Annotated in this window: 53 protein-coding genes (2 of these 53 only partly in view); 26 read left to right on the top strand and 27 right to left on the bottom strand. The window is 67.1% G+C overall.

Going from position 1 to position 54,692, the window contains the following annotated elements:
• Both ACSFCA_RS20030 and ACSFCA_RS20025 read right to left on the bottom strand, forming a co-directional pair.
• On the bottom strand, positions 1-411 hold the beginning of the coding sequence (locus tag ACSFCA_RS20030; protein WP_258350276.1) for an ABC transporter permease. It extends 531 nt beyond the left edge of the window; the window shows 411 of its 942 coding nt (coding positions 1-411); it begins with the start codon at positions 409-411; the stop codon falls past the left edge of the window.
• 13 nt (positions 412-424) lie between these two features.
• Positions 425-2,068, bottom strand: coding sequence for an ABC transporter substrate-binding protein (locus ACSFCA_RS20025; RefSeq protein ID WP_435460772.1), 1,644 nt, complete (start codon positions 2,066-2,068; stop codon positions 425-427).
• Positions 2,069-2,267: 199 nt separating this feature from the next.
• On the opposite strand from ACSFCA_RS20025, the gene ACSFCA_RS20020 reads away from it, so the two are divergent.
• The 5 genes from ACSFCA_RS20020 to ACSFCA_RS20000 are packed head-to-tail and all read left to right on the top strand — an operon-like array spanning position 2,268 to position 7,346.
• Entirely contained in the window at positions 2,268-3,686 is a 1,419-nt protein-coding gene (locus ACSFCA_RS20020; protein ID WP_435460773.1) for an aminotransferase-like domain-containing protein, read from the top strand.
• A gap of 33 nt (positions 3,687-3,719) precedes the next feature.
• On the top strand, positions 3,720-4,100 hold the full coding sequence (locus tag ACSFCA_RS20015) for a YciI family protein (protein WP_435460774.1): 381 nt from the start codon (positions 3,720-3,722) through the stop codon (positions 4,098-4,100).
• Between the two features lie 38 nt (positions 4,101-4,138).
• On the top strand, positions 4,139-4,759 hold the full coding sequence (locus ACSFCA_RS20010) for a GNAT family N-acetyltransferase (RefSeq protein ID WP_435460775.1): 621 nt from the start codon (positions 4,139-4,141) through the stop codon (positions 4,757-4,759).
• A gap of 47 nt (positions 4,760-4,806) precedes the next feature.
• Entirely contained in the window at positions 4,807-5,529 is a 723-nt protein-coding gene (locus tag ACSFCA_RS20005; RefSeq protein ID WP_435460776.1) for a response regulator, read from the top strand.
• Positions 5,439-7,346 (top strand): sensor histidine kinase, encoded by a 1,908-nt coding sequence (locus tag ACSFCA_RS20000; RefSeq protein WP_435460777.1) that lies wholly within the window; start codon positions 5,439-5,441, stop codon positions 7,344-7,346. Before ACSFCA_RS20005 ends, ACSFCA_RS20000 begins: the two co-directional genes overlap by 91 nt.
• Here ACSFCA_RS20000 and ACSFCA_RS19995 read toward each other — a convergent pair whose 3' ends face one another.
• Complete coding sequence (locus ACSFCA_RS19995; protein WP_435460778.1) at positions 7,347-9,695, bottom strand: cytochrome P450/oxidoreductase; 2,349 nt, start codon at positions 9,693-9,695, stop codon at positions 7,347-7,349.
• A 10-nt stretch (positions 9,696-9,705) separates the two neighbouring features.
• Positions 9,706-10,665, bottom strand: a complete 960-nt coding sequence (locus ACSFCA_RS19990; RefSeq protein ID WP_435460779.1) for a Bug family tripartite tricarboxylate transporter substrate binding protein — start codon at positions 10,663-10,665, stop codon at positions 9,706-9,708.
• A gap of 113 nt (positions 10,666-10,778) precedes the next feature.
• On the opposite strand from ACSFCA_RS19990, the gene ACSFCA_RS19985 reads away from it, so the two are divergent.
• Positions 10,779-11,600 (top strand): IclR family transcriptional regulator, encoded by an 822-nt coding sequence (locus ACSFCA_RS19985; protein ID WP_435460780.1) that lies wholly within the window; start codon positions 10,779-10,781, stop codon positions 11,598-11,600.
• 15 nt (positions 11,601-11,615) lie between these two features.
• Here ACSFCA_RS19985 and ACSFCA_RS19980 read toward each other — a convergent pair whose 3' ends face one another.
• A complete protein-coding gene (locus ACSFCA_RS19980) occupies positions 11,616-12,443 on the bottom strand; it encodes an undecaprenyl-diphosphate phosphatase (protein ID WP_093059047.1) in 828 nt (275 codons plus the stop codon).
• Between the two features lie 148 nt (positions 12,444-12,591).
• Between ACSFCA_RS19980 and ACSFCA_RS19975 the strand changes: the two genes are divergently transcribed.
• A complete protein-coding gene (locus tag ACSFCA_RS19975) occupies positions 12,592-13,476 on the top strand; it encodes a hypothetical protein (RefSeq protein ID WP_435460781.1) in 885 nt (294 codons plus the stop codon).
• Here ACSFCA_RS19975 and ACSFCA_RS19970 read toward each other — a convergent pair.
• Genes ACSFCA_RS19970 through ACSFCA_RS19960 form a run of 3 tightly spaced genes read right to left on the bottom strand, consistent with a single transcriptional unit; the run spans position 13,470 to position 16,439 of the window.
• A complete protein-coding gene (locus tag ACSFCA_RS19970) occupies positions 13,470-14,114 on the bottom strand; it encodes an aspartate/glutamate racemase family protein (protein WP_435460782.1) in 645 nt (214 codons plus the stop codon). The genes ACSFCA_RS19975 and ACSFCA_RS19970 overlap by 7 nt on opposite strands.
• A gap of 23 nt (positions 14,115-14,137) precedes the next feature.
• On the bottom strand, positions 14,138-15,049 hold the full coding sequence (locus ACSFCA_RS19965; RefSeq protein ID WP_435460783.1) for a transporter substrate-binding domain-containing protein: 912 nt from the start codon (positions 15,047-15,049) through the stop codon (positions 14,138-14,140).
• A gap of 55 nt (positions 15,050-15,104) precedes the next feature.
• Entirely contained in the window at positions 15,105-16,439 is a 1,335-nt protein-coding gene (locus ACSFCA_RS19960) for an aspartate aminotransferase family protein (protein WP_435460784.1), read from the bottom strand.
• Positions 16,440-16,576: 137 nt separating this feature from the next.
• On the opposite strand from ACSFCA_RS19960, the gene ACSFCA_RS19955 reads away from it, so the two are divergent.
• The gene (locus ACSFCA_RS19955) at positions 16,577-17,446 is read left to right on the top strand and encodes a MurR/RpiR family transcriptional regulator (protein ID WP_435460785.1); all 870 of its coding nucleotides are present in this window, start codon (positions 16,577-16,579) and stop codon (positions 17,444-17,446) included.
• Between the two features lie 10 nt (positions 17,447-17,456).
• On the opposite strand, the gene ACSFCA_RS19950 is transcribed toward ACSFCA_RS19955, so the two are convergent.
• Both ACSFCA_RS19950 and ACSFCA_RS19945 read right to left on the bottom strand, forming a co-directional pair.
• Positions 17,457-18,152, bottom strand: a complete 696-nt coding sequence (locus tag ACSFCA_RS19950; protein WP_258350291.1) for a GntR family transcriptional regulator — start codon at positions 18,150-18,152, stop codon at positions 17,457-17,459.
• A gap of 239 nt (positions 18,153-18,391) precedes the next feature.
• Positions 18,392-19,189 carry an alpha/beta hydrolase gene (locus ACSFCA_RS19945; protein WP_435460786.1) on the bottom strand — a complete coding sequence of 266 codons (798 nt, stop codon included), beginning with the start codon at positions 19,187-19,189 and terminating at the stop codon, positions 18,392-18,394.
• A gap of 82 nt (positions 19,190-19,271) precedes the next feature.
• On the opposite strand from ACSFCA_RS19945, the gene ACSFCA_RS19940 reads away from it, so the two are divergent.
• Positions 19,272-20,273 carry a phosphotransferase enzyme family protein gene (locus ACSFCA_RS19940; protein WP_435460787.1) on the top strand — a complete coding sequence of 334 codons (1,002 nt, stop codon included), beginning with the start codon at positions 19,272-19,274 and terminating at the stop codon, positions 20,271-20,273.
• A 78-nt stretch (positions 20,274-20,351) separates the two neighbouring features.
• Positions 20,352-20,717, top strand: coding sequence for an SPW repeat protein (locus ACSFCA_RS19935; protein ID WP_435460788.1), 366 nt, complete (start codon positions 20,352-20,354; stop codon positions 20,715-20,717).
• Between the two features lie 57 nt (positions 20,718-20,774).
• Here the strand turns inward: ACSFCA_RS19935 and ACSFCA_RS19930 are convergent, their stop codons facing one another.
• From ACSFCA_RS19930 to ACSFCA_RS19915, 4 genes are all read right to left on the bottom strand, one after another.
• Positions 20,775-22,277, bottom strand: coding sequence for an efflux transporter outer membrane subunit (locus ACSFCA_RS19930; protein ID WP_435460789.1), 1,503 nt, complete (start codon positions 22,275-22,277; stop codon positions 20,775-20,777).
• Between the two features lie 13 nt (positions 22,278-22,290).
• A complete protein-coding gene (locus ACSFCA_RS19925) occupies positions 22,291-25,578 on the bottom strand; it encodes an efflux RND transporter permease subunit (RefSeq protein WP_435460790.1) in 3,288 nt (1,095 codons plus the stop codon).
• Positions 25,579-26,203: 625 nt separating this feature from the next.
• The gene (locus ACSFCA_RS19920; RefSeq protein ID WP_435460791.1) at positions 26,204-29,323 is read right to left on the bottom strand and encodes an efflux RND transporter permease subunit; all 3,120 of its coding nucleotides are present in this window, start codon (positions 29,321-29,323) and stop codon (positions 26,204-26,206) included.
• 34 nt (positions 29,324-29,357) lie between these two features.
• Complete coding sequence (locus ACSFCA_RS19915) at positions 29,358-30,956, bottom strand: efflux RND transporter periplasmic adaptor subunit (protein ID WP_435460792.1); 1,599 nt, start codon at positions 30,954-30,956, stop codon at positions 29,358-29,360.
• A gap of 268 nt (positions 30,957-31,224) precedes the next feature.
• Between ACSFCA_RS19915 and ACSFCA_RS19910 the strand changes: the two genes are divergently transcribed.
• The 5 genes from ACSFCA_RS19910 to ACSFCA_RS19890 are packed head-to-tail and all read left to right on the top strand — an operon-like array spanning position 31,225 to position 34,969.
• A complete protein-coding gene (locus ACSFCA_RS19910) occupies positions 31,225-31,746 on the top strand; it encodes a DUF6622 family protein (RefSeq protein ID WP_435460793.1) in 522 nt (173 codons plus the stop codon).
• A gap of 39 nt (positions 31,747-31,785) precedes the next feature.
• Positions 31,786-32,748 carry a sterol desaturase family protein gene (locus tag ACSFCA_RS19905; RefSeq protein WP_435460794.1) on the top strand — a complete coding sequence of 321 codons (963 nt, stop codon included), beginning with the start codon at positions 31,786-31,788 and terminating at the stop codon, positions 32,746-32,748.
• A complete protein-coding gene (locus ACSFCA_RS19900; RefSeq protein WP_258350303.1) occupies positions 32,745-33,041 on the top strand; it encodes a 2TM domain-containing protein in 297 nt (98 codons plus the stop codon). The genes ACSFCA_RS19905 and ACSFCA_RS19900 overlap by 4 nt, the downstream gene beginning before the upstream one ends.
• Before the next feature lie 56 nt (positions 33,042-33,097).
• Positions 33,098-34,111: a sensor histidine kinase gene (locus ACSFCA_RS19895; RefSeq protein ID WP_435460795.1), complete on the top strand. Its 1,014-nt coding sequence runs from the start codon at positions 33,098-33,100 to the stop codon at positions 34,109-34,111.
• A gap of 24 nt (positions 34,112-34,135) precedes the next feature.
• A complete protein-coding gene (locus ACSFCA_RS19890; RefSeq protein WP_435460796.1) occupies positions 34,136-34,969 on the top strand; it encodes a LytR/AlgR family response regulator transcription factor in 834 nt (277 codons plus the stop codon).
• Positions 34,970-35,050: 81 nt separating this feature from the next.
• Here ACSFCA_RS19890 and ACSFCA_RS19885 read toward each other — a convergent pair whose 3' ends face one another.
• A complete protein-coding gene (locus ACSFCA_RS19885; RefSeq protein ID WP_093059189.1) occupies positions 35,051-35,392 on the bottom strand; it encodes a hypothetical protein in 342 nt (113 codons plus the stop codon).
• A gap of 148 nt (positions 35,393-35,540) precedes the next feature.
• Between ACSFCA_RS19885 and ACSFCA_RS19880 the strand changes: the two genes are divergently transcribed.
• Positions 35,541-37,355 carry a glutamine--tRNA ligase/YqeY domain fusion protein gene (locus ACSFCA_RS19880; RefSeq protein WP_435460797.1) on the top strand — a complete coding sequence of 605 codons (1,815 nt, stop codon included), beginning with the start codon at positions 35,541-35,543 and terminating at the stop codon, positions 37,353-37,355.
• A gap of 19 nt (positions 37,356-37,374) precedes the next feature.
• On the opposite strand, the gene ACSFCA_RS19875 is transcribed toward ACSFCA_RS19880, so the two are convergent.
• Complete coding sequence (locus tag ACSFCA_RS19875) at positions 37,375-37,677, bottom strand: hypothetical protein (RefSeq protein ID WP_435460798.1); 303 nt, start codon at positions 37,675-37,677, stop codon at positions 37,375-37,377.
• An 85-nt stretch (positions 37,678-37,762) separates the two neighbouring features.
• On the opposite strand from ACSFCA_RS19875, the gene ACSFCA_RS19870 reads away from it, so the two are divergent.
• The 3 genes from ACSFCA_RS19870 to ACSFCA_RS19860 all read left to right on the top strand — a co-directional run bounded on the left by ACSFCA_RS19870 (position 37,763) and on the right by ACSFCA_RS19860 (position 39,641).
• A complete protein-coding gene (locus tag ACSFCA_RS19870; RefSeq protein WP_435460799.1) occupies positions 37,763-38,314 on the top strand; it encodes a pseudouridine synthase in 552 nt (183 codons plus the stop codon).
• A gap of 62 nt (positions 38,315-38,376) precedes the next feature.
• Positions 38,377-39,276, top strand: a complete 900-nt coding sequence (locus ACSFCA_RS19865) for a M23 family metallopeptidase (protein ID WP_258350309.1) — start codon at positions 38,377-38,379, stop codon at positions 39,274-39,276.
• Positions 39,277-39,305: 29 nt separating this feature from the next.
• A complete protein-coding gene (locus ACSFCA_RS19860) occupies positions 39,306-39,641 on the top strand; it encodes a hypothetical protein (RefSeq protein ID WP_435460800.1) in 336 nt (111 codons plus the stop codon).
• A gap of 10 nt (positions 39,642-39,651) precedes the next feature.
• Here the strand turns inward: ACSFCA_RS19860 and ACSFCA_RS19855 are convergent, their stop codons facing one another.
• The 3 genes from ACSFCA_RS19855 to ACSFCA_RS19845 form a co-directional block, all read right to left on the bottom strand.
• Positions 39,652-40,587, bottom strand: a complete 936-nt coding sequence (locus ACSFCA_RS19855) for a M14 family metallopeptidase (protein WP_435460801.1) — start codon at positions 40,585-40,587, stop codon at positions 39,652-39,654.
• A gap of 110 nt (positions 40,588-40,697) precedes the next feature.
• Positions 40,698-41,900, bottom strand: a complete 1,203-nt coding sequence (locus ACSFCA_RS19850) for an ammonium transporter (protein ID WP_093059179.1) — start codon at positions 41,898-41,900, stop codon at positions 40,698-40,700.
• A gap of 162 nt (positions 41,901-42,062) precedes the next feature.
• On the bottom strand, positions 42,063-42,956 hold the full coding sequence (locus ACSFCA_RS19845; RefSeq protein ID WP_258350312.1) for a LytTR family DNA-binding domain-containing protein: 894 nt from the start codon (positions 42,954-42,956) through the stop codon (positions 42,063-42,065).
• 164 nt (positions 42,957-43,120) lie between these two features.
• On the opposite strand from ACSFCA_RS19845, the gene ACSFCA_RS19840 reads away from it, so the two are divergent.
• On the top strand, positions 43,121-44,341 hold the full coding sequence (locus ACSFCA_RS19840) for an acyltransferase family protein (protein ID WP_435460802.1): 1,221 nt from the start codon (positions 43,121-43,123) through the stop codon (positions 44,339-44,341).
• On the opposite strand, the gene ACSFCA_RS19835 is transcribed toward ACSFCA_RS19840, so the two are convergent.
• Both ACSFCA_RS19835 and ACSFCA_RS19830 read right to left on the bottom strand, forming a co-directional pair.
• Positions 44,271-44,705, bottom strand: a complete 435-nt coding sequence (locus tag ACSFCA_RS19835; RefSeq protein ID WP_258350314.1) for a PaaI family thioesterase — start codon at positions 44,703-44,705, stop codon at positions 44,271-44,273. The two genes, ACSFCA_RS19840 and ACSFCA_RS19835, sit on opposite strands and share 71 nt — an antisense overlap.
• Before the next feature lie 139 nt (positions 44,706-44,844).
• On the bottom strand, positions 44,845-45,939 hold the full coding sequence (locus ACSFCA_RS19830) for a suppressor of fused domain protein (protein WP_435460803.1): 1,095 nt from the start codon (positions 45,937-45,939) through the stop codon (positions 44,845-44,847).
• Positions 45,940-46,056: 117 nt separating this feature from the next.
• Here ACSFCA_RS19830 and ACSFCA_RS19825 point away from each other — a divergent pair, with 117 nt between their 5' ends.
• A complete protein-coding gene (locus ACSFCA_RS19825) occupies positions 46,057-46,875 on the top strand; it encodes a hypothetical protein (RefSeq protein ID WP_258350316.1) in 819 nt (272 codons plus the stop codon).
• A gap of 15 nt (positions 46,876-46,890) precedes the next feature.
• On the opposite strand, the gene ylqF is transcribed toward ACSFCA_RS19825, so the two are convergent.
• Positions 46,891-47,853, bottom strand: coding sequence for a ribosome biogenesis GTPase YlqF (ylqF, locus tag ACSFCA_RS19820; protein ID WP_435460804.1), 963 nt, complete (start codon positions 47,851-47,853; stop codon positions 46,891-46,893).
• 213 nt (positions 47,854-48,066) lie between these two features.
• On the opposite strand from ylqF, the gene ACSFCA_RS19815 reads away from it, so the two are divergent.
• The 3 genes from ACSFCA_RS19815 (at position 48,067) to ACSFCA_RS19805 (ending at position 49,732) form a co-directional block, all read left to right on the top strand.
• Entirely contained in the window at positions 48,067-48,678 is a 612-nt protein-coding gene (locus ACSFCA_RS19815) for a cell envelope protein SmpA (protein WP_258350318.1), read from the top strand.
• Positions 48,679-48,825: 147 nt separating this feature from the next.
• Positions 48,826-49,254 (top strand): CBS domain-containing protein, encoded by a 429-nt coding sequence (locus tag ACSFCA_RS19810; protein ID WP_093059159.1) that lies wholly within the window; start codon positions 48,826-48,828, stop codon positions 49,252-49,254.
• Between the two features lie 118 nt (positions 49,255-49,372).
• Entirely contained in the window at positions 49,373-49,732 is a 360-nt protein-coding gene (locus ACSFCA_RS19805; protein ID WP_093059157.1) for an HPF/RaiA family ribosome-associated protein, read from the top strand.
• Here the strand turns inward: ACSFCA_RS19805 and ACSFCA_RS19800 are convergent.
• From ACSFCA_RS19800 to ACSFCA_RS19780, 5 genes are all read right to left on the bottom strand, one after another.
• Positions 49,719-50,192 carry a MerR family transcriptional regulator gene (locus ACSFCA_RS19800; RefSeq protein WP_258350320.1) on the bottom strand — a complete coding sequence of 158 codons (474 nt, stop codon included), beginning with the start codon at positions 50,190-50,192 and terminating at the stop codon, positions 49,719-49,721. The genes ACSFCA_RS19805 and ACSFCA_RS19800 overlap by 14 nt on opposite strands.
• Positions 50,182-50,610, bottom strand: coding sequence for a nuclear transport factor 2 family protein (locus tag ACSFCA_RS19795; RefSeq protein ID WP_258350321.1), 429 nt, complete (start codon positions 50,608-50,610; stop codon positions 50,182-50,184). The genes ACSFCA_RS19800 and ACSFCA_RS19795 overlap by 11 nt, the downstream gene beginning before the upstream one ends.
• A 104-nt stretch (positions 50,611-50,714) precedes the next feature.
• Positions 50,715-51,641 (bottom strand): SDR family NAD(P)-dependent oxidoreductase, encoded by a 927-nt coding sequence (locus ACSFCA_RS19790; protein WP_435460805.1) that lies wholly within the window; start codon positions 51,639-51,641, stop codon positions 50,715-50,717.
• 123 nt (positions 51,642-51,764) lie between these two features.
• Positions 51,765-52,148 (bottom strand): response regulator, encoded by a 384-nt coding sequence (locus ACSFCA_RS19785; protein WP_093059150.1) that lies wholly within the window; start codon positions 52,146-52,148, stop codon positions 51,765-51,767.
• A gap of 130 nt (positions 52,149-52,278) precedes the next feature.
• Positions 52,279-52,959, bottom strand: a complete 681-nt coding sequence (locus tag ACSFCA_RS19780; protein WP_435460806.1) for a glutathione S-transferase family protein — start codon at positions 52,957-52,959, stop codon at positions 52,279-52,281.
• A gap of 171 nt (positions 52,960-53,130) precedes the next feature.
• On the opposite strand from ACSFCA_RS19780, the gene ACSFCA_RS19775 reads away from it, so the two are divergent.
• Positions 53,131-53,952, top strand: coding sequence for an SDR family oxidoreductase (locus ACSFCA_RS19775; protein WP_435460807.1), 822 nt, complete (start codon positions 53,131-53,133; stop codon positions 53,950-53,952).
• Positions 53,953-53,986: 34 nt separating this feature from the next.
• On the top strand, positions 53,987-54,692 hold the beginning of the coding sequence (locus ACSFCA_RS19770; RefSeq protein ID WP_435460808.1) for a class I adenylate-forming enzyme family protein. Its footprint extends 878 nt past the window's final position; only the first 706 of its 1,584 coding nucleotides appear in the window; its start codon is at positions 53,987-53,989; its stop codon lies off the right edge, out of view.

Genomic DNA, 54,692 nt, shown 5'->3' with positions numbered 1-54,692 from the left:
CACAGAGAACGCCATGACGGCCTTGTCGAGCCAGCCCCCCATGCGCCAAGCGGCCAGCGTTCCCAGAGGCAGCGCGATGGCCACTGCCAGCAGCAGCGTGCCGGCCGCCAGCGAGAGCGTCGGTTCCATGCGCTGGCCGATGAGCTCGATCACCGGCTTGTTCAGGAAGAACGAGAAGCCCAGGTCGCCGTGCAGCACGCCCTTGCCCCAGATCGCGAACTGCTCCCACAGCGGCCGGGTGAGGCCGAGCTGCACGCGGATGCGGTCCAGGTCTTCGTTGGTGGCGCTGTTGCCGCCGATGACGGCCGCAGGGTCGCCGGGGGTGAGGCGCACGATCATGAAGATCGCCACCGCCACGACCAGCAGCACGGGAATGGTGGCGAGCAGGCGCTTGCCGAGGAAGGTCAGCATGGCAGGCGCGCCCTTATTGCTTCTTGATGTTCCAGTACACCTGCGCGCCGGCCGGCACCAGGCCGCTCACGTTCTTGCGCACCGCGGCGGGCTGGTTGTATTGGCCCACAGGCACGTGCGTGGCCGTCTCGAAGGCGCGCAGCTGGGCGGCCTGCGCGAGCTTCTTCTTGTCGGCCTCGGTCTTGGCCTGCGCGAACTGGACCTTGATTTCTTCCAGCTTCGCATCGGTCTGCCAGCCGAACCAGCCCTTGTCGCCGGTGGCGTTCATCATGGCCATAGTGATCGGGTTGAGGATGTCCGAGGCGGTCCAAGAGGTCATGAACGCGCTCCAGCCGCCGGCCGAGGGGGCATCCTTCTTGGCGCGGCGCGCCACCAGCGTGGACCAGTCCATCGACTGCATGTCGACCTTGAAGCCGGCCTGCTCCAGTTGCTGCTTGGCCACCAGCGGCAGCTTGCCGATGGTGGGGTTGTCGGTCGGACGCATCAGCACCACGGGTTCGCCCTTGTAGCCGGCCTCCTCCAGCAGCGCCTTGGCCTTCTGCGGATTGGCCACGCCGGTGTAGTCGCCGGTCTGCTCCGACTCGAACAGCGTGCCGCACGGGAACATGCTCTTGCAGTAGCGCGTGAGGCCGGGTGTGCCGACCTGCGTGCGCAGGAAGGCTTCCTGGCCCAGCGCCAGCAATGCGGCGCGGCGCACCTTTTCGTTGTTGAACGGCGGCTGCAGGAAGTTGAAGCGCAGGATGAACTGGTTGCCCGCGGGCTGCGCGTCGATCAGCTTGATGTCGGGGTTTGTGCGCAGCGTGGCGTACTGCTCGAAGGCGGGCTGCTCCAGGATGTCGGCCTCGCCGTTGAGCAGCGCGTTCATCTGCGTCTGCGCGTCGCGGATGATGAGCCACTCCACGCGGTCCACGTACACGTTCTTGCCGCCGGCCGTGCCCGAGGGCGCCTCGGCGCGCGGCTTGTAGCGCGTGTTCTTGGTGAACACCACGCGCTCGCCGGGGCGGAACTCGTCGGCCTTGAACACGTAGGGGCCGGAGCCGATCGACTCCTTGATCTGCGTGTCGCCCGAGGTTTCGGCAATGCGCTTGGGCATGATGAACGGCACGTTCGACGAGGGCTTGCCCAGCGCCTCGAGCACCAGGCCGAAGGGCTCCTTCAGCACGATGGAGAAGGTCCTGGCGTCGGGCGTTTCGTAGCGCTCGGTCACCTTGGCGAGCTGCGCGCCGAAGGTGTCGCGGCTGGCCCATCGCTTGATGGAGGCCACCACGTCCTCGCTGGTGACGGGCTTGCCGTCGTGGAACTCCAGGCCGTCGCGCAGCGTGAAGGTCCAGGTCTTGTTGTCGGGCGACACCTTCCACTTGTCGACCATCTGAGGCTTGATGTGGCCTTCGAGGTCGGTGGCGAAGAGCGTGTCGTACACCATGTAGCCGAAGTTGCGCGTCACGTAGGCCGTGGTCCAGATCGGGTCGAGCACGGTGATGTTGCTGCTCGGGATGATCTTCAGCGTGGTGGTCTGTGCCATCGCGGGCACCATGGCCCCGGCGGCCGCACCGGCCAGCAGCGCGGCGGCGCCCCATCGGGCAAGGCGGCGCGACAAGGTACTGGCCGATGTCCCGACTGTCGGAACAGGCGAAGGCGAGAAGAGCTGCGGTTGCATGTGATTTCCTGAAAGATGGAACTGGAGCGCAATGCCGAACCTGCGAGGGCTTGCGGCGGCGAGGTCTCCATTGAGACATCTGTCAGGTGAAATGCATATATACAGTTAAATTCTTCTGTAGTAGAACAGTCGCTTGTTCGCCTCGTATCCGTCCCCGTGTTGGGGCTTTCTCGTGCACACGAAGCGTGCATGCCTTGCCGTGATCACTGTCAATCCTTCGCTGCCCACGCCCCTGGTTCGCCAGGTCTACGACGCGCTGCTCGCGCAAATCGCCTCGAGCGCGATGAGGCCCGGCGACAAGCTGCCCTCGGTGCGTTCGCTTTCCACCGACTGCGGCGTGAGCACCATGACCGTCACCAACGCCTACCAGCGCCTGGTGGCCGAGGGCCACGTTGAGGCGCGGCGCGCCAGCGGCTACTACGTGGCCGAGGTCGAGCGCTCGACAGCCACGCGGCGCAAGCCCTTCCTGGGCCGCACCTCGGTCGACTCGCTGTGGCTGCTCAAGCACGTGTACGAAGACGACCGCACGCTGCTCAACGCTGGCTGCGGCTGGATCCCGCCCGAGATGCTGCATATAGACGGCGTGCGGCGTGCGCTGGCGGCGCTGTCGCGCAAGTCTGCCGCAGGGCTGGCGAACTACGGCACGCCCTACGGCTACCTGCCGCTGCGCCAGCAGATCCAGACGCTGCTGGCGCAACAGGGCATCGAGACCGCGCCGCACCAGATCGTGCTGACGCACGGCGCCTCGCAGGCACTGAACCTGGTGGCGCGCTGCCTGCTGCAGCCGCGCGACGTGGTGCTGGTCGACGAGCCCGGCTCCACCAATCTTTACGCCATGCTGCGCTCGCTCGACCTGAAGCTGGTGGGGGTGGAACGCACGGTGAACGGGCCCGACGTGGCTGCGCTGCAGGCACTGGCGCAGCGCCACGGTGCCAAGGCCTTCTTCACCACCACCAACCTGCACAACCCCACCGGTGGCCAGTGCACGCCGGCGGTGGCCTACCAGATGCTGCGGCTGGCCGAGCAGCTGGACTTCCACATCGTCGACAACGACGTCATGGCCGGGCTGGAGCCGCCCGGCGCTGCCACGCCGCTCGCCAGCCTCGACCGGCTGCAACGGGTGATCCACGTGGGCAGCTTCTCGAAGACGGTCTCGCCAGCGCTGCGCGTGGGCTTCGTGGCCTGCAGCGAGGAGTTCGCCGAGAAAATGATTCTTCAGAAGATGGTGAACAGCCTGACGACCTCGGAGTTGAGCGAGCGGCTGCTGCATGGCGTGCTGGTCGAGGGACGCTACCGGGCCCACGTGGCGCGGCTGGCCGAGCGGTTGCAGGCGGCCCAGCACACCGTGTGCGACCGGCTGGAGGCTGCGGGCATGCGGCTCTTCACGCGGCCAGCGGGCGGGCCCTTCCTGTGGGCACGCTTCGAGCACGACGACGTCGACATGCGCGCGCTGGCGCAGCGCGCCATCGCCGAGAGCTTCCTGCTGGCGCCGGGCGACCTGTTCCGCACCGACTTGCGGCCCACCCCGTGGCTGCGCTTCAATGTGGGCTACGCGGACGATCCGAAGCTGTACCGCTTCCTGGCCCAGGAAGCCAAAAGGCTGCGCGCCAGGGCCTGAGTTCGCGCCACCGATCGGGAGACAAGGAAGACCATGCTCTATTCCATCCTCATCTACGGTTCCGAATCTGCCGTGGCTGCCTGGGAGCCCGGCGTCGAAGAGGAAATGCTCGACCGCCATGCCGACCTGCGCGACGACCTCCAGGCGCAGGGCCGGCTCGGCACCGTGCTGCGGCTGATGCCCAACGTGGCCACCACGGTGCGCCGTGCGGGCGACATGCACCCGCTGGTCACCGATGGGCCCCTTGCCGAGACGAAGGAGCAGTTGATGGGCATCTACGTCGTGGAGTGCGAGACCGTCGAGGAAGCCACGCATGCCGCGCACCGGCTGGCCTTCGAGACCGGCGTGTTCGAGATCCGGCCGCTCACCTGGTACGACCCGGGCGTGATTCCGGCGCGGATTCCGCAGGTCTGAAAGAATCGCGCGGGTCACTCCGCACCCTGCCGCCCCGCATGCCACCCGAATCCCTGTCAACGCCCGCATTGGCCGACGCACTCATCGTCGATCCGTTCTATCTCGCGATCTCCGTCGACTTCGAGCACGACATGCCGGCCCGCAAGGCGGTGCTCGCCGCGTACTTCGCCTACTCGCTGGACGAGGCCGCGCGAACTGGGCGCCGCCTTGTGACGGAAGACGGCAGGCTCGGCGCGGCGGCCTGGCTGCTGCCACGCACGGATGCCGTCGACACAGCCGAGTCGGCGGCAAAGAACGAATTCCTCGCGGGCACGCTGGGCCCGCGTGGCTACGACAACTACCACCGCATCGTCCAATTCATGGCCGCACGTGCGCCGGCCGTCGTGCCAGCACAGGCCTGGTACCTGTCGATCCTCGGCATCTCGCCCGCCGCGCAGGGGCGCGGGCTGGGCGCACAGCTGCTGGCGCCGACGCTGGCCGAAGCCGACGCGGCAGGCGTGCCGTGCTTCCTGGAAACCTTCACGCCGCGCAGCGTGGCGTTCTACGAGCGGCTGGGCTTCCGCTGCGCAGCGGAACACCTGGAGCCGGTCACGAACTCGGCGTACGTGATCATGTGCCGGCCCGCCGCGGACATACTTCGCAACAACCACGGAAAATAAGCAAATACCGTTACCCGTCGCGCCGCGCTGGCCGAAGAATCCGCCGAATGTCCCCTCTCCCGATCGAAGACGCCGAACCCGTCTCGCTGAGCCCCACCCTCATCGTCGAGGACGACCCCGCCATGCAGGAGCGCCTGCGCCACGTGCTGTCCACACTCGGCGGCGACAAAGAACGCATCACGGTGACCGACAGCGTTGCCGGGGCACAGCAGCTGATCGGCAAGCATGACTACGGCGTGGTGCTGGTGGACATCGGCCTGCCCGACGGCAGCGGCGTGGAGCTCATCGACTGGCTGCAGGCGCACCACCCGGGCATTCCAGCGGTGGTGATCTCGGCCTGGCGCACCGAGGAAATCATTTTTGCGGCGCTGCGCGCGGGCGCCATCGGCTATCTGCTGAAGGAGCGCGACGACGTCGAACTCGGCATCGCGCTGCGCAGCATCGAACAGGGCGGCGCGCCCATCGACCCGAGCATCGCGCGCCACATCCTCGCGTGGCTCGCAACGCACCAGCCGACAGCCGACGCGCAGGTGCACGCCCCCGACGCCGCACCCGCCGCCGCCGCCGATGGACTGGCCCCGCTGACGCGCCGCGAGCGCAAGATCCTCGAGCTCGTGTCGCAAGGCCTGAGCAACCGCGACATGGCCGAGTCGCTGTCGATCTCCAGACTGACCGTGGAATGCCACACAAAGAACATCTACCGCAAGCTGGCCGTCAATTCGCGCACCGAAGCCGTCTTCCAGGCGCGGCGGCATGGCTTGCTGCGCTGACGGGCGCATTCCTCCTGCTCTTTGCGGCCTGCCCGGCTTTCGCTCAGGCAAACGCAGCAGCGCCCGCGCTGCACGTCGAAGCCGTGCGCGGCACCGGCTGGAACGACACGGCCCCGCCCGCTGAAGGCTGGGCACCCGTCACCTTGCCCGACAGCTGGGCCACACGCTGGCCCGGCTTCGACGGCGTGGTCTGGTACCGGCTGACGTGGCAGGAGCCCGAACAGGTGCGCGAAACCGGCCTGCTGCTGCACTACCTCAACATGGCCGGCGAGGTGTCGCTCAATGGCACGCCGATTTCGCGCGACGACAGCCTGGTCGAGCCGCTTACGCGCGCCTGGAACACCCCGCGCTACTGGCTGCTGGCCCCGCCGCTGCTCAGGCCCGGCACCAACACGCTGCTGGTGCGCGTCTCGGGCCTGTTCGCCTACCAGGCGGGGCTGGGGCCGGTGAGCCTGGGCACGCCGGCCGCGATGCAGGCGGAGTTCGAGCAGGAGCGCCTCGTGCGCCGCGACCTGCAGGTGCTGGGCCTCGCGGTGAGCGCGGCGGCCTCGGCCTTCTTCGCCGCCCTGTGGCTGCTGCGCCGGCGCGAGACGGCCTACGGCTGGTTCGCACTGATGTCCGTGCTGTGGCTGCTGTTCGGCTACAACCAGATCGCGACCAGCCCCTGGCCCTTTGCCAGCAACCACAGCTGGCAGGCGCTGAACATCTCGACGCTGCTGGTCTTCGGCGTGTCCTACGTCATCTTCGCGCTGCGCTTCTGCGGGCGACGCATGCCGCGGCTGGAGGGCGCGGCGCTGCTGATTGCGGTGGTCGGCGTGCTCGACCTGTGGCTGGCACCCCACGCAGACCTGATCGCGCACCGCGCCATCTGGACGCTGGTGGGCGGCTTCACCGTCATCGCGGTGAACGGCACCTCGATCGTCCACGCCCTGCGCCATCGCAACAGCCCGATGCGCTCGCTCGCGCCGTTCATGGCGGTGTCGGCGCTGACGGATGCGCACGACCTGCTGGTGTTCACGCAGGTGATCGACAGCAACACCTACTACACGACGATGTCTTCGTACATCCTGCTGCTGGGCATGGCCCTGACCCTGGCCGCGCAGTTCGTGAAGAGCCTCAAGCGCATCGAGAACTTCAACACCGAGCTGATCGAGGAAGTGAATGCAGCCAAGGCCGACCTCGCCGCCACGCTGGCGCAGCAGCACGCGCTGGAGTTGACGCACGCGCGCATCGGCGAACGCGTGAACCTCGTGAGCGACCTGCACGACGGGCTCGGCGGCATGCTGGTGGGCAGCATCGCCACGCTGGAGCGCACGCCCGAGAACCTCAGCGCGCCCGAACTGCTCGCCATGCTCAAGCGCCTGCGCGACGACCTGCGGCTGATCATCGACGCCACCGGCCGTGACGATGGCGCTCGCGTGCTGGGCGAACTACTGGCGCCGCTGCGCCACCGCAGCGCGCAACTGCTCGACGCCAACGGCATCGACTGCCGCTGGCAGGTGTCTGGCATCGACGCGCTCGAACTGCCGCCCTCGCAGAGCCTCGACCTGATGCGCTTTCTGCAGGAGGCGCTGACCAACGTGCTCAAGCACAGCGCAAGCCGGCGCGTGGACGTGACCGTGGCTCGCGCGGGCGCCGAACTCCGGCTCAGCGTGCGCGATGACGGGCGCGGCTTTGCCGTCGAAGGCACTGGCGAAGCCGGCGGCGCGGGCTTGCGCAGCCTGCGTACGCGGGCGCGCCGCCTCGGGGCCGAGCTGCAGCTGCAGTCGCGCCCCGGCGAGACGCAAGTGGCGCTGCGGATGCCGCTCGCGAGCTGACTAGAGTTCGAGCACCAGCCGCCCTTCGCAGGCGCGAGAGCAGCAGGCCATCATCTTCGTGTTGACATCGCGCTCCGAGCGCGTGAGCACCACGTCGCGGTGATCGACCTTGCCCGAGAGCACACGCACTTCGCACGAGCCGCACAGGCCTTCTTCGCAATCGCTCTGCACGTCGACATTCGCGGCACGCAGCGCGGTCAGCAGGGTCTGGTCGGGCGGCACGGTGAGGACGAGGCCGGAGTCTTTCAGCTCGACCTCGAAGGCGTGCTCCTTCGACGGATCGAGCGTGGCCAATGTCGATTCGAAATGCTCGACACGCAGCGCGCCTTCGGGCCAGGCGGCGCAGCAGCTTTCCAGTGCTTCGAGCATGCGCAGCGGGCCGCAGGCATAGACCTGCGCACCAGGCACTGGCTGCGCAAGCAGGGCCTGCAGATCGTTGCGCCGCCCTTCGTCGGCGGCGTGCACGTGCAGGCGTTCGCCATGCAGCGCGGCCAGCTCGTCGACAAAGGCCATGCTCGCGCGGCTGCGGCCGCTGTAGTGCAGCTCGTAGTCCATGCCCAGCGCCTTCGCGCGCCGCGCCATGGCGCTGACCGGTGTGATGCCGATGCCGCCGGCAATGAAGATCGCCGTCTTCAGCGATTCGTCGAGGCGAAAGTGGTTGCGCGGGCCGCGAATGCGCAGCCGGTCGCCGGCCTTCACATTCGCATGCACCCATGCCGAGCCGCCGCGCCCTTCGGGCTCGTGCAGCACGGCGATTTCCAGCACGCCCTGCTCGTCGGGGTCGCCGCACAGCGAATACTGGCGCGACAGCTCGGGCGTACCGCACTCGACGTCGATGTGCGAGCCGGGCGTCCAGCGCGGCAGCGCCTTGCCGTCGGGTGAGACGAGGCGCAGTTTGACGATGCCGTCAGCCACCGGCGTGATGCGCTCGACCACCACGGGCCTCGCAATCGAATGCGCCGACGGTTCGCCGATGCGCACGGGCACCTGCATGTCGCGCAGGCCATGGTTCGCTCGCTCTGGATTGGCGGCCGGGTCCCATTCCACCCACAGGTGCTCGGGCCCGCGGAACGAAGTGTTCGGCACGTAGGTGAAGCGTTGCTCGGCAAGGCGCATGTGCGGCAGCCGGCGTGTGAACTCCTCCAGGAATATCTGCATTTCCATGCGCGCGAGGTTCTTGCCCATGCACTGGTGCGAGCCGTAGCCGAAAGTCAGATGGTCGCTGGCGTTGTCGCGGCGGATGTCGAACAGGTCGGCATCGGCGAAGTGCCCCTCGTCGTGGTTGGCCGACGAGGTGACGATCAGCAGGCGCGAGCCTGCGGGCAGGTCGACGCCGTCGATCTGCGTGTCTTTCGTGACAAGGCGGCGCCATGCTGCCACCGAGCCGTTGTGGCGCAGGCACTCTTCCACCGCGTTGGGAATGAGCCCCGGGTCTTCGCACAGTTCGCGCCACACGTGGGGGTGCTGCAGCAGCAGCTTCATCGCGTTGGCCGTGGCGTTGGCGGTGGTCTCGTGCGCGGCGACGATGCCGGCCATCATCATCGAGTGCAGGTACGAGTCGGTCACCACCTCGGGGTGCAGCATCTGCTTGCGGATGCCGTATTGCATCCAGCCGGGTGCGTCGGGGTCTTGCCGCATCTTCTCGAGCACCTTGCCGGCGTACTGCCAGAAGTTGCCGACCGCGTGCGCCACGGCCACCTGCTCCTCAGGCTTCGGGCGGCCCCAGGTGTTGACGGTGTGCGCAATGGAATATTTGCGCAGCGTATCCATGTCTTCCTCGGGCACGCCGAGAAAGTGCAGCGCCACGGTGAGCGGAATTTCCCACAGCATCTGGTCGACGAGATCGGCCTTGCCGTCGTCGATGAAGCGGTCCACGTACTCGCGGGCCAACTCGCGCACCATCGGCTCGTGGTGCTTCAGTGCCTCGGGCGTGAACGGGTCCATCAGCGCGCGGCGGCGCGGCATGTGGGCGGGCTCGTCTTCGTTGACCAGCGTGCGGTTCAGCGCGAAGCCGTACGAGGCCAGCACCGCGTTGGCCTCCTCGCCGGTGGGCGTGATCTTTTCCAGCGCATTCGACGGGCTGAAGGTGATGTTGTCGCGGAACACCGCCTTGATGTCCGCATAGCGCGTGAGCACCCAGTAGCCCAGCTTCGGGCTGTAGAAGATGGGCTCCTGCTCGCGCGCCCAGCGCACGTACTCGGGTGGGTCCTGCTGGTAACCATCTTCGAAGGGGTCGAAGCCGGCGGCGCGCTGGCTCACGGGGCAGCCCGTGGGCGTGCGCTCGGAAGACAGCGGCCCGTGCGCGACAGGGCAGCCGGAAGTGCGTGGTGGCATGGCGGTGTCAGGCATGACGGCAGACTCAGTCGAGGGTGATCTTCAGGTCGCGGATCAGCTTGTGCCAGCGCACGGTTTCGTTCTTCAGCAGCTCGGTGTACTGGGCTGGCGTGTTGCCCACCGGCTCCACGCCGAAGTCGACCATGCGCGTGCGCACCGAAGGCTCGTTGATGGCCGCGACGATCTGGCGGTTGAGCGTGTTCACTACCTCAGGCGGCGTGGCCGAAGGCACCACCACGCCGACCAGCGCTGCGGCCTCGACGTTCTTGTAGCCGAGCTCGGCGAAGGTGGGCACGTCGGGCAGCTGCGGCAGGCGCGTGGGGTTGGCCACGGCCAGCGCGCGCACCTTGCCGCCCTTGATGAAGCCGGAGCCCGCTGCCAGGTCGACCATCATGGCCGGCAGCTGTCCGCCGACCACGTCGGCCAGCGCCGGCGCCGCGCCGCGATACGGCACGTGGACCATGAAGAGCTTAGCCTCCACCTTCAGCAGTTCCATCGCGAGGTGGTGCGGACTGCCCGCACCGGCCGAGGCGTAGTTGATGCCGCCGGGCTTGGCCCTGGCCTGGGCGATGAAGTCCTTGGCCGAGCTGAAGCCCGAGTTGGCGCCGACCACCAGGATCATCGGAAACTTGCCCATCAGGGTGACGGGCGCGAGATCTTTGGTGGGGCTGTAGCTCAGCGACTTGTAGAGCGCGGGGTTGAAGACCAGCGTGCCGTTGTCGGCCGAGAGGATGGTGTAGCCGTCGGCCGGCGAGCGCGCGGTTTCGGCGGCGGCCAGCGCGGTGTTGCCGCCAGGCTTGTTGTCGACCAGCACGGGCTGCGCGACCTGGATGGACAGCGTCTGGGCGACCGTGCGCGCAAGAAAGTCGGAACCGCCGCCGGCCGCGTACGGAACGATCCAGCGGATCGGCTTGGCGGGAAAGGTCTGGGCGCTTGCGCTAGCAGCAGCTGCCAGCGAAAGGATCACGGCAATGCACTTCTTCATGGGGTGTCTCCGGATTGGATATTGTGTATTGCGTAATTATCATACGCATAGCGTAATCACAAAATCGCGGGTTTACCCGGCCATGCCGGCCGAGCACCTAACATGAAGGCGACATGACCTCATCCCCGGAACCCAGCCCTTCCTCCCCCGCCTCCCCCGCCCGCGAACGCCGCCAGCGCGTGCAGTCCGCCGAAACCGGCATGGCCGTGCTCAAGGGGCTGGCGCACCTGGGCGGCCGCAGCAGCCTCACGGCGTTGTCGACGCACGTCGCCGAGAGCCCGGCCAAGGTGCACCGCTACCTCGCCAGCCTGATGGAAGCGGGCCTCGTGCTGCAGGACGCGGCCTCGCAGCACTACTACCTGGGCACCGAAGCGATCCAGATCGGGCTGGCCGCGATGCGGCAGGCCGACCCGATCCGCGCGGCCGAGCCCTGCCTGATCCGCCTGCGCGAGTCGCTGGAGGTGACGTGCTTCGTCGCGGTCATGGGCAACAAGGGCCCGACCATCGTGCGCTTCGAGGAGCCGGGCCTGCCGGTGACGGTGAACGTGCGCGCCGGCTCGGTGATGTCGATGCTGTGGTCGGCCACCGGCCGCGCCTTTCTCGGGCTGCTCGACGAATCGCGCGTGTTGGCGCTGGCCGAGCAGGAACTGGGTGAGGCCACGCCCGAAATGCGGGCGCAGCTCGACGCGAAAGACCCGATCGGGCATTTGCGCCGCGAGGTGCGACTGGCGCACTGCGCCAGCGTGAAAGACACCTACCTGCGCGGCATCAGCGCAGTGGCGGCGCCGGTGTACGACTATGCGGGTCGGGTATGCGCCGTGATCACCGCGCTGGGCGCCACGGGGGGCTTCGATCCGGCCATCGACGGGCCCATTGCCACGGCGGTGCGGCAGGAGGCCCGGGCCGCGAGCGCCCTGCTGGGCGCCGCGGCCTGAAGTTTCAGGGCTGGATCAATCGGCCCAGACCACCGTGCCGGTCCACGCCGTGGCCAGCACCAGGATGCCGAAGGCAATGCGGTACCAGGCGAACGGAATGAAGTTGTGGGTGCTGATGAACTTCAGCAGCCAGCGCACGCACAGCCAGGCGCTGATGAACGAGAACACCAGCCCCACGGCGAACAGCGGAATGTCGGCCATCGACAGCGCCGCGCGCTCCTTGTAGATGCTGTAGAGCCCCGCGCCGATCAGCGTCGGAATGGCAAGGAAGAAAGAGAAATCGGTCGCCGCCTGGCGCGAGAGGCCCAGCAGCATGCCGCCGATGATGGTCGAGCCGCTGCGGCTGGTGCCCGGGATCATCGCGAAGCACTGCACCAGGCCAACCTTCAGCGCATCCCACGGCGTCAGGTCGTCCACGTGCTCGACGCGCACCGAGCCCGGTGGCCGCTTCTCTGCCCACAAAATGATGAAGCCGCCGATGATGAAGGTGCTCGCTACCACGGTCGGAATGAACAGGTGCTCCTTGATGACCTTGCCGAACAGCAGGCCCAGCACCACCGCGGGCAGGAAGCCGATGAAGATGTTCAGCGCCAGGCGCTGTGCCTTCGGTTGCCGCGGCAATGCGACAACGGTCGATTTGATCTTCTGCCAATAGACCAGGATCACCGCGAAGATCGCGCCGGTCTGGATGGCGATCTCGAAAACCTTGCCCCGGTTGTCGCCGAAGCCGCCGAGCAGCGAGCCCGCAAGAATCAGATGGCCGGTCGATGAGATCGGAAGGAATTCGGTCAGCCCCTCGACGATGCCCATGACGGCGGCCTTGGCCAGCAAAACAATATCCACGCGTACTCCTTTTAAGAGCAGCCATTATCACGATGGGTCGGTCAGGGGGAATTCAGGATCCCCAGTTCCGGTGATGTTCAGATGCAGTGCGTTAACACAAAGTAGTGCATTACCGGGCATGTGTGATGTCCGAAGGAGCTTGCGCCAAATGCGAACGCCAATGCCCGGCAACGGGCACGAAGAACATACCTCGACCGTCGACGACCACGGCGAAGATCGACGCAAGAATGCACAGGATCTCGAGCGCGAGCAGCGCGCCTCGATGCAGCGCGTTGCCGAAGCCACCGGCGCGTCGGCCCACGAACTGCAGCAGCTGATGCAGCGGCTGCTCGACATCGACCGCTCGGGCTCGAGCGCCGGCATCGTCGCGCAGGGCCATATCGCGGCCGACCGCATGCAGTCGGGCATGCAGGCACTCGACCTCGGCGACGGCCACGTGGCCGAACAGCACGGCGATGCCGCGCAGAGCATCGATTTCTGGCTGCTCGAGCCGCTAGACCCGGCGCACGACAAGAAGTGGTACGCCCGCTGGAAGTTCTGGAGCTTCATCCTCGGCGTGTCCGGTTCCGAAGCCGCGCTCACCCTGCAGGGCCTGGCGCTGCGCCCCACCGAGCCCGGCGACACGCACGCCGACCTGGTGGCCAAGGCGCGCAAGGTGCTGGAGGCCTGGCGCCGCACTTCGGAGCCGCTCTTCTGGGCGGCCGTGGAATGCTACGTGCGGCAACAGTCGTTCTCGCTCGAAACACAGGCCTACCTGATGCACTGCATCGCCGCCATGTTCGCGGGCGACCCGATGAAGCTGTCGAACGCGCAGAGCGAGCAACTCGCGGGCGTTCTCACCGACACCTACTGCGACGCGCTGGGCACCTCGGCGAGCATGCCTTCGGCGGACATCTACCGGCGCCTGTCGCAGGGCCTGGAAGCAACCGACCGCGAAACCGGCCTCACCCGCAACCTGGGACGCAGCGACGCGGCCCAGATCGCGATCACGGCGCTGTTCTCGGTCATCGAAGGCTCGCGCTCACGCTACTGAGCCGTGCGCCGGCGCAGCGCGCGCACCGCGCTGTCGACCGTTGTGAGCACCGGCAGGCCGCTGGCGGCCTCGCAGGCGGCACGTGCCCTGGCCATGCTGAACTGCGCCAGCGCGATGCGCGTGCAGCCGCGTTCGCGCAGCGCTGTGGCCTGCGCAGCGATCAGGGTGTCGTGGCGCTGCACATCGCCGGCATTCAGTGCGTCTAGCGCACCCTCGGCCAGCGCGAGCTCGAGTGCCGTGTCTTGCGGAAACTCTGGCGGCATCGAAGCCAGCGTGGGCGCGAAGGTCGCGATCAGCCCGAGCCGGCCCTGCCCTTGCGCCGCCTCGTCGATCATGGCTTCGTTGGGCTTGAGCACCGGAATGCCGGCATGCCGCCGCGCCACCGCCTCGATGCACGGCCCGAAGGCCGAGCAGGTGAAGAGAATGCCCTGCGCACCCGTATCGACCGCGTACTGCGCGAGACGCTCGAAGCGCTCGTGCATGGCGGCGTCGAGCCCCTTGCCGTTGCGCGCCAGGTCGGCCGAGAGGCTGTCGTCGAGCAGGTTCATGCGCACGGCCTCGGGCCAGTCGCGCGCAAAGGCTTCGTTGATGGGCGCGACGGAGTGCGAGAGCGCGTGGATCAGGGCAATGCGGGTCATGAATTCGGAGGCTCTTCAGAAGCTCAGATGCCCTTCGAAGAAGGATTGGCGAACGCTTCCTTCGTCTCGGCATTCAGCGGGTAGTTGATGTTGATGCCCTTCGGCGGAATCGGCGACATGAACCACTTGGCATAGAGCTTCTCCATCTCGCCCGACTTCATCATGCCCGACACCACGCGGTCGACCAGCGCCTTGAAGGCCGGGTCGTCCTTGCGGAACATCAGCGACTGGTTTTCGGTGCGCAGGCTCTCGCCGGTGATGACGAAGTCCTTCGGGTTGCGCGCATTCGCGATCTGCCCGGCCAGCAGGATGTCGTCGAGCACGAAGGCCTGGGCGCGGCCGCTTTCCACCAGCAGGAACGAGTCGCTATGGTCCTTGCCCGCGAGGTTGTTCACTTCGAGGCTGCGGCCGCGGTCAGCCTCGCGCAGCAGGCGAAACGATGTGGTGCCGCTGGTGGTGGCCACCGTCTTGCCCTGCAGGTCGGCAATGCTCTTGATGCCCGAATCGGCCTTCACCAGCATGCGCACGTTGTAGCGGAAGATGTCCGGCGAGAACGCCACCTGCTTCTGCCGCTCGACCAGGTTGGTGGTGGAGCCGCACTCGATGTCGACCGTGCTGTTCTGTACCAGCGGAATGCGGTTGGCAGAGGTAACGGCCTGGTACTTGATCTCGATGGCCGGCATCTTCAGCTCGCTCTTCACGGCCTCGACGATGCGGTTGCAGATCTCGATGCTGTAGCCCACGGGTTTGAGGTTGCCGTCGAGGTACGAAAAGCCGAAGGACGACTCCCGGTAGCCGAAGGTGATGGCGCCGCTGGCCTTTATCTTCGCGAGCGTGTCGCTTTCCTGGGCCTGCGCGGCCGTGAGCGGCATGAAGGCCACAAGGATCACCGCGAGCGCGGCACCAAAGGGAAACGGCAGACGAAGCTTGGGCATGGAACGCTCCTCGGAACGATGGTTGAAGAAAAGACGAACGGGAAAGTGGTAGCGCTCAGCGCGCGGCGGCACGCGTGACCGCGTCGATGGAGGCCGCGAGCCGCGCGGCGATCTCCTGCAGGTCTTGCCGCGTGGCGATGAAGGGTGGCGCCAGCAGCACGTGGTCGCCCAGCCGGCCATCGACCGTGCCGCCGAAGGGGTAGCACAGCAGGCCGCGCGCCATGGCGTCCTTCTTGACGGTGGCGTTGACCTTCAGCGCCGGATCGAAAGGCGTCTTGCTCGCGCGGTCGGCCACCAGCTCGATGCCCCAGAAAAAGCCGCGGCCGCGGATGTCGCCCACGTGCGGGTGCGCGCCCAGTGCATCGGCCAGCATCGCGCCGAAGGCGATGCCGTCTTCGCGCACCTTGGCGACCAGCCCGTCGCGCCGGATCACCTGCTGCACCGCGAGCGCAGCAGCGCAGGCCATCGGGTGGCCGAGGTAGGTGTGGCCGTGCTGGAAGAAGCCGCTGCCGCTGGACATGGCTTCGACGATGCGGCGCTGCGCCAGCACCGCGCCCACCGGCTGATAGCCGCCGCCCAGGCCCTTGGCGACGGTCATGAGGTCGGGCACCACGCCCTCCTGCTCGCAGGCGTGCAGCGTGCCAGTGCGGCCCATGCCGCACATCACCTCGTCGAGGATCAGCAGCACGCCGTACCTGTCGCACACCGCGCGCACCGCCTTGAAGTAGCCCGGCACCGGCGTAAGCACGCCGGCCGTGGCGCCGCCGACGGTCTCTGCCACGAAGGCGATGACGCTGTCAGCGCCCTGCGCGAGGATGGCCGCTTCGAGCTCGGCCGCCAGGCGCAGGCCGTACTGCCCGGCGCTTTCGTCAGCGCGTTGCTCGCGGTACGGATAGCAGGGCGACACGTGCGTGGCCGGCACGAGGATGGGTGCGAAGGGTTCGCGCCGCCATGCGTTGCCGCCCACGGCCAGCGCGCCCAGCGTGTTGCCGTGGTAGCTCTGGCGGCGCGCGATGAAGTGCGTGCGCTGCGGCTGGCCGATTTCGACGAAGTACTGCCGCGCCATCTTCAGCGCCGACTCCACCGCCTCCGAGCCACCGCTCACCAGGTAGACGTGGCTCATGCCCTCGGGGGCGGAGCCGATCATTTCGTCGGCCAACTGCTCGGCCACTTCGCTCGTGAAGAAGCTGGTGTGCGCGTAGGCGAGCTTGTCGATCTGCGCGTGCATGGCGGCCAGCACCTCGGGGTGCGCATGGCCGAGCGACGACACCGCCGCGCCGCCAGAGGCGTCGAGGTATTCGCGGCCTTCGGCGTCGCGGATGAACATGCCGTGGGAGCCGGTGGCAACGGGCGGGGTCTGGCGAAGGTGGCGGTGGAAGACGTGCGTCATGGCGGCTGGCAACTGGATTCGAAGGTTGGAACTAACGTTTCCGCTTGATTATTATTTGGAACATTTGTTCCGTCAACTACCGCCACTCGACCCCTCCGGTACATTTGTTCCAACGACAGCCGAAGAGAGACACCGCCATGGGCGCCCGAGAGCAGATCCGCCAGCGTTTCAACGAACTGAGCCCCGCCCTGCAGCAGGTGGCGCGCTACGTGCTCGACCATCCGAACGAGGTGGTCACGGGTTCGATGCGCAACGTCGGCACGCGCTCGCAGAGCACGCCCGCCACCCTCGTGCGTTTCGCGCAGCATCTGGGCTTCGAAGGCTGGCCGCAACTCAAGGAAGCCTTCGCCGCCGACATGGGCCTGGGCTCCGCCGAAACCTACGGCGGGCGCGCCAAGCAGCTCGTCGGCCGCGCCAAGGACCAGACGCTGACCGGCGAAATGTTCGAGGTGCAGCGCCGCAACCTCGAAGCCACGCACCAGCAGAGCGAGCAGGCGCTGCAAAAGGCCTGCGCGCTGATCGAGAAGGCCCCGGCCGTGCACGCCGCGGGGTTCAGGGCGTGCTTTCCGATCGCCTTTTCATTCGTCTACGTGTACCGGATCTTTCGCGCCAGCGTGCATCTGGTCGACGGCCAGGGCGGCTCGCTGGAGATGCAGCAACGCGCCTTCGCCAAGGGCGACGCGCTGGTGGTGGCGAGCTTCGCGCCCTACTCGCGCGAGGCGCTGCAGGTGGCGCAGGCGGCCAAGGCGGCGGGCTGCCGCATCGTCGCCATCACCGACAGCGTGACCTCGCCGCTGTCGCTGCTGGCGGACGAGACGCTGCTTTTCACGATCAACAGCCCCTCGTTCTTCCCGTCGGTCGCGGCGGGGGTGGCGGTGACCGAAGCGCTGGTCGAGCTGCTGGCCAGCCGCGCGGGCAAGCCGGTGATCCGGCGTATCGATCAGGCCGAGGCGCAGTTGTTCGAATCGGGGGCCTACCTCACGCCGCCGGCGGCGCGGGGCGGCTAGGGCCGAGAACTCAGATCAGCGCCCGGGTGCGGCCGGCGGCCTGCTGGCTCAGGTAAAGCACCAGCAGGTCGCGGTTGGCGATGATGTGCTCGCGCATGGCGGTTTCGGCGCTGGAGGCTTCCTGCCGGCCCAACGCCTCGACGATGCGGCAGTGCTCTTCCAGCGCCTGCAGGGCCTGCTCGTGGCGGTACAGCTGCATCGACGCGTCGCGGTTGTGCGGGCGCAGCTTGCTGTCGAAGATGATCGGCAGCTGGCTGGCTCGCTGCACCGCCTCGGTCAGCCAGCGGTTGTCCGCCAGTGCCAGCAGCTTGCTGTGAAAGGCCTGGTTCAGGTCCTGCCAGTGCTCGGCCCGGGCGTCAGTCCATTCGCCTCTGCCGTGCAGCACTTCGTACTGCTCGTCGAGCATGGCCGTCAGTTGCGCCAGGGCCCCGCTTTCGAGGCCGCGCTCGCTGATCAGGCGGCAGCACATGCCCTCCAGCGTGGCACGCACGCTGAAGGCGTCGAACACGTCCTTGGCGTTGAAGCGGCGCACCTGGAAGCCCTTGTTGGGCAAGTACAACAGCAGCCCCTCGTCGGCCAGCCGCGCCATGGCACCGCGCACAGGGGTGCGCGACACGCCAAGCTCGTTGGCGAGCGAAATCTCCATCAAGTGGGAGCCAGGGGCAATCACACCATCGAAGATGCGATTGCGCAGCGTGTCGGCCACGGACAACGCTCGTGTCCGAGAGGGGTCTGGGGGAGTCATCGAAAGTCGGGAACTGGGGGGGCGCCGGAAGCGGGTCGCGCGGATGGTACGGCCCCGTACAAATGCTTCATATCCCCGATTTCCGTAAAAATTTTATTCCGGGACTTTTTCGATGATTACTTCAAATTTATTAACTTCTGTAAACGCCTCTTCCGCTGTAGGCGTTAACCCGCCCCCGGTAGCCTTTTCGGCCGGCCCGCCTATCTGGCAATGATCCAGTCGGCGATCTGTGGGACAACTTCGCGATCGAGTCCGTTGAAGCCGTGATACGCCATGGCCTCGCACGGGTCGCCCCTGTTCTCCCCACCCTTGAAGCTCAGCAGCGCCTTCCTCGGCGAGTTTTCGAGCTTCCCCATGAGGGCGGGCACGTTGGCAAACGCGCAGAGCGCGCAGCCATCCTGCTCGTGATGGACGACGAGAACGGGAACCCTGATCTTTTCCAGCGGCATTGCCGGAACGGGCCGTCCCCTGTCGTCGGCGAGGATGGTCGAGCTCATGACGATGCCGTCCGGTCCTTCAGGGCCTGAAAGCTCGGTCGCGACGTATGCCGCGGACTGCGTACCCCGGCTGGTGCCCACAAGCCACACAGGCACCTTGGATTGCTCTCGCATCCACGCAATGACCGCCTTGATGTCGGCCGCATGCTCCGGCTTCTGGCGAAAACCGCTGAGGTAGGGTGGACTCAGCCGGTCCGAAGGCGCATCGACGACGGCGACCATGAGCCCCTGGTCGGCAAAAAGCTGCCGCGTGCGAATGAGAAAATTCCCGGCGCCCCAGTTGAACGAACCATTGGGAAAGATCTGCAACCCGCCGTGCCCGCCTGCGAGCAGGATCACGGCAGCCCTTGGCGCTGGCGGCGACAGCACGAGCATCCGCTGCGTTACCCCGGGCCGGGTGGGAATGTCCACCACCTTCTGCGTGGTCTGCGCCTGGGCTGGCGAAACCAGTGCAATCAGAAAGAGAAAGCCCGCGATCCAGTACCTGGCAATGTTGCGCATCGACGATCTCCTGGGGGTACAGCTTTGAGTCCGTTTGCCGGCTGACCTGCATAATCGCGCCCTTTTTCCCTAGGGACGCCAGATGAATCTGGAAATCGCGCAATCCACGCCGACGGCGGCAAGCATTGCGAAGCTCGTTCAGGCGCACTACGGCCTGGGCGAAGTGGTCGAGAGCGAGTTCCTGCGGCGCAGCTTCAATCAAGTCTATCGACTGAGTTTTGCCAGCGGGCGACGTGCCGTGGCGCGGCTTTGTGCCGAGCGGCCCCGAGGCGGCCCCAACATGCTGTTCGAATCAGCCGCGCTGCAGCATTGGGCCCAGGCCGGATGCCCCGTATCCCGTTGCCTGCCCACCACGGACGGTGAAGTCGCCATCCACGTGTCGCTACCCGAGGGCTCCCGGGCGCTGATGCTGTTCGAGTATCTGGACGGAGAGTTCACCGGAGACTCGGCCGATGACATCGAAGCCTTTGCGCACGGGCTGGCCGCCCTGCACGTCGCGGGCGAAAGCTACCAGGGGCCGGCCAGCAGCTACTGCCTGGACCTGGACTACCTGCTGCTGCGCCCCCTGCAAGGCCTGCTGTGCGCTCCGACCATGACCGCCGAGCTGCGCCCGCAATTCGAGATGCTGGGCCAGCGCCTGCACAGCGATGTCCTGGCATTGGGCGAACTCAGCCGCGTGCTGTGCCACGGCGACGCGCACGGCAGCAACAACTTCATCGTGCGCGGTGCGCAGGACCAGCACGAGGCGGTGTTCTTCGACTTCGACGAGGCGGGCCCCGGCTACCTGGCTTATGAACTGGCGGTCTATCCGTGGAGCCTGCATCCGCGCACGCCCGATGGCGTACTGAGCGACAAGGCAACGGGGCAGTGGCGGAACTTCATATCCGCCTATCGCGAGGCCCGGCCCGTTTCCGACGCCGACCTTGCCGCCATCGCACGTTTCATGGCCGTGCGGCAGATCTGGCTGCTGGGAGAGTGCGCAGGAAGGGTTCCCGTCTGGGGCTCCCAGACCATACCGACCGACTACCTCCGCCGGCAGGTGACCATGCTGCGCAAGTGGGAAACATTGGAGTTGCCACTCTAGTAGGGCCCGGAACCCTCCCCACCCAGCGCAAGTCAAACCGCTTGTCGCGGCGCCTTGTCGCGACAGGAGGTAATGACCATGAAGCAAGTGAAGCATTGGCAAGACCCCGTCAACGCCGTCGCCGGCGCCTGGCTGATCGTCTCGCCCTGGGTCCTGGGCTTTTCGGACATGACGCCCGCCATGTGGACGATGGTGGCGACCGGCATCGTGCTCGGCGCGGTGGCGCTCGGTGCGACCTTCGTGCCCCGACAGTGGGAAGAATGGACCGAGGTAGCGCTGGCGGCCTGGCTCGCTATATCGCCCTGGGTGGTCGGCTTCCGTGGCGCCGAGACGGCGATGGTCAATGCGGTGCTCGTCGCCGCGGTGATCCTCGTGCTGGCGCTCTGGGTGCTGGTGACCGACAAGGACTACCTGGGCAATATCGGCGACCGTCCGGCGCATTGACCTGAGCGCCGGGCCGGAGGATGGGCCCAGTGCCCATCCTTCATATCGATCAGCCGCTTACTGCGTGCGCGAAGCGGCGGGTTGCGGTGCTGCCGCGTCCGCTTTGGCGTTGTTGCCATCGCCCATCCACCCAGCCTGCCAGCCCCCGCCCATCGCCTGGATCAGCGCGATGGCCGTGGTCTGGCGGCTGACCTGCAGCTGCACAAGCGTGCGCCGCGCGCTCAGCGCGGCGGCCTGCGCGGTGACCACGTCGGTGTAGCTCACCTGCGCGGCGCGATAGCGGTTCAGCAACTGCTGCTCGGTCTTGTCGGCCGCAGCCGAGGCTTCGCGGCGGAAGCCCTCCTGCTCGGCGAGCGTCGCGCTCGCGGTGAGCTGGTCTTCCACGGCCTGGAAAGCCGTGAGCACGGTCTGCCGATAGCGCGCCACGCTCGACTCGTAGGAGGCCTTGGCCGAATCGACGTTGGCCGCGATGGCGCCCGCATCGAACACCACCTGCGCCACCGAAAAGCCCAGCGACCACAGCGAGTTGGCCGAGCTGAACAGGTCCTTCACGCGGCTGGCGCTGCTGCCGACCGAAGCCGTGAGGCCGATGTTCGGAAAGTAGGCTGCGCGCGCAATGCCGATCTGCGAATTGGCCGCCGCCACGGCGCGCTCGGCGGCCGCGATGTCGGGCCGGCGCTGCAGCAGCGTCGAGGGCACGCCGAGCGGCACGCCGGGCACCACGGGCGTCCATTGCGCGGCCGGCAGGCTGAAGTCGGCTGGTGCCACGCCCAGCAGCGCGGCAATCGCGTGCTCGTAGGTGGCGCGCGTGCGCTGCAGGCCCACACGCTCGGCCTTGGCGTTGACGAGTTGCGTCTGCGCCTGCAGCACATCGGTCTGTGCGGCAATGCCGGCCTGATAGCGGTTGCTCGTGATCTCGAAGGCGCGCTGGTAGCCCTGGATGGTTTCGTCGAGCAGCACGATCTCCGTGTCGGCCTCGCGCAGCGAAAAGTAGTTGGTGGCCAGATCGCCGATGGCCGACAGGCGCGCCGCGGCCAAGTCGGCCTCGCTCGCCTGTGCATTGGCCTGCGCGCTGCTCACGGCTTCGCGCAGGCGGCCCCACACATCCGGCGTCCAGCTGGCGCCGAGCGTGGCCGAGAAGGCATTCGACGGGCTCGACGTGCTGCTGCCGCCCACGGTGCCCGAGCGCTTGCCGCTGCCATCGAGCGACACCGACGGGAACAGCGCCGCCCGCTCGCCGCGCACCAGCGCCTGGGCCTGCGAATAGTTGGCCACCGCCGCGGCGATGTTCTGGTTCGACACCTGCACGCGGCCGGCGAGTTCATCGAGCGTGGCATCGCCGAACAGCTTCCACCATTCGCCGCGGTCGAGCGCGTCGGCAGGCGCGGCGGGCAGCCAGCCTTCGGCGGTCTTCTGCTCCTTCCAGTTGACGGACGCGGCGGTGGTGGGCTGCTCGTAGCGCGGGCCGACGGAGCAGCCGGCGAGCACAGCAGCCAGTGCGAGCGCCGAGAGCGGGAAGCGGCTCGCGCGGAAAGAAGAAAGGGAAAGCAGTGCGTTCATGGCGGTGTTGTTCTCAAGCTGGCGCGACCCGGCTCAGTTCGTGTTCGTTCTTGCCGCGGCGGCGCAATTTGTCGAGCAGCAGGTAGACGACCGGCGTCGTCAGCAGGGTCAGCAGCTGGCTGGCGATCAGCCCGCCGATGATGGCCACGCCCAGCGGCCGGCGCAATTCAGCGCCCTCCCCGAAGCCGATGGCCAGCGGCAGCGCGCCCAGCGCGGCCGCCAGCGTGGTCATCAGGATCGGGCGGAAGCGCAGCAGACAGGCCTCGCGCACCGCCTCCAGCGGCGAGAGCCCGCGCGAGCGCTCGGCCTCCAGCGCGAAGTCGATGATCAAAATGGCGTTCTTCTTCACGATGCCGATCAGCAGGAACACGCCGATCAGCGCAATGATCGAGAACTCCATGCGGAACATCAGCAGCGCCAGCACCGCGCCCACGCCGGCCGAGGGCAGCGTCGACAGCACGGTGATCGGATGCACCAGGCTCTCGTACAGGATGCCCAGCACGATGTAGATCACGATCAGCGCGGCCAGGATCAATATGGCCTGCTGCCCCTGCGACTGCTGCGCGCTGGCCGCCGTGCCGGCGAAGGCGCCGCGCACGTTGGTGGGCATCGCGATGTTGGCCTCGGCCTTGGCAATGGCCTCGCGCGCATCGCCGAGGTTCGCGCCTTCGGCGAGGTTGAACGAGATGGTGGTCGCCAGTTCGCCGTCTTCATGGCTCACCGAGGTGGCGACCGATTGCTCTTCGAACTTCGCGACCGCCGACAGCGGCACGAGCGCGGTGGCCGTGTTGCTCAGCACGTTGCCGGTCGATGCGCTGCGCAGGCCCGCGTTGGCCGACACCGGCACGGAGGTGCTGCTGCTGGCCGTACTGGTCGTGCTCGAGGACGACGACGAACTTGAACTCGTCGACGACGTCGTGGTGCTCGCCGCCACCTGCGTGGTCACGGTCTGGCCCCCCACTACCGTCGTCTTGGTGGCCGGCACGTACACGTCGCTCAGGGCATTGGGACTGCGCGCGTAGCGCGGCGCCCATTCCATCACCACGTGATACTGGTTCAGCTCGGTGTAGATGGTCGCCACCTGACGCTGCCCGAAGGCGTTGTAGAGCGCGTTGTCGACGGCCGTGGAAGTAAGGCCCAGCCGGCGCGCGCTGTCGGGGTCGACTTTGGCCACCGTCTCCACGCCGTTCTCGTCCTGGTCGGTGTCGATGTCGGTCAGCACCGGCTGCATCTTCAGCTCGTCGGACAGCTTCAGGGCCCAGGTGCGCAGGTCGGCGAGGTTGTCGCTCTTGAGCGTGTACTGGTAGGTGGAATTGCTGGCGCGACCGCCCGAGCGCACGTCCTGCACGGTGCCCAGGAACACACGCAGGCCCGTTACTTCGTTGAGCTGTGGCCGCAGCCGCGCGATCACGGCCAGGCCGCTGTCCTTGCGCTGGTTGGCCGGCTTCAGGTTGACGAACATGAAGCCGCCCCCTGCCCGGCCCGCGCCGGTGAAGCCCACCACTGTGTCGACCGCCTCGTCCTTGCGGATGATGTCGACCACCTGCCGCAGCTTGGCGGCCAGCGCCTGCGACGAAATGCTCTGGTCGGCACGCAGGCCGCCGTTGAGCTGCCCGCTGTCCTGCTGCGGGAAGAAGCCCTTGGGCGCGGCGCTGAAGAGATACACGTTGAGCCCGACCACCGCCACCAGGATCAGCATGACCAGCCCCTTGCTGTCGAGCGCCCAGTCGAGGCTGGTCTCGTAGCGCTTGAGCACCCAGTCGTAGCTGCGTGCCGCCATGCGCCCGAAGCGGCCTTGCGGCTTGCTCTTGTCGTGCTCGCCACCGGGCTTGAGCAGCCACGCGCACATCATGGGCGTGGTGGTCAGCGAGATGACGAGCGAGATCATCACCGCCGCCGACAGCGTTACCGCGAACTCGCGGAACAGCCGGCCGACCTGCCCGCCCATGAACAGCAGCGGAATGAACACCGCCACCAGCGACACGCTGATCGACAGCACGGTGAAGCCCACCTCCTTCGCGCCCAGCAGCGCCGCCTTCATGCGCGTCATGCCCGACTCGATGTGCCGACTGGTGTTTTCGAGCACCACGATGGCGTCGTCCACCACGAAGCCGGTGGCGACCGTGAGCGCCATCAGGCTCAGGTTGTTGAGGCTGAAGCCCAGCAGGTACATGACCCCGAAAGTGCCCAGCAGCGCCGCCACCGTGGCCACTGCGGGCACGATGGTCGCGCGCACGCTGCGCAGGAACAGGCTGACCACCAGCACCACCAGGATGACCGAGATGACCAGCGTGAGCTCGACCTCGCGCAGCGAGCCGCGGATGGAGTTGGTGCTGTCCGACGCCACCTGCAGCGTGACGTCGGGCGGCAGCTGAGCCTGCAGCTCGGGCAGCAGCGCGCGCACGCTGTCGACGGTCTCGATGATGTTGGCCGAGGGCTGCCGCGTGATCAGCACGATGATCGCGGGCTCGCCGTTGAACAGGCCCAGCGTGCGCGTGTCTTCCACGCCATCGACCACCTCCGCCACGTCCTGCAGCCGCACGGCCGCGCCGTTGCGCCAGGCGATGACCATCGGAGCGTAGTCGCTGGCGCGCAGGGCCGGCGTCTGCGTGTATATCTGCAGCTTGCGGCCTTCGCCCTGGACCGTGCCCTTCGGGCGGTTGGCGTTGGAGGCCTGGATGGCGGCGCGCACGTCTTCGGTGCTGATGCCGTAGCGGCTGAGCGCGAACGGCAGCAGCTCGATGCGCACGGCTGGGAGCGAGCCACCGCCGATTTCGACGTCGCCCACGCCATCTACCTGGGACAGGCGCTGGCTGACGATGTTCGAGACGGCGTCGTAGATCTGGCCCGGGGTCTTGGTCTTGGACGTGAGGGCCAGGATGATGACTGGCGAGGCGGCGGGATTGGCCTTGCGGTAGGTCGGGTTGCTTCTTAGCGTGGCGGGCAGGTCGACGCGGCTGGCGTTGATGGCGGCCTGCACTTCTCTGGCTGCGCCGTCGATGTTGCGGCTCAGGTCGAACTGCAGGGTGACTCGGGCGGAGCCTACCGAGCTGGTGGACGTCATTTCGTTGACGCCTGCGATGGTGCCCAGGTGGCGCTCCAGCGGGGTTGCTACGCTGGTTGCCATCGTCTCGGGGCTTGCTCCGGGGATGGAGGCTCTTACTGAGATGACTGGGTAATCGACTTGGGGGAGTGGGGAGACTGGGAGGACGAAGAATGCGGCTATGCCCGCCAGTGCTATTCCTATGGTCAGGAGGACTGTGCCTATGGGGCGGCGGACGAAGGGGAGCGACAGATTCATCGTTGCTCTCCTTGCGGAGGGCGGAGGCCGGGTCTCGGCCCGGCGGCCGACCTACTTTTCTTTGCTTCGCCAAAGAAAAGTAGGCAAAAGAAAGGCGCCCCTACTGTCTGCGTCCCTACGCTTCGCTTCGGGCAACCTGCGGTGCTCGACGTAGACGGGGGTCCGCAGAACTCGCTCCACTGCGTTGCGCTCAGACAGCTGCGGCCCTGATCCCGTCTACGTCTGCGCTCCTCGGCGCAGCCAGAAGGGAGTTCGAACAGGCCATCGCTTCGCTCGGCCTTCGAACAGCCAACAGCCAAACTCAACCACCGCAGGCGCTGCGCGCCTGCGGTGGCACCGGGGCCGAGCGAAGCAAAGGCCCGAGTGGTCTCCCCTCCCCTCTGGCTGCGCCGAGGAGCGCAGCGTTTCGCGGATAAGGGCTCGCCCTTGTTTGAGCGAAGCGAGTTTGGGCGAGACCCCGCGAAACGCGAGCACCGCAGGTTGCCCGTAGCGAAGCGAAGGGTCGCAGACAGTGGGGTCGCCTTTTCTTTGCTTACTTTCTTTTGGCGAAGCAAAAGAAAGTAAGTCGCCCGCCGGGGCGAGACCCGGCCCCGGAACGCAAACACGCAACAAGAAGCAAGCCAGCTCAAACCGCTTCCTCCTCAATCACCGCCCGCCGCGAGCTCCCCCCACCCAACCGATCAAACGCCAGATAGATAACAGGCGTAGTGAACAGCGTAAGCAGCTGACTAACAATCAACCCCCCAAAAATCGCCAAGCCAAGAGGCCTCCGCAACTCAGCCCCTTCCCCAAAACTCAACATCAACGGCACAGCAGCAAACAAGGCAGCCAGCGTAGTCATCAAGATAGGCCGAAACCGCAGCAAAGCAGCCTGATGAATAGCCTCTCGCGGAGATTTCCCCTGAGTCCGCTCAGCATCGATAGCAAAGTCGATCATCATGATCGCGTTCTTCTTCACGATGCCAATCAGCAGAATGATCCCGATGATCCCGATCACCCCCAGGTCGTTGCCGGTGATCATCAAGGCAAGCAGGGCCCCGACCCCGGCAGAAGGCAGCGTGGACAAGATAGTCAGTGGATGCACATAGCTCTCGTACAGCACCCCCAGCACGATGTACACGCAAACCACCGCCGCCAGAATCAGCCACAACTGGTTAGACAGCGACTTCTCATAAGCCCCTGAAGCCCCAAGGAAAGTCATCGTCACGCTGCCGGGCAGCCCGATCTCTTTCGCCGCCGCGCGAATCGCATCAACCGAAGTCCCGAGAGAAACCCCAGGCGCCGTATCGAAGTTCAGCGTGCTCGCCGGATACTGCGCCACGTGCGTGATCTGCAGCGGCGCCTGCTGCTCGGTGATGTCCGCAATCGCGGACAGCGGCGTCGCGGTGCCGGAGCCGGCGATCAGGCTCAGCTGCCCCAGCGTCTGCGGCGTATTCACCATGCCGGGACGCGCTTCGAGAATCACCCGGTACTGGTTCGTCTCGGTGAAGATCGTCGACACGATGCGCTGGCCGAACGCGCTGTAAAGCGCATCGTCCACCGTGCTCGCCGTGATCGACAGCCGCGCCGCGGTGTCGCGGTTCACGTTGACGAACGCCGCCAGGCCCTGCGCGCCGGCGTCGCTGCTCACGTTGCGCACCTTGTCCGAAGTCTGCAGCTTGGCCACGAGCTTCTTCATCCACTCGGTGATCGCCGCGCTGTCTACGCCCTCCAGCGACACGCGGTACTCGGTCGGGCCGGTCTCGGCGTCGATGGTCAGGTCTTGCGTGGGCTGCAGGTACAGCGTGACGCCGGCCACCTGCCGCACGCGCTCTCGCAGCCTGTCCATCACGTCCTGCTGATTACCGCGGCTCTTCGTCAGGTTGATGAGCATGCTGCCGGTGTGCAGCATGGTGTTGTTGGCTGCGTCCACGCCGACGAAGGAGCTGAGGTTCTCGACCTCGGGGTCATCGAGAATGGCTTGCGCCGCCTGCAATTGCAGCTGCGACATGCGGTCGAAGGACACGTCCTGCGCGGCCTGCACGCGGGCCTGCAGCTGGCCAGTGTCCTGCGTGGGGAAGAGGCCCTTCGGGATCGTGAGGTACAGCACCACCGTCAGCACCATGGTCAGCAGCGCGACCAGCAGCGTGAGCGGCTGGTGCTCGATCACCCAGTGCAGCGAGCGGTCGTAGCGCTCCATCACGCCGCTGAAGAAACGCTGGGCGCGCGCGCCGAAGCCATGGCCGGCGGGATCTTTCTTCGGTTCGTGCCTGAGCCAGCGCGCCGACATCATCGGCACCAGCGTGAGCGACACCACGGCCGAGATCAGGATGGTGATGGCCAGCGTCACCGCGAACTCGCGGAACAGGCGGCCCACCACGTCGCCCATGAAGAGCAGCGGAATCAGCACCGCAATGAGCGACACGGTCAGCGAGATGATGGTGAAGCCGATCTGCGTGGCGCCCTTGAATGCGGCCTGCAGTGGTTTTTCGCCCTCCTCGATGTAGCGCGCGATGTTCTCGATCATGACGATCGCGTCGTCCACCACGAAGCCGGTGGCAATGGTCAGCGCCATCAGGCTCAGGTTGTTGAGGCTGTAGCCCAGCAGGTACATCAGCCCGAAGGTGCCGATCAGCGAGATGGGCACCGCAATGCTCGCGATGACGGTGGCGCGCAGGCTGCCCAGGAAGGCGAAGATCACCAGCACCACCAGCACCACGGCCAGCACCAGTTCCATCTCGACGTGCTGGACCGACGCGCGGATGCCGGCCGTGCGATCGCTGAGCACCTCGATCTTCAGCCCGGCGGGCAAGCCGGTCTGCAGCTCGGGCAACTGCTTCTTGATGGCATCGACGGTGGCGATCACGTTGGCGCCCGGCTGGCGCTGCACGTTCATGATGATCGCGGGCGACAGCTTGTTGGTACCGTCGGCCTTGTTGCCGGCCCAGGCGCTGAGCTGGTTGTTCTCGGCGCTGTTGACCACCTGCGCCACGTCGACCATGCGGATCGGCGCACCATTCTTGTACGTGACGATGAGGTTCTTGTAGTCGTCGACCGTGAGCAGCTGGTCGTTCGAGTTGATGGTGTAGGCGCGCTTGGGGCCGTCGAAGCTGCCCTTGGCGCCGTTGGAGTTGGCTGCCGAGATGGCCGTGCGCAGCGTGTCGAGCCCGATGCCGTTGGCCGCCAGCGCCTGGGTGTTGGCCTGGATGCGCACCGCCGGGCGCTGCCCGCCGCTGAGCGACACCAGCCCCACGCCCGAGACCTGGCTGATCTTCTGCGCGAGCCGGGTGTTGACGAGGTTCTGCACCTCGGTGAGCGGCAGCGTGTCGGACGTGATCGAGAGCGTGAGCACCGGCGCATCGGCCGGGTTCACCTTGGCGTACACAGGCGGCGCCGGCAGGTCGGCCGGCAGCAGCGAGCCGCCGGCGTTGATGGCGGCCTGCACTTCCTGCTCGGCCACATCGAGCGTCTGGCCCAGCGAGAACTGCAGCGTGATGATCGACACGCCCGCGGCACTGGTCGAGCTCATGCGGTCGAGCCCCGACATCTGGCCGAACTGGCGTTCCAGCGGCGCGGTGACGGTGTTGCTCATGACCTCGGGGCTGCCCCCGGGGTAGAGCGTCTGCACCTGGATGGTCGGGTAGTCGACCTGCGGCAATGCCGACAGCGGCAGGAAGCGGAACGCCACCAGGCCGGCCAGCACGATGGCGACCATCAGCAGCGAGGTCGCCACCGGCCGGAGGATGAACGGACGTGACGGGTTCACCGGGCGGTCCCCATGCGGCGGCTGCGACTACCGCTCATGGGCGGCGCCCGCCCTGGCCACCTTCGCCGCCGCCTTCGGACATGCGCTGCCAGCGCTCCAGCGCCGCCGGGTCGCCACGGTCCAATGCTTCGAGGAAGCGCTTGCGGCGCTCCAACTGCTGCGGGTCGTCCTTGGCGGCGTCGAGCATGCGCTGGCGCTGCTCGGCGGTCGGGAGCTTGGCGGGTGTCGCTGGTTCTGCTGCGGGGGCGGCAGCAGCCGGGCCTGATGCACCTGACGCACCTGATGCGCCGCCCTTCGGTGCCGCCGCGCCGCCTTGACGGTGTTGTCCACGGCGCGAACCGCTTGCGGGCGCCGACGCCGCACCGGTCGGGCGTTCGACCTGGGTCTGCACGCGCGCGCCGTCCTTCAGCCGGTCGCCGCCTTCGGTCACGACCTGCTCGCCGGCCTTCAGGCCCGACATGATCGCCACGTTGTCCACGCTCGATTCGCCACGCGTCACCGGCCGCTGCGATACCGTGCTGTCTTCGTTCAGCACATACACGTAGTCGCCGTTGGGGCCGTGGCGCAGCGCCGTGACCGGCACCACCACCGCGCTGGCCACGGTGCGCAGCAGCAGCCGCAGGTTGACGAACTGGTTCGGGAACAGCGCGCTGTCGGCGTTGGCGAAGCGGGCCTTGGCCTTGACGGTGCCGGTGGCGGTGTCGACCAGGTTGTCAAGCGTGGAGAAGGCGCCATTCGCAAGCTGGCGCGTGCGCGTGCGGTCGAAGGCGGTGGCGTCGAGCTTGGCGCCCTGGGCGAGGCGCTCCTGCACTTCGGGCACGCGGTCTTGCGGAATGGCAAATTCAACGTCGATGGGCGCGATCTGCGTGATGGTCGCAATGCCGTTGGTGGTGCCGGTCGAGATGTAGTTGCCCCCGTCCACCGGCCGCAGGCCGATGCGCCCGCTCACCGGCGCGGTGATGCGGCTCCAGGCCAGGTTGAGCTTGGCCGTGTTCTCGTTGGCGCGGTCGATGGCCACGGTGCCTTCGAGCTGCTTGACCAGCGCGGCCTGCGTGTCGACGTCTTGCCGCGCGATGGAGTCCTGCCCCAGCAGGGTCTGGTAGCGCTGCAGCGTGACGCGCGCCGCCGCCAGCTGCGCCTCGTCGCGCTGCCGCGCCCCGGCGGCCTGCCCCAGCGCGTTCTGGAACGGCTGCGGGTCGATGGTGGCGAGCACGTCGCCTTTCTTGACCATCTGCCCTTCCTGGAAGAGCACGGCCGTGAGCACGCCCGACACCTGCGGCTGCACGATCACGTTGGCCAGCGGCGTGACGGTGCCCAGCGCCTCGAGTTGCACCGGGATGTCCGCCTGCCTGGCCGTGGCAACACCGACCGTGCTGGAGGCTCCGCCACCGCCGCCGCGCCCACCCGGGCCGCCCGGCCCACCGGGGCCACCACCCTGCCGGCCGGCGCCAGGAACGCCACCAGGGCCGGCCGCGGGCGTCTTCGACCGCTGGATCAGATACCAGGCGCCAGCGCCCAGTGCCACGAGCAGCAGCAGGGTCAGCAGCCCGCCCACCCACCGGCGTCTGCGCACCGTCGGATGTGTTGGCGAGACGGTGGAAGGCAGAGGCTCGGGTGGTTTTTCTTGTTCCATGGGCGGTGCGTGCGAAAGATGCAGGGGGTGCGGACCGGGGTAGTACAGCGCGGAATGGTAGTCCCGCTCTTTGCTGCGCCGTAAAGCGACGGTAAAGCTGCCCGCACGGCCTCCGCAATTCACGCCGCCCGGCTGCAATTCGCGCCGCATGCATGCATTCCGTCGCAAGCCGGTGGCTGGGGCGGGCGGGCGCCGGCACAGTCCACTCCATCGATTCCCTTCTGCCCTTCTTCTTCAAGATTTCTTCCACTTCCAACGGAGCGCCACCATGCTGATGCAAATCATCCTTCACACGCCCAAGTGGGTGTTCGCCGTGTTCTTCCTGCTGCTGTGGCTCGGCGCCAAGCAGCTGCTCACCAACGAAGTGAGCCTGAGCCGCGTCACGCTGATGCCGGTGGCCATGGGCGCCCTTTCGATCTACGGCGTGGTCTCCGTCTTCGGCGATTCCTTCGGCGCCCTGCTGGGCTGGGCCGCCGCCGCGGTGGTAATGCTGGCGCTGGTGCTGCAGCGCCCGCTGCCCGCCACCACCCGCTACGACGCGGCCGAGCGCCGCTTCCACGTGGCCGGCAGCCCCGTGCCGCTGATGCTCATGATGGGCATCTTCCTGACCAAGTACGTGGTGGGCGTAACCCTGGCCATGCACCCCGAGGTGCGCCAGCAAGCCGCCTTCAGCCTCGTGATCCCGGTGCTGTACGGCGCCTTCAGCGGTGTCTTCGCGGCCCGTGCGGTGCGCCTGTGGAAGCTGGCCATCCGCACTGACGCTATGTCGGCCACGGCCCGCGCGGCCTAAGATTCCCTAGGCCACGACTTTCATCCAGGACCCGCCACCATGAACGCGCTCTTGCTGATCCTCAAGATCTCCGTCACGGTGGTGCTCGTCGCCTCCATTGCCGAGGCGCTCGTGCTGTCCTGGCGCAACGGCTGGCGCAGCTACGACTGGAAGGCGGCCGGCGTCTCGGTGGTCGACTTTCTTGTGCGCGAGTACCCGTTGCGCTGGCTGCTGCCGCTGGCCTTCTGGACCGGCGCGATGAACTGGTTTTATGACCACCGCCTCTTCACCCTGCCGATGGACCACTGGAGCGGCTGGGCCGCCTGCTTCATCGGCCAGGAGTTCTGCTACTACTGGTACCACCGCGCGGCGCACCGGGTGCGCTGGTTCTGGTGCACCCACTCCATCCACCATTCGCCGAACCAGCTGAACCTGTCGGCCGCCTACCGCTTCGGCTGGACCGGCCGTCTCACCGGCACGCTGGCCTTCTTCATGCTGGCGCCGCTGCTGGGCATGCCGCCGCGGGTGATCCTGCTGATGCTCACGCTGAACCTGCTGTACCAGTTCTGGATTCATGCCACCTGGATCCCGCGCCTCGGGCCGCTCGAATGGGTGCTGAACACGCCCTCTGCCCACCGCGTGCACCATGCCTCGAACCTGGAATACCTGGACGGCAACTACGGCGGCGTGCTCATCGTGTTCGACCGCCTGTTCGGCACCTACATTCCAGAGCGCGCCGATCTTCCCTGCCGCTACGGGCTGGTGAACCCGATTACTTCGCACAACCTCTTCGAGATCGAGTTCAGCCAGTGGCGCGCGCTGTTGCGCGACCTGGCCTCGGCCCGCTCGGTGCGCACCTTTGTCGGCTACCTCGTGAAGCCACCGGGCTGGAAGCCCGATGGGGCAGGCGACACCACCGAGGAACTGCGGCAGCGCGCGGCATTGCAGGCGGCACCGTCGCCACAGTCGCCGCAGCCCGCCTCTTCCGATTTCATTCCTGTCCAATACAAGGAGCTGTCATGACCTCTCTTGCATCAAATTCTTCCCGCTCCGACGTCGAGCGCCTCGCCCGCCGCCGCGCCGGCGCCAAGATGGGCTGGTACATCCACGCCTTCGTCTACGTGGTGGTCAACCTCGGCCTCGTCACGATCTCGGCCGCCAACGGCCGCACCTGGGCGATGTACCCGCTCATGGGCTGGGGGCTGGGCCTGCTGATCCACGGCGCCGTCGTCTGGTTCGTGGCGCCCGGCGGCGGCTTCTACGACAGGCTGGTGGAACGCGAACGCCGCGCGCTGGGCGGCGGGGACCATCGGTGAGCGTGGAACAGCCTGCTGCTGCAAACAACAGGTTCAGGCCTGAAAACCTGAAGTCCATGCTGCGGCATGGCCTCATCACCGCCGTCTTCTGCTGCCTCATTGCCACCGTGATGACCATCACCGGCGGCGACAACTGGGCCGGCCACATGGTCTATTCGCTGTCGATCGGCATCGTGAGCTGGCTGTTCATCGACGGTGGCCGGCTCCTGATCAGCGGGCACCGTGAAATCCTCTGGCCCGCATGGCCGTGGGGCTTTCTCCTGATCGCGGTGGGCGCGGCCGTCGGCTTCTTCGTCGGCAACCTCATCGGCGACGCCTGGTTCGGCGCACCCCGGTTCGACTTTCTCGACTTCAAGGGTCACAAGCTGGCCACCGGCGTCACGATCACCATCATCGCGACGATCGGCATGTGCTTCTTCTTCTACAGCCTCGGCAAAAGCAAGCACATGCAGAGCCAGATCGACCTGGCACAGCGCAACGCCACCGAGGCGCGGCTCAAGCTGCTCGAAACGCAGCTGGAGCCGCACATGCTCTTCAACACGCTGGCCAACCTGCGCGTGCTGATCACCATCGACCCGCCGCGCGCCGTGGCCATGCTCGACCGGCTCAACAGCTACCTGCGCATGACGCTCAGCGGCTCGCGCGCGCTGTCGCATCCGTTGTCGGCCGAGTTCGAGCGGCTGGGCGACTATCTGGAGCTGATGTCGGTGCGCATGGGAGAACGCCTGCATTACACGCTCGACCTGCCGGAAGACCTGCGCGATGCGCCCGTGCCGCCGCTGCTGCTGCAGCCGCTGGTGGAAAACAGCATCCGCCACGGGCTGGAGCCGAAGGTGGAAGGCGGCGAGATCGTCGTGCGCGCCCGCAAGGAAGCAGGCCAGTTGGTGATCGAGGTAAGCGACACCGGCGTGGGCCTCGATGCAGCGCCGCCTTCGGAAGGCAGCGGTTTCGGGCTGGAGCAGGTGCGCGACCGGCTGGCCACCATGTACGGCGACCGGGGACACATGAAGCTGGTGCCCTCGCCCGCCGGCGGCACCAGCGCCACGCTGAGCTTCCCTACACCTGCCTGAACACGACACAACAACAGCGACAAGATGAACCCCACCGCCCTCATCGCCGAAGACGAGCCCCTGCTCGCGCAGGCCCTCAAGGCCGAACTCGCGGTCGCTTGGCCCGAGCTGCAGATCGTCGCCACCGCCGGCGACGGCCGCAGCGCCGTGCGCGAGGCGCTGCGCCTGCTGCCGCAGGTGCTGTTCTTCGACATCCGCATGCCCGGCCTCGACGGCCTCGGCGCCGCCGCCGAACTGGCCGACTGCTGGCCGACCGATGAGGCGCCCATGCCGCAGCTGGTGTTCGTGACGGCCTATGACGAATACGCCACCCGCGCCTTCGACGCGCAGGCCATCGACTACGTGCTCAAGCCCCTGCACCCCGAGCGCCTGCGCAAGACCGTGAGCCGGCTGCAGCAGGCGCTGGCCGCGCGCCAGCCGGAGCCCACGCCCGCCCTGGCCGACGCGGCGCTCGAACAGACGCTGGCCCAATGGCGCCAGGTGCTGACCGCCGCCAGTGCCGGAACGGCGGCGACGGCCGCCCCCGCCCCGCTGCGCATGATCGCCGCCAGCGACGCCGGTGGCAGCACCGTGCGCATGGTGCCCATCGACGAGGTGCTGTATTTCGAGGCCGCCGACAAATACCTGCGCGTACTCACCGCCACGCACGAATACCTGATCCGCACGCCGCTCAAGCAGTTGCTGCCCCAGCTCGACGCAGACACCTTCTGGCAGGTGCACCGGGCGGTGGTGGTGCGCAGCGCGGCCATCGAGTCGGTGCATCGCGACGAGGCCGGCAAGCTTCATCTGATGCTGCGCGGGCGGGCGGAGAAGATTCCGGTCAGCCGCCTGTACGCCCATCTCTTTCGCGCCATGTGAAATTGGCAGGGGCGCCCCAAAAGAAAAAGCCGACCCTTTCGGGGCCGGCTTTTTTCATTCAGTCACGAATGCCGTGGCGTTTTAGCGCCAATGGCCATGGCCGCGGTAGTAGCCACGACCGTAGTAGCGCGGGCCGTAATACGCCGGCGGAGCGTAGTAGACCGGGGCCGGACGGTAGTACACCGGCGGCGGCGCGTAGTAGGCGGGCGCTGGCGGTGCGTAATAGACAGGTGCCGGCGGCGCGTAGACCGGGGCCGGGTAGTAGGCCGGACCGCCCACTCCCACCGCCACGCCGGGAACACCGACTCCGATGGACCAGCTGACGTCGCTGCGAGCGCTGGCCGAAGTGGCGGCAAACAATGCACCGGCTGCCACAACGCCTGCGGCGGCCCATTTGAAGAAGGTTGAACGTGTGAGGCTCATGATTCGGACTCCTTGTTACGGTGGGCTGCGTTCGGGTGTGAACCGCCCATGTGTGTATTGAACGCGGCAATTGCAAAGGGGGTGCACCGGGCAATGTGAAGAACGTTGCCAAAGGTAACTCATAGGGGGTGACCCCTAAAATGCAACGATGACCTCCCCGACCGACAAAAACGGCGCCAAAACGACCGCTGCTCCGAGCAATTTCCTGCGCCACGTGATCGAGAACGACCTCGAACAGGGTGCCTATTCTGGCCGCAAGTGGGGCGGTTCGCCCGGCAACGCCGCCCATCACGCCCAGGGCATGATCGATCCGGCCAAGGTGCGCATGCGCTTTCCGCCCGAGCCCAACGGCTACCTGCACATCGGCCACGCCAAGAGCATCTGGCTCAATTTCGAACTGGCCAAGGAATACGGCGGCGTGAGCCACCTGCGCTTCGACGACACCAACCCCGAGAAGGAAGACCAGGAATACGTCGACTCCATCCGCGACGCGGTGAAGTGGCTCGGCTACGAAACCTACCTGGCCGACCGCCCCAGCGCCCCCGGCACGCTGCAGCCGCACGAATACTTCGCGAGCGACTACTTCGACTTCATGTACGAGGCGGCCGAATACCTCATCGGCGCCGGCCTCGCCTACGTCGACGAGCAAACCGCCGACGAGGTGCGCGCGAACCGAGGCGACTTCAACACGCCCGGCACCGACAGCCCCTTCCGCACCCGCACGCCCGAAGAAAACCTCGCGCGCTTCCGCGCCATGCGCGACGGCCAGGTGGCCGACGGCGCCGCCATCCTGCGCGCCAAGATCGACATGGCCAGCACCAACATCAACATGCGCGACCCCGCGCTGTACCGCGTGCGCCGGGCCACCCACCACAACACCGGCGACAAGTGGTGCATCTACCCGATGTACACCTACGCGCACCCCATCGAAGACGCGCTGGAGCAAATCACCCACTCCATCTGCACCCTGGAATTCGAAGACCAGCGCCCCTTCTACGACTGGCTGCTCGACCGCCTCGCCGAAGGCGGCCTCGTCGCCAGCCCGCATCCGCGCCAGTACGAATTCGCGCGTCTCAACGTGACCCACGTGCTCACCAGCAAGCGCAAGCTGCGCCAGCTGGTCGAAGAAAAATACGTCGACGGCTGGGACGACCCCCGCATGCCCACCATTGCCGGCCTGCGCCGCCGCGGCTACACGCCCGAGGCGCTGCGCCTGTTCTGCGAACGCAGTGGCACCACCAAGTCCGGCGGCTGGATCGACTACGCCAGCCTCGAAGCCGCGCTGCGCGACACCCTCGACCCCGTCGCCCCGCGCGCCATGGCCGTGCTCGACCCGGTGAAGCTCGTCATCACCAACTGGGGCGAACTGATGGGCGGCGACGACGTGCTCGACGACTGCTCGGCGCCCGTGCACCCGCACCACCCCGAGATGGGCAAGCGCGACTTCAAGCTCGGCCGCGAGGTGTGGATCGAACGCACCGACTACGAAGAAGTGCAGCCCAAGGGCTTCTTCCGCCTGTTCCCTGGCAACAAGGTGCGGCTGAAGTACGGCCACGTCATCGAGTGCACTGGCGGCACCAAGGATGCGAGCGGCAAGCTCGTCGAAGTGCAGGCCACGCTGGTGCCCGACACCAAGAGCGGCACGCCCGGCGCGGACGCGATCAAGGTGAAGGGCAACATCACCTGGGTGGCAGCAGCGGATGCGGTACAGGCCGAGGTGCGGCTGTACGAGCGGCTGTTTGCGGCGGCGAACCCGGGCAGCGGCGAGCTGCTGGACGAACTGAACAAGCAGAGCCTTGAAGTCTGCTCGGCCTTCGTCGAGCCTTCGCTGGCCAGGGCCGAACCGGGTGTCGGGATCCAGTTCGAGCGGCACGGGTACTTCGTGCGCGATTCGAAGGGCGGCACGGACGGCAAGCTGGTGTTCAACCGCGCGGCCGGCATGCGGGACAGTTGGGGCAAGTAACCCGGTCGTTCTGCGCTGCTTATTCGGGCCGCTTGTAGACCACGCCGATCACCGCGCTGTTCTCATCGGTGGTGCACACGGCGGAGCGGCCCTGCGGCCCGACCTTCAGGTTGATCGTGTAGACGCCGTCGCGCGGCGTCGTGCCCTTGTCCGCGACGATGCTGCCCGGCGGCACCCTGAGCTCGCGTGCGGCCGCGGTCACGCAGTTCTTGACGCTCGCCTCGGGCGCACCGCCAACGCGGATGCCTGGGCTGTTGCACGCCGCCAGCAGAAAGCCTGCAATCGCGGCGCAGGCAAGATGGATGAAGCTTCGCATCGTCATTCCAGGCTCTCCTGTGTGATGAACCGATTGGAGCCACCAAGACCATCGAATGTTGCAGGACAGACCCGGGCTATCCTGTCGGCCAATGAATTTTCCGAGCCCTTCTCCCCGCCTGATCCGCTTCAACAAGCCCTACGGCGTGCTCAGCCAGTTCACGCCCGAAGGCCGCTGGCGTGGCCTGAAAGACTTCATCGACATTCCCGATGTCTACGTCGCCGGCCGGCTCGATGCCGACAGTGAAGGCCTGCTGCTGCTCACCGACGACGGCAAGCTCCAGGCGCGCATCGCCGATCCGCGTTTCAAGATGGAGAAGATCTACTGGGTGCAGGTGGAAGGCGTGCCGACCGACGCTGCGCTCGCCTCCTTGCGTAGCGGCGTGCAGCTCAACGATGGCCTCACACGCCCGGCGAGGGCGCGGCTGCTCGACCCGCCGCCCGAAGTGTGGGAGCGACAGCCGCCCATTCGCGAGCGCAAGAGCATTCCCACCGCGTGGCTGGAGCTGGCGATCAGCGAAGGCCGCAACCGCCAGGTGCGGCGCATGACGGCGGCCGTGGGGCTGCCAACGCTGCGCCTGATCCGCGCCGCCATCGGGCCTCATACGCTCGACGGACTGGCGCCCGGCACCTGGCGCGAATAAACGACTGACGCGGCGACGCACGAACAGCCGCACAACCTTCATTCATTCTTCAAGCCTCTTCCATGCACATCCCCGATCTCGCTCCCCTCGTCCTGAACCGCCGCAGCACCCTGCTCGGCGTCATCGGCTTGCTTGCATTGCCCGCAACGCACGCCAACGCCGCAACCCCGGCCAAGACGAAGAAACAACCGGCTCAATCCGGTGTGTGGCCACACGCGTCCCAGGTTCCGGGCGGCGTGGCCCGCCTGTCACTCGGCCCATCGGCGAAGCGGCCGCAGGCCTTCGCAGGCGATGTGCCTCTGCTGGTGCTGGGCGATGCCATCGAATGGACCGCACTGGTCGGCATTCCGCTCGCAGCCGAACCCGGCGAGGCCAGCGTCGCCGTGCGCGCCGAAGGCAAGCCCGAGCGCCAGATCGCCTACACGGTGGCCCCGAAGCAGTACCGCGAACAACGCCTGACGGTGGCGCCGCGCACGGTCGACCTGTCGCCCGAGGACCAGGCCCGCTACGAGCGCGAACGCGACCACCAGGCCACCGTGATGGCCACGCTCACGGACATGCGGGCGGATGCGTCACTGCAGATGCGCGTGCCCGTGCCGGGCCGCCGCTCCAGTTCGTTCGGCCTGCGCCGCGTGTTCAACGGCCAGTCGCGCAATCCGCACAGCGGGATGGACATCGCGGCGGGCACTGGCACGCCAGTGCTGGCGCCGCTACCTGGGAAGGTGATCGATACGGGGGACTATTTCTTCAACGGCGGCACCGTGTGGCTCGACCACGGTGGCGGGCTGCTCACGATGTACTGCCATCTGAGCCGGGTCGATGTGAAAGTCGGCGATGTGCTGAAGACCGGCGAGCCGCTGGCTGCCGTGGGCGCGACCGGGCGGGTGACGGGGCCGCACCTGCATTGGTCTGTGATGCTGAATCGGGCGATGGTGGACCCGGCGCTGTTCATTGCAGCCTGAGGCAAACAGGCGACCGGATCAGCCCAGCCATGGCCAACAGCCACACGCCACAGCCTCTCTTCGCCGAAGCCTGCCTCGACGCCTCGGTCTCGCCTGCCTCGCGCCGCGACATCCTTGCCCTGCTCAACAACCGCCTGCACCCTGCACTGCAGAAAATCGTCGCGGCAGAAGTCGCGTCAGGCAACCGTGTCAGCGACGCCGGCATCGACTGGCCCGACCCGGGCTCGGTGCACGCCACCCTGCGCAACCACTTCGGCGATCGCCATGCGGGAGCAGAGGCCACGTTCAGCCTCTGCAACGACCCGCACTACTGGCATGCCGACTACAGCACTACCGAAAAGCCGCGGCACCTCCTGATCTGCTGACCAACTGGTCTCAGATCGGCTTGGTAAGGTAAACCGCCTCGCGCCCCACGATCGCGCGCTGCGCCGGCATGAAGATCGTGCAGTCGTCGCACAGCGCGCGGATTTCCTCGTCGCCGTTCGTCGCGATCAGCTCGCCCTTCGCAAAGGTCTCGAAGCCGATCAGCGGACGCACGAACGCAAAGTCCGCCGACTTGATGACATACGTCTGCAGCAGCTGAAAACGCCGCTGCGGCTCGGGTGCCGGCGTGGCCGGGTCCTTCTCGACGAGGCCGAAATACGCGAGGAAGTCGTAGGTGACGGCAGTGGCCAGTTCCGACGCGGAACGCAAGAAGTGCTGGCCGCACTCGACCACCATCGCCACGCCCTTGCCGTCCGGGCCGCCGTGGCTACCGTACTGGATCAGCGGCGTGCCCGAGCCCAGGCCGTCGGGCATCACAAGGTGCACCGACGGGCGGCCGATGGCCAGTGCGACCTTGGCGTTGCGCTCGAACGCCGGGTACACCCAGAACGGCACGACGGGCTGGCTGGTCGAATGGATGTCGAGGATGTGATCGGCCGCGTCCACCACCGGACGCAGGATGCGCGCACGGCTCAGCTCGGGGCTGTCTTCGGTGCCATCGAGCCATTCGGGCGACCAGATGCGGTTGAGGTTGTGCACGAGCTGGCGGCTGTCGAAGGGCAGCGCCTCGTTGAACGACTCGTACGCTGCCACGTTGGCAAAGCTCACGGTGAGCGTGCCGATCTTCGGGCGCACGTCGTTGTCGAGCAAGTGCGTGGCCGCCGTCATGCCGCAGATCTCGTTGCCGTGCGTCAGCGCGTTGATCAGCACGTGCGGGCCGGGCTTGCCGGACTCGAAGCGGTGCACGTAGTCGACGCCGGTGTTGCCCTTGCGGTAGGCGGAGAGGTCGCGGGGGAGGACTTCGAGGGCGGGGGGAGATTGGGTCATGGGCGTCAGGAAATGGAACGAAGCGGTCCGGCAAGTTTGCTACAGGGCGCGCGTTCGTGCTGAGCGGCCCTGCGCGAAGCAAACACAGACCCGCCCTGCCGCACTGGTGACTACCAGTTGACCTCGCGCTCCGGCGTCGCCGAGATGTGGTGGATCGACAGGTCAGCGCCGTCGTATTCCTCCTCCTGCGACAGCCGCAGCCCCAGCGAGGCCTTCAGCGCGCCGTACACCGCCGCGCCCGCCAGCCCCGCCCATGCCACGCCGATGACGGTGCCGATGAGCTGCGCCCACACGTTCACACCGCCAATGCCGCCCAGCGCCTGCGTGCCGAAGATGCCCGCCGCGATGCCGCCCCAGGTGCCGCACAGGCCGTGCAGCGGCCACACGCCGAGCACGTCGTCGATCTTCCATTTGTTCTGCGTGAGCGTGAACATCTTGACGAAGATCGCGCCCGCCACGCCGCCCACCACCAGCGCGCCCAGCGGGTGCATCAGGTCGGAGCCGGCGCACACGGCCACGAGCCCCGCGAGCGGGCCGTTGTAGACGAAGCCCGGGTCGTTCTTGCCCATGGCCAGCGCCACCAGCGTGCCGCCAACCATCGCCATCAGCGAGTTGACGGCCACCAGGCCCGAGATCTTGTCGATGCTCTGCGCGCTCATCACGTTGAAGCCGAACCAGCCCACGCACAGCACCCAAGCGCCCAGCGCGAGGAACGGAATGTTCGACGGCGGATGCGCACTCAGCGAGCCGTCGCCCCGGTAGCGGTTGCGCCGCGCGCCCAGCAGCAGCACCGCCGGCAGCGCCAGCCAGCCGCCCACCGCGTGCACCACCACCGAGCCCGCGAAGTCATGAAACTCATGGCCGGTGAGCGAGGCGATCCAGCCCTGGATGCCGAAGTGCTTGTTCCAGGCAATGCCCTCGTACAGCGGGTAGACGAAGCCGACGATCACCGCCGTGGCGATCAGCTGCGGCCAGAACTTGGCGCGCTCGGCAATGCCGCCAGAGATGATGGCCGGAATGGCCGCCGCGAAGGTGAGCAGGAAGAAGAACTTCACCAGCTCGTAGCCGCTTCTTGCCGACAGTTCGGTGGCGCTCACGAAGAAATGCGTGCCGTAGGCCACGCCGTAGCCGACCAGGAAATACACGATGGTCGAGACCGAGAAGTCGACCAGGATCTTCACCAACGCATTGACCTGGTTCTTCTTGCGCACTGTCCCCAGTTCGAGAAAAGCAAAACCGGCGTGCATGGCCAGGACCATGATGGCGCCGAGAAGGATGAACAGCGCGTCTGCGCCCTGTTTGAGTGCGTCCATTGGAGCTTCTTGCTGATTTTTGGTTTGAATTGGTGCGCCGCACCCGAATCACCCGGAGCAGCGGGCCAATGAAGCAAAAATGGTGCCTAAAGCTCTTCTATGGTGCGAAATGAACCAATAACGGGCTTTTCTCAGCCCTTCGCGCACCGGATCGGCACCGGATCAGCCCGCGCCAGCGCGCAGCGCGTCCCGGTAGCGGCGGCTGCAGGGCACGGTGGTGCCGTCGTGCATGTGCAGCCGGGCGTCGCCACCGTCCAGCGGCTCGATTTCCTTGATGCGGCCCAGGTTCACGGCGTGGCTGCGGTGCACGCGCACGAAGCGGGCGGGGTCGAGCTGGGTCAGAAAGTCGGTGAGCGTGGCGCGCAGCAGGTAGTCGTGGCCGTTGACGTGCAGGCCGACGTAGTTGCCCTCGGCCTGGAGCCAGTCGATGTCGGTGGCGGCGATGAGAAATTCGCGGCGCAGCTTGCGCACCAGAAAGCGCTCGGGGCGCGCGGGCTGCGGGGTTTCGGCTTCGACTGGCTCCGGCTCCGCCGGGGCTTCGGGCGCATCGAGCACCCGTGCCTCGCCCTGCAGCCGCAGCATGAACAGCCGGTACGCCCAGATGCCGAAGACGATGCTCACGTACACCCGCACGTCCTTCAGGTACTCGTAGCCCCACTGGCTCACCCAGCCCCCGAAGTCGTAGTGCTCGCCGGCCATGGCATAGACCAGCGCCCGCAGCCCGAACATGCCCACCACGTGGATCACGCTGAAGACCACGCTCGCCACCGCATGCCAGGCCACGAAGCGCAGCACGTGGCCACGCACCAGCGGCGACAGCCGGCGCTCGACGGCAACCAGCGCCGGAATCAGCAACAACAGCACGAGGTGGCTGGACCCCTCCCAGGTCGCAACTTCCCAGTTGGCACGCGGCACGGCGCGAGTGCGCATGTCGATGATCGCCACCATCGTGCTGAACACGGCCTGCAGCGCCATCCACACGATCCAGAACGCCACCTCCACATAGCGGCGGACCGGCTCGTAGCGCTCGTACAGGTTCTTGCGGGGGTCTCCCATGGCCGGGATTCTCGCGAAAACGAGCCTTCGAACGGCGCTTTTCGTCCCGTCTCGTCCCTCCAGGCCACCGCTCGTCACAAAACGGGGGGCATCCATCCCCCGGGTGCGCCACACCGAGGCCACGAGGCCGAGCATCGCTGCTCCCAGCTTCGAGGAGTCTTCCGATGACCGCCCAAACCCTCCCGCCCGACCATCGCCGCCACGACATCGACGCCCTGCGCGCGCTGGCCTTCCTGTTCGTCATCCTCTATCACGTGGGCATGTACTACGTGGCCGACTGGCCCTGGCACCTCAAGAGCCCGCATGCAGCCGAATGGCTGCAGTGGCCGATGCGCATGCTGAACCTCTGGCGCATGGATCTCGTCTTCCTGATCTCCGGCGTATCGCTCGGCTTCCTCAGCCGGGGCCAGGGCACCTGGGGCCTGCTGCGCAGCCGGGGCCTGCGGCTGATGCTGCCGCTGGCCTTCGGCATAGCGGTGATCGTGCCCTACCAGGCCTATGCGCAGGGCGTGGCCAACGGGCTGGTGGTGCCGGGCTTCGGCGCCTTCCTGCTGCGCTATTTGTCGATGGCCGAGCCGTGGCCGAAGCGGGCCTTCGACGGCGCGGAGTTCGGCATCACCTGGAACCATCTCTGGTACCTGCCCTACCTCTTCACCTACACGGCGCTGGTCGCGCTGACCCTGCCGCTGTGGAACTCCGCCGCCGGCCAATGGCTGCGCCGCGGCTTCAACGGCCTGCGCGGCTGGAAGCTGCTCTTGCTGCCGGTGGTGCCGTTGCTGGTCTTCACGATGCTGCTGGCCTCGCGCTTTCCGCCCACGCATAACCTGGTGCGCGACTTCCACCTGCACAGCCTCTACTTCACGATGTTTCTCTACGGCTACTGGATGGGCGTGGACACCGGCGTGTGGAAGGAACTGGAGCGGCTGCGCCGCGTGTCGCTCGCGCTGGCGGTCGCGGTGATCGTCACTTTCATCGCGCTGCGCACCGGAGCGAAAGGCCCGGCCTCCGGCCCGCTGATGGACACCCTGCGCATGCTCTACCTGTGGCTGGCCGTCGCCACCATCCTCGGCCATGGCCACCGCTACCTGAACCGCCCGTGGCCCTGGCTGCGCTGGGCCAACGAATCGGTGTACCCGTGGTACGTGCTGCACCAGACGCTGATCATCGTCGGCGTGACCGCGCTGGCCCCGCTCGCGCTCGGACCGGTGATCGAACCAGCGCTGCTGGTGCTGCTGACGCTTGTCGGCTGCTGGGCGCTGACGGACGGGCTGATCCGCCGCTTCAACCTGCTGCGGCCGCTGTTCGGGCTGAAGCTCAGGCGCGCGGCTTCAGCTGAAGCTCGTCCACAGGAACGAGGATTGCGTTCCCCGTCGCCACGAGCTTGAGCGCGTCTTCGCCCTTGCCTTCGGGCTGCGCATAGAGCTCGGACGCGACAAACACCTGCTTGCGTCCGGCCTTCGCCACGCGCCCGCGCGCCACGAAGGCACTGCCCACCGCGGGCGACATGAAGTTCACCGAAAAATGCGACGTCATCACGCGGCCTGCCAGCGTACCGGCCGCGTAGCCGCTCACGGTGTCGAGCAGCGCGGAGATCATTCCCGCGTGGAGGAAGCCGGCAAACTGCCCCATGTCCTCCGCGCGCCAGTTCATGCGCAGTTCGGCCTCGCCGTTGCCGGCCTGGGTGGCCTCGATGCCGGCCCAGCGATTGAAGGTGGCGGCCTCGTTGACGGCCTTGAAGGTTTCGAGCATGGCGTGTCCTTTGCGAGTGGGGCAGGGAGTGGTTCATGCCACTCTACGAACCGCACAGGACAAGCACCGTCACGCGCGTGACGAACGGGGTCGCGCGCAGTTGCATTGGCGACAGCGGCGCCACGGCGTTGACCGGCAATCAGCCGACCGTGCGCACCACATTCCCCTGCGGATCTCTGATCGTCGTCTTCTGGACTTTCCAGCGCACGGCGCCGAAACCGGGCACCTCGTACGTGCCCGCAACCGGCTTCAGTGTGCGGGCCAGTTCGCGCACGGCGGCGTCGCTCAGGTGCAGCGTCAGCTTGCCGTCTTCCTCGGCCACGCGGTCGGCATCACCATGCTCGAAGACCAGCGCGCGCTCGCGGCTCGCAAAATGAAACCCGCGGCCGAAGGGCAGCCGCAGTGGCAGCAACGCGACCAGTTCGTCGACCTGGCGTGCGCCGATCGTGATCTCGGTGAGCGGCGCGCGCAGCAGCCGCTTGCTCGTCTCCCAGCCGAGCACGTCGGTGAAGAGAAAGCCGCTGGACGAACCGTCGCGCGCCGCGCCCTCCTCCACGCGCCGACGCACATCGGGGTCGTCGAGTAGCGAAGGCCGCGCGAGGTCGGTCACCCACAGCGGCATCGCGGGCAGCAACGCATCGAGCAGCTTGCGCGTGTCCCAGCGCTTGCATGCCCGTTCCTCGTCTTCCGTCAGCCCGACGACCTGGAGGAAACGCATGCGCCCGTTCGGCGTGTCGATGGCCGGCAGCTCCGGGTCGAACACGAAGCCCATCGAGCAGATCAGCGTCTCGCGCTCCAGCGCGATGGGGCCATTGGCGGTCATCCAGTGGCCGTCGTCGAACACGTTGCCGCTCTTGAACACGTAGCGCGCGAGGTTCTGCAGAAAGTTGATGGCCCATGCAGGCGGCTCGGCCTCGTCGGGCTCGCAGGCCAGGCGAAAGGTCAGCTCGAAGCCGTAGCCGCTGGTGTCGGCGTCGCTCGATTCCTTGGCGTACAGCTCGCTGAGCCCATAGCTCAGGTAGTGCCAGTGCGGCACCGGCTCCATGCGCTTCCACACGCTCACGCCGTCGAGCGGATCGGGCCCGCCGAACATCCACTTGAGGACCGTGGCGTAGTGCTTCGGCTCCTGGCCCGGATAGAGGCGCTCCAGTGCGGCGGTGATGGCGTCCCAGCCCGGCGAGAGGTTTTCGTCGTCGCCAGCGTTGTCGTCCTGGCCCTGCGCTGCTTGCGTCATGTCGCTCCTTGCGGTGTCTGTCGATGGCGGCAAGCCTACACCGGGCCATCCTCAGGCCCGTGTCAGGCCGGCGTGGCATCCTCGGGCGTCGAATTGCTTTTTTCGGGAGACAGCAACGTGAGATGGATCCATCGGCGAGACGCATTGGCCCTGTCGGCCGCCTGCGCCGCGTCCGCCCTGCTCGCCGCAACAGGCTGCGGGCAGAAAAACGTGCCCGCCGCCTCCGCACCGACTCAGCCTTCACCCGGCAGCATCGAGATCACGCAGGCAGACATCGACTGGTTCCGCCGCAGCCGGGCCGAGTGGATCGACTGCGAATCGGGCGCGCCGGGCATGGTGCCGCCCGACATGTCGCTCGAACAATACGAAGACCTGCTCGACGGCGGCAGCTCGCCGGCCTTCGACCGCTTCGTGAACGTGACCACCGCCTTCTTCCTGCATGCGAGCTTCGTCGCCGGGCACTACAGCTTCGAGCCGCCCTTCGCCCAGCGCGCGGCCTTCGACGTGACGGACGAGCACATCCGCCTGCTGCGGCGCGCGAACTGGCTCAGCTTCCTCATCGACTGCAAGCGCCCCTACGGCGACTTCACGCATTTCGAGATCGACATGGCCGACATCCTCGGCCTGCCGGTAACGAAGGACGCAAAGGGCTACGCGCAGATCGGCAAGGATGCGGAAAAGCGCATGGACGCGCTGCATGCCGACATGCTCCCGACGCTGCAGGCGTACATCCGCTTCGCGCGGCTCAACCCCGGTCGCTACGTGGTGCCCGGGCGCGGCGTGGCGCAAACGGCGGGGCGGCCGCTGTGCCGGCCGGTGTCGGCCACGCGCCTGGCGATGTATCAGCGTGCGCTGGCCGCCGCCGGCCCGCGCTCCGATTCGCACCGCGTCGCCGCGCTCGACGAAGCCGCCAGGGCGCTGTTTGCGCTGGACTGACCTGCTGGCGTTGCCTCAGGCGTCCTGTTCGGGCGCAGTCTCGGGCTTCGGCTTGCCCTTTTGCTTGCGCGCGGCCTTCTTCGCTGCGCGCTCGGCGTCGGCACGCTGGCCGTCGGCCAGCCACAGCGCGAATTCGTCGGGCGTTTCGAGCGTGACGCGCCCGAGGTTGCCGGCGCGGAACTCGTGCATCGCGATCTCCGCCGCCTTCTGCAGGTTGACCTTGCCCTTGCCCAGCAGCGCGCCGCGCTTGCGGCCGATGGTGTCGAGCAGCGACTCGTCCTTCATGCTGGCCATGGTCTCGGCGTCGAGCTCCACGAGCTTGAAGCGCGCGGCCACGCCGGCGGCGTAGTGCGTCTTGAGATAGTTGAGCAGCTCCAGCGCCACCTCTTCCTCGTCGAAGGCGTTGCGCCCCACCGCACCGCTGGCCGCGAGGTTGTAGCCGCTCTTGGGCACGATGATGCGCGGCCACAGCATGCCGGGCGTGTCCCACAGATAGAAGTCGTCGGCCAGGGTGATGCGCTGTTCGAGCTTGGTGATGCCGGCCTCGTCGCCGGTCTTGGCCTTGCGCCCGCCGGTGAGCGTGTTGATGAGGGTGGACTTGCCCACGTTGGGAATGCCGCAGATCAGCACGCGCATCGGCTTGGCCATGCCGCCGCGATTGGGCGACAGCTCGTGGCAGGCCTTCACGATCTGCTGCGCGGGCGTGGTCTGGCTCGCGTCCAGGCCGATGGCGCGCGTGGCGGGCAGCGCGTTGTAGTGCGCCAGCCAGAGCACGGTGCGCGCGGGGTCGGCCAAGTCCTGCTTGTTGAGCACCTTGAGCGTGGGCCGGCCGGCCGTGAGTTCGGCCAGCATCGGGTTGGCGCTGGAGCCAGGCAGGCGCGCATCGAGCAGCTCGATGACCACGTCGATGTCCTTCACCCGTTCGGTGATGGCCTTCTGGGTCGAATACATGTGACCGGGGAACCACTGGATCGCCATCGATGGGCTCTTTCTTTCGCGCTGTCTCTGTCTGGGAATGGGGTGGCCCGTCAAGGGGCCGGGTGCGCATTGTGAACTGCGAACCTGAACGGGAGCTTGTTGCTACGCTTTCGATAGCTGCAAGCGGGCATTCTGCCTTCGCTTTCGGCTTGTTCGACCCTAGAATCCGCGCGCTGCTCTCCGCAGCAATTCAAACAACTCCGAGGGAAATCCATGTTCAAGCGCCTTGCCGCTGCCGCCCTGCTGGCAGCCACCGTCGTGCCCGTATCCGTCGTCCACGCCCAGCGGCCCTCCCCGCCGCCCGGCCAGCTGATCAACGGCTTCCTGTGCTGCAACATGCGCACCTACGGCGACTCGATCAGCGACATCAACTACGACGAGCAGGGCACGCGCATCGTCGCGGTGGGCACACCGGCGCGCATCACGGCCTACGACTTCCGCTGGTTCAACCTGGACCTCGCCGGCAAGCCGCAGCGCATCAAGAACGACTACAGCCGCAACATCCCGCTGCCCGCATTCGCGCAGCGCTACGTGGTGACCGAAGACCCGAAGCAGAAGATGGCGGCCTTCCCGCCCGCAGTCCGCGACGCCATCCTCGCCGGCAAGGTGATGCCCGGCATGACGCGCGAGCAGGTGCTGATGGCCATCGCCTACCCCGTGGCCAGCGAGAACCCCAGCCTCGATGCACCCGTGTGGCGCTACTGGCGCGACAGCTGGTCGGAGTTCCAGGTGCAGTTCGACGAGAAGGGCCTCGTGAAGGCGGTGGTGGGCGACCCTGTGGCGCTGAGCCGCGTGCTGGCGGCGGCGCCTGCGCAACAGCCTTAAGTTCTCGCGCATTGCGCGTGCCTTGCACACACGCGCAATCCCTTAGAGGGTTTTGCATCGCGGGGGCAGTTATCGCCCCTATGATTTGACCGAGTGCGGCGCCCGAGCGTCGGTCGAATCGAAAACCCTTTGATGGAGTTACCCGCGATGAAACCCGTCTCCGAACTGCTCAAGCGCCATGATTCCGCAGCATGGCGCACCTCCCCCGACACCAGCGTGTTCGACGCGCTGGCCACCCTGGCCCGCTTCGAGGTGGGCGCGCTGATGGTGATGGAAGGCGAGAAGCTGGTGGGCTTTCTCTCCGAACGCGACTACACCCGCAAGGTCGCGCTGCAGGGCAAGAACTCGAAGGAAGTGAAGGTGCGCGAGATCATGACGCCCGACGTGATGACCGTCACCCCGCAGACCCGCACGCGCGCCTGCATGACGCTGATGAGCCAGCGCAAGTTCCGCCACCTGCCGGTGGTCGACGGCGACAAGGTGGTCGGCATGATCTCGATTCAAGACCTGATGGACGACATCATCTCGGACCACGAAGCCACCATCGAGCAGCTGACCACGTACATCCAGAGCTGACCCGGCTCGCCGCATTGCGGACCCTGCCCGGCACATGGGTAGGGAACAGACCTACGTGCACCGCGGCGCTTCAGCGCGCAAAGTGAGCTTTCGTTCATCCATCCAGCAGGGACATTGCATGCAGATTCAGGTCAACACGAGCAACGGAATCACGAACAAGGACGCGCTGGAGCGTTGGGCCGACACCGAGATCAAGCAGCACCTGAGCCGTTTCGTCGAGGACGTGACGCGCGTCGAGGTGCACCTGAGCGACGAGAACCACGACAAGACCGGCGGCGGCGACAAGTGCTGCGTGATGGAAGCGCGCCTGGCGCACCATCAGCCGCTGGCGGTAACGCAGCACGCGGCCAGCCTCGACGAGGCCTTCCGCGGCGCGGCCGACAAGCTCAAGCGTTTGCTGGACAACACGCTGGGCCGCCTTCACAACCACCGCGACCGCGGCTCGATCCGCACCGACCCGAGCTTTATCGCGGAGTAGCCGGAGCAGTAGCACTGCGCCTGCCGCGTTTCGACGGCTTCAGGCTGGGCGTCTCGGCAGGGATGAGCGGCGGGCGGTGGCCGCTGGCCATCCACTCGTCGTAGAAGTCGATCTTGCGGTCGACCAGCGACAGCGCCCGCTTCCACTCAGCGATGGTCTCGGTCACGCGCTCGCGGTGGGCCGCGAGCATGTCGCGACGCTGACGCAGCGTGACCTTGCCCTGCACCGCCAGCGCGGTGTATTCGCGCATCTCGGCAATCGACATGCCGGTGCGGCGCAGGCGCTCCATCAGGTCGAGCCAGCCGACGTGCAACTCGACGTACAGGCGCCGGCCGCCCTCGTCGCGCGCCACGCCGGGCACGAGGCCCTGTGTTTCGTACCAGCGGATGGCGTGCACCGTGCGGCCGGTGCGCGTGGCCAGCTCGCCGATGTGGAAAGGCGTGCCCGTGTCAGCCGGCATGGGCAGCCGCTGTGGCCAAAGGTGGCTGCAGCGCCTCCTGGACCAGTGCGGTGTCGAAGTACTCGGTCAGCTCTTTCACCTTGCCTCCTTCGAGTCGGTAGACGTAGCAGTAGCGGTTGTTGTAGCGCTTGCCGGCCTTGGTGGGCACGTCGCCGCTGAACAGCACCACCACCCGGTCGCCCTCGGCAATGATGCGCTCGGTCTTGCTCACGTAGGGCCCCGCGAACTGCGCGAAGAGCGGGTTCAGAAGCTCTTCGCGAATGGCCTTCTTGCCCCGGTAGGTGCGCGACCACGGGGTGCTGCCTTCGAGCTTCCAGCTGGCGTCGTCGGCAAGGCTGTCGACGAAGACCTGGCCGTTGCCCTTGTCCAGCTCGTCGTGGATGCGCTGGACCAGGGCCTTGTTGTCGATCGTGTTCATGGCTTGATTTCCTTGGGTTGAATGAATGAACCGGACACCCGGTGAATTCATTGGAAATGCTCGAGTGCACTCTAGGTCAAGCGCACCATGAACACGCGGGCCGGTCAGCCCCTCTTCGCGTTCGCCATGCCCTTGGCGACCTCGTTCGCGCCCTGGGCCGCGCCACTTTGCGGTACGGCCTCGCCTTCACGCTCGGTCACTTCCGACAGGCGCGCCGCCAGCTGCTCGGGCGTGTCGGCGGCAATGCCCAGCCAGGCGCCCTGCGTCAGCGTGATGTGCGCGGCCTCGAAGGTGCCGGCGCCCGCGCAGAGGATGGTGCGGTTGGGTGCGTCCTGCGCGGCCAGCACCAGCATCGCGGGCACCACGGCCTCGGGGCGGAAGGCTTCGAGCATTTCCTTGGGGAACAGGTCCTCCGTCATGCGGGTGGCGGCGGTGGGCGCCAGGCAGTTCACGCGGATGTCGTTCTTCGCGCCCTCGATGCTCAGCGTTTGCATGAGGCCCACCAGCGCGAGCTTGGCCGCGCCGTAGTTGCTCTGGCCGAAGTTGCCGTACAGGCCGGTGGACGAGGTCGTCATCACGATGCGGCCGTACTTCTGCTCGTTCATGAGCGCCCAGACGGCCTTGGTGCAGTTCACGGCGCCCATCAGGTGCACGTCGACCACCAGCTTGAAGTCGGCCAGCTCCATCTTGGCGAAGCTCTTGTCGCGCAGGATGCCGGCGTTGTTGACGAGGATGTCGACGCGGCCCCAGGCATCGACCGCCTGCTTGACCATGGCCTGCACCGCCTCGAAGTCGGTGACGGATGCGCCGTTGGCAATGGCCTCGCCGCCGGCCGCCTTGATTTCGTCGACCACCGCCTGCGCGGCGCTCACCGAGCCGCCGGAGCCGTCGCGCGCGCCGCCCAGGTCGTTGACCACCACCTTGGCGCCGCGCGCCGCAAGTGCCAATGCATGCTGGCGGCCCAGGCCGCCGCCCGCGCCGGTCACGATGGCCACGCGGCCCTTGAAGTCGATGTTGCTGCTGTTGCTCATGTCTCTCTGTCGCTTTCCTGGGGAGTTGCCGTTGTCCGGTTGCCGCTAGAGCGGCAGCGTGGCGTTTTACCCCAGAAAGGCGCGCGACCCAGTCATGCGCGCGTCAGCCGGCGTCACCCTGCATCAGCCGGGAAGGGACGCGCGCACCTGCGCACAAAAGTCCACCAGCTGGTCGAGCTCGGCCGACTTGTCGAAGAAGGCATCGGCGCCCAACTGCCGCGAACGCTCGCGCATGGCGGCGTTGGCGTAGTTGCTCAGCACGATCACCTTCTGGTGCGGCGCCCGGTGGCGGCAGGCGCGGATCACGCCCAGCCCGTTGCCGCGCCGCAGGAACAGGTCGACGATGGTCAGGTCCCAGTCGCCGGTGTGCTGATGCAGCCAGGCCACGGCCTCCTCCTCGGTGCTGGCGGAGGCCACCACCTTGGCGTCGGTCACGTCTTCCAGGAATCCGACGAGGTTCTCGCGAATCACGGGGCTGTCCTCGACTAAATAGGCCTTGAAAGTCATGGGGAGGTCGCGAGGTCGGTGCTTGCGCGGTGCATGGAGGCATCCTCGCAGCCCCATGGCCGCGCGCGGTGAGCCATGCAGGCCAATGCCTGTAGGTCATCGGCCACCGCTGCTGTCGGTCATTCCGTGCCTATGGGCGTCTGCCGAGTCCTATTCCGGGCGTCGGCAACTGCTGAATGCCCTGCCGGGCGGCGGCCGCGTCCTGCACCGCCATCGCGCGCTCGAAGCCCGCGCGCGAACTCAGGCGCTTCCAGTACTGCTGCACCCCGGGGCCGAAGTGCTCTTGATGACCCAGCACCCTGGCCAGCAGCAACGCGTAGCCGATCGAGATGTCGGCCGCCGTGAATCGGCCGGCGCATGCGAAGTCTTGCGCCTCCAGCAGCCTCTCGAGCGCTCGCAGGCGCACGAAAAAGAACTGGGCGTAGTCCTCCGCGGCCTGGGGCTGGCGGCGGTCCTCCGGCTCCAGCAGGGTGTAGCGAAGCACCAGGGTCTGCGGAAAGGTCAGCGAGGCCTCGCCGAAGTGAAGCCAGTTCAGGTAGTCCCCATAACCGGCCTCCTCGCGCTCCACATTCAGCGAGGTGGGGGCATTGACGCTGGCCAGGTACTGGCAGATGGCCGCCGACTCGGTCATGCGCGTTTCGCCATCGACCAGCAGAGGCACCGTGCCCTGCGGGTTGATCTTGAGGTACTCGCGGTGCAGCACCCGCGGCGGAAACGGCAGCATCTCCAGCCGGTAGGGAGCGCCGAGCTCCTCGAGCATCCAGAGAACGCGGAACGAACGTGCATTCGCGCAGTGGTAGAGCGTGATCATCGGATGGAGGGCTCGACGCCGGGAGTTGCCGCGCCGATGGTCGCACGCACGCTCCACGGTGCCTTGCGTCGATTGGCTGCGGCGAGCGCAGCCAGTCGGCGCAAGTTTTCTTCCGTGCCGGCGAATAGCCTGCGGACTCTTGCGATAGCCGATCACGATTGCGGAGTGTCCATGCCGTCCCTGAAATCGAAAACCCTCTTCATCACCGGTGCCAGCCGTGGCATCGGCAAGGCCATTGCCCTGAGGGCCGCACGCGATGGCGCCAACATCGTGGTCGCGGCCAAGACGGCAACGGCCGACCCCCGCCTGCCCGGCACGATCCACAGCGCAGCCGAAGAAATCGTCGCGGCCGGCGGACAGGCCCTCGCGGTGGTCGTCGACGTGCGTGACGAAGCCCAGGTCCGCAGCGCCGTCGACGCCGCGGTGGCACGCTTCGGCGGCATCGACATCCTGGTCAACAACGCCAGCGCGATCCATCTCGAGACGGTGGAGCGCACGCCGATGAAGCGCTACGACCTGATGTTCGAGATCAACGCACGGGGCAGCTACCTGTGCGCGCAGGCCTGCCTGCCGCATCTCGAAAAGGCGGCCAACCCGCACATCCTGACCCTGTCGCCGCCGCTGGACATGAACCCCAAGTGGTTCGCGCGCCATGCGGCCTACACCACGTCGAAGTACGCGATGAGCATGCTCAGCCGCGGCCTGGCCGAAGAGCTGCGCGGGCGCGACATTGCGAGCAACTCGCTGTGGCCGCGCACCGTCATCGCCACCAGCGCCCTGCGCATCGCGGCGCCCGACGTGGCGGGACAGGCGCGCCTGCCAACCATCATGGCGGACGCCGCATGGCACATCCTGACCAGGCCGAGCCGCGAGCTCACAGGCCAGTTGCTGATCGATGAGCAGGTGCTGCGCGACGCCGGTGTCACCGATTTCGAGCCCTACCTGGTAACGCCGGGCGTCGAGCCGCTGATCGACTTTTTCGTGGAACCGTGACCAGGCCACCGTGCCGCCCCAAGGAGACCAACGCATGCAAGCAGCCGACGCCGAACGCGCAAGCATCGCCCGCATTTCGCTCGCAGACGTCGTGCGGCGCAGCGCGAGGCGAGATCCAGACAAGATCGCAGTCATCCAGGGCGATCGGCGGGTCACGTTCGCAGCGCTCGATGCCGCGAGCGAGCGCGTGGGCGAGGCACTGCGCGACCAAGGGCTCGCCGATCGCCGCATCGCGACGATGTGCGTCAACTCGATCGAGCACCTCGCGGCCATCCAGGCCATTCACAAGTCGGGCAACGTCTGGGTGCCGGTCAATGTCCAGCTCGATGCGGCCTCCATCGAGCATGTGCTGAGCCACGCCGAGGCCAGCGCGGTTTTCATCGACGCAGCGCTGTTCGAAGTGGCGGCGCTGCGCACGCTGGTCGAGAGCCTGGGCCTGCTGACGGTGGTGATTGGCGCACAACACCAGGCCACCGCCGGCACGCTGCATTTCGACGCGCTGGCATCGCGCCCGCCGGCGCAGCCGCTGGCCATCGCCCGCGGCGATGACGACCTCGCGCTCATCATGTACACCAGCGGCACCACGGGAAAGCAGAAGGGCGTGATGCATTCCCACCGCTCGGTCCATGGCGCGCTGCTGAGCTGCGCGCAAAGCTTCGAGGCCACCGAGCGCGATGTCGTCGTCTCGGTGCTTCCGCTGTTCCACTGCGCCCAACACGCCATCAGCACCGGCGCGTTGA

Origin of the sequence: Variovorax multivorans (genome assembly GCF_051216835.1) — a bacterium.
In the GTDB taxonomy this organism is placed as follows: Bacteria; Pseudomonadota; Gammaproteobacteria; order Burkholderiales; family Burkholderiaceae_C; genus Variovorax.
This window is presented reverse-complemented; position numbering and strand designations above follow the sequence as displayed.

What these genes read in the sequence shown, in the direction of transcription:
- ACSFCA_RS19905 (WP_435460794.1), top strand. Translation starts at nt 31,786, where the DNA reads ATGAACGCGCTCTTGCTGATCCTCAAGATCTCCGTCACGGTGGTGCTC.
- ACSFCA_RS19855 (WP_435460801.1), bottom strand. Translation starts at nt 40,587, where the DNA reads ATGACCCAATCTCCCCCCGCCCTCGAAGTCCTCCCCCGCGACCTCTCC.
- ACSFCA_RS19810 (WP_093059159.1), top strand. Translation starts at nt 48,826, where the DNA reads ATGAAACCCGTCTCCGAACTGCTCAAGCGCCATGATTCCGCAGCATGG.
- ACSFCA_RS19815 (WP_258350318.1), top strand. Translation starts at nt 48,067, where the DNA reads ATGTTCAAGCGCCTTGCCGCTGCCGCCCTGCTGGCAGCCACCGTCGTG.
- ACSFCA_RS19775 (WP_435460807.1), top strand. Translation starts at nt 53,131, where the DNA reads ATGCCGTCCCTGAAATCGAAAACCCTCTTCATCACCGGTGCCAGCCGT.
- ACSFCA_RS20025 (WP_435460772.1), bottom strand. Translation starts at nt 2,068, where the DNA reads ATGCAACCGCAGCTCTTCTCGCCTTCGCCTGTTCCGACAGTCGGGACA.
- ACSFCA_RS19990 (WP_435460779.1), bottom strand. Translation starts at nt 10,665, where the DNA reads ATGAAGAAGTGCATTGCCGTGATCCTTTCGCTGGCAGCTGCTGCTAGC.
- ACSFCA_RS19865 (WP_258350309.1), top strand. Translation starts at nt 38,377, where the DNA reads ATGCACATCCCCGATCTCGCTCCCCTCGTCCTGAACCGCCGCAGCACC.
- ACSFCA_RS19970 (WP_435460782.1), bottom strand. Translation starts at nt 14,114, where the DNA reads ATGACCCGCATTGCCCTGATCCACGCGCTCTCGCACTCCGTCGCGCCC.
- ACSFCA_RS19845 (WP_258350312.1), bottom strand. Translation starts at nt 42,956, where the DNA reads ATGGGAGACCCCCGCAAGAACCTGTACGAGCGCTACGAGCCGGTCCGC.
- ACSFCA_RS20015 (WP_435460774.1), top strand. Translation starts at nt 3,720, where the DNA reads ATGCTCTATTCCATCCTCATCTACGGTTCCGAATCTGCCGTGGCTGCC.
- ACSFCA_RS19795 (WP_258350321.1), bottom strand. Translation starts at nt 50,610, where the DNA reads ATGAACACGATCGACAACAAGGCCCTGGTCCAGCGCATCCACGACGAG.
- ACSFCA_RS19945 (WP_435460786.1), bottom strand. Translation starts at nt 19,189, where the DNA reads ATGCGCAACATTGCCAGGTACTGGATCGCGGGCTTTCTCTTTCTGATT.
- ACSFCA_RS19900 (WP_258350303.1), top strand. Translation starts at nt 32,745, where the DNA reads ATGACCTCTCTTGCATCAAATTCTTCCCGCTCCGACGTCGAGCGCCTC.
- ACSFCA_RS19805 (WP_093059157.1), top strand. Translation starts at nt 49,373, where the DNA reads ATGCAGATTCAGGTCAACACGAGCAACGGAATCACGAACAAGGACGCG.
- ACSFCA_RS19860 (WP_435460800.1), top strand. Translation starts at nt 39,306, where the DNA reads ATGGCCAACAGCCACACGCCACAGCCTCTCTTCGCCGAAGCCTGCCTC.
- ACSFCA_RS19885 (WP_093059189.1), bottom strand. Translation starts at nt 35,392, where the DNA reads ATGAGCCTCACACGTTCAACCTTCTTCAAATGGGCCGCCGCAGGCGTT.
- ACSFCA_RS19830 (WP_435460803.1), bottom strand. Translation starts at nt 45,939, where the DNA reads ATGACGCAAGCAGCGCAGGGCCAGGACGACAACGCTGGCGACGACGAA.
- ACSFCA_RS19960 (WP_435460784.1), bottom strand. Translation starts at nt 16,439, where the DNA reads ATGACGCACGTCTTCCACCGCCACCTTCGCCAGACCCCGCCCGTTGCC.
- ylqF (WP_435460804.1), bottom strand. Translation starts at nt 47,853, where the DNA reads ATGGCGATCCAGTGGTTCCCCGGTCACATGTATTCGACCCAGAAGGCC.
- ACSFCA_RS19940 (WP_435460787.1), top strand. Translation starts at nt 19,272, where the DNA reads ATGAATCTGGAAATCGCGCAATCCACGCCGACGGCGGCAAGCATTGCG.
- ACSFCA_RS20000 (WP_435460777.1), top strand. Translation starts at nt 5,439, where the DNA reads ATGCCACACAAAGAACATCTACCGCAAGCTGGCCGTCAATTCGCGCAC.
- ACSFCA_RS19955 (WP_435460785.1), top strand. Translation starts at nt 16,577, where the DNA reads ATGGGCGCCCGAGAGCAGATCCGCCAGCGTTTCAACGAACTGAGCCCC.
- ACSFCA_RS19785 (WP_093059150.1), bottom strand. Translation starts at nt 52,148, where the DNA reads ATGACTTTCAAGGCCTATTTAGTCGAGGACAGCCCCGTGATTCGCGAG.
- ACSFCA_RS19910 (WP_435460793.1), top strand. Translation starts at nt 31,225, where the DNA reads ATGCTGATGCAAATCATCCTTCACACGCCCAAGTGGGTGTTCGCCGTG.
- ACSFCA_RS19925 (WP_435460790.1), bottom strand. Translation starts at nt 25,578, where the DNA reads ATGAATCTGTCGCTCCCCTTCGTCCGCCGCCCCATAGGCACAGTCCTC.
- ACSFCA_RS19875 (WP_435460798.1), bottom strand. Translation starts at nt 37,677, where the DNA reads ATGACGATGCGAAGCTTCATCCATCTTGCCTGCGCCGCGATTGCAGGC.
- ACSFCA_RS19835 (WP_258350314.1), bottom strand. Translation starts at nt 44,705, where the DNA reads ATGCTCGAAACCTTCAAGGCCGTCAACGAGGCCGCCACCTTCAATCGC.
- ACSFCA_RS19850 (WP_093059179.1), bottom strand. Translation starts at nt 41,900, where the DNA reads ATGGACGCACTCAAACAGGGCGCAGACGCGCTGTTCATCCTTCTCGGC.
- ACSFCA_RS19895 (WP_435460795.1), top strand. Translation starts at nt 33,098, where the DNA reads ATGCTGCGGCATGGCCTCATCACCGCCGTCTTCTGCTGCCTCATTGCC.
- ACSFCA_RS19995 (WP_435460778.1), bottom strand. Translation starts at nt 9,695, where the DNA reads ATGCCTGACACCGCCATGCCACCACGCACTTCCGGCTGCCCTGTCGCG.
- ACSFCA_RS19985 (WP_435460780.1), top strand. Translation starts at nt 10,779, where the DNA reads ATGACCTCATCCCCGGAACCCAGCCCTTCCTCCCCCGCCTCCCCCGCC.
- ACSFCA_RS19840 (WP_435460802.1), top strand. Translation starts at nt 43,121, where the DNA reads ATGACCGCCCAAACCCTCCCGCCCGACCATCGCCGCCACGACATCGAC.
- ACSFCA_RS20010 (WP_435460775.1), top strand. Translation starts at nt 4,139, where the DNA reads ATGCCACCCGAATCCCTGTCAACGCCCGCATTGGCCGACGCACTCATC.
- ACSFCA_RS19935 (WP_435460788.1), top strand. Translation starts at nt 20,352, where the DNA reads ATGAAGCAAGTGAAGCATTGGCAAGACCCCGTCAACGCCGTCGCCGGC.
- ACSFCA_RS20005 (WP_435460776.1), top strand. Translation starts at nt 4,807, where the DNA reads ATGTCCCCTCTCCCGATCGAAGACGCCGAACCCGTCTCGCTGAGCCCC.
- ACSFCA_RS19965 (WP_435460783.1), bottom strand. Translation starts at nt 15,049, where the DNA reads ATGCCCAAGCTTCGTCTGCCGTTTCCCTTTGGTGCCGCGCTCGCGGTG.
- ACSFCA_RS19870 (WP_435460799.1), top strand. Translation starts at nt 37,763, where the DNA reads ATGAATTTTCCGAGCCCTTCTCCCCGCCTGATCCGCTTCAACAAGCCC.
- ACSFCA_RS19930 (WP_435460789.1), bottom strand. Translation starts at nt 22,277, where the DNA reads ATGAACGCACTGCTTTCCCTTTCTTCTTTCCGCGCGAGCCGCTTCCCG.
- ACSFCA_RS19800 (WP_258350320.1), bottom strand. Translation starts at nt 50,192, where the DNA reads ATGCCGGCTGACACGGGCACGCCTTTCCACATCGGCGAGCTGGCCACG.
- ACSFCA_RS19780 (WP_435460806.1), bottom strand. Translation starts at nt 52,959, where the DNA reads ATGATCACGCTCTACCACTGCGCGAATGCACGTTCGTTCCGCGTTCTC.
- ACSFCA_RS19790 (WP_435460805.1), bottom strand. Translation starts at nt 51,641, where the DNA reads ATGAGCAACAGCAGCAACATCGACTTCAAGGGCCGCGTGGCCATCGTG.
- ACSFCA_RS19880 (WP_435460797.1), top strand. Translation starts at nt 35,541, where the DNA reads ATGACCTCCCCGACCGACAAAAACGGCGCCAAAACGACCGCTGCTCCG.
- ACSFCA_RS19915 (WP_435460792.1), bottom strand. Translation starts at nt 30,956, where the DNA reads ATGGAACAAGAAAAACCACCCGAGCCTCTGCCTTCCACCGTCTCGCCA.
- ACSFCA_RS19890 (WP_435460796.1), top strand. Translation starts at nt 34,136, where the DNA reads ATGAACCCCACCGCCCTCATCGCCGAAGACGAGCCCCTGCTCGCGCAG.
- ACSFCA_RS19975 (WP_435460781.1), top strand. Translation starts at nt 12,592, where the DNA reads ATGCGAACGCCAATGCCCGGCAACGGGCACGAAGAACATACCTCGACC.